The organism is Paraburkholderia sp. PAMB 6770, from assembly GCF_057748135.1.
The window spans coordinates 1,774,074-1,830,466 of sequence record NZ_CM173239.1 but is presented as its reverse complement, the minus strand read 5'-3'; the positions used below and the strand labels follow the sequence as shown (position 1 = coordinate 1,830,466).

The 56,393-nt window shown below is 63.4% G+C and carries 54 protein-coding genes and 1 pseudogene (1 of these 55 only partly in view); 28 read left to right on the top strand and 27 right to left on the bottom strand.

Features of this window, described 5'->3' with window-relative positions; translation table 11 throughout:
• The first annotated feature begins 97 nt into the window (after positions 1–97).
• From AC3AP7_RS25515 to rhaS, 6 genes are all read left to right on the top strand, one after another.
• Positions 98–442, top strand: a complete 345-nt coding sequence (locus tag AC3AP7_RS25515) for an L-rhamnose mutarotase (RefSeq protein ID WP_487363080.1) — start codon at positions 98–100, stop codon at positions 440–442.
• Positions 443–466: 24 nt separating this feature from the next.
• Positions 467–1,360, top strand: a complete 894-nt coding sequence (locus AC3AP7_RS25510) for an amidohydrolase family protein (protein ID WP_487363079.1) — start codon at positions 467–469, stop codon at positions 1,358–1,360.
• A 67-nt stretch (positions 1,361–1,427) separates the two neighbouring features.
• Entirely contained in the window at positions 1,428–2,957 is a 1,530-nt protein-coding gene (locus AC3AP7_RS25505; RefSeq protein WP_487363078.1) for a sugar ABC transporter ATP-binding protein, read from the top strand.
• Entirely contained in the window at positions 2,954–4,030 is a 1,077-nt protein-coding gene (locus tag AC3AP7_RS25500; protein WP_487363077.1) for an ABC transporter permease, read from the top strand. Before AC3AP7_RS25505 ends, AC3AP7_RS25500 begins: the two co-directional genes overlap by 4 nt.
• Positions 4,023–5,036 carry an ABC transporter permease gene (locus AC3AP7_RS25495; protein ID WP_487363076.1) on the top strand — a complete coding sequence of 338 codons (1,014 nt, stop codon included), beginning with the start codon at positions 4,023–4,025 and terminating at the stop codon, positions 5,034–5,036. Before AC3AP7_RS25500 ends, AC3AP7_RS25495 begins: the two co-directional genes overlap by 8 nt.
• Before the next feature lie 122 nt (positions 5,037–5,158).
• The gene (rhaS, locus tag AC3AP7_RS25490) at positions 5,159–6,166 is read left to right on the top strand and encodes a rhamnose ABC transporter substrate-binding protein (protein ID WP_487363075.1); all 1,008 of its coding nucleotides are present in this window, start codon (positions 5,159–5,161) and stop codon (positions 6,164–6,166) included.
• Positions 6,167–6,273: 107 nt separating this feature from the next.
• On the opposite strand, the gene soxR is transcribed toward rhaS, so the two are convergent.
• Both soxR and AC3AP7_RS25480 read right to left on the bottom strand, forming a co-directional pair.
• On the bottom strand, positions 6,274–6,759 hold the full coding sequence (gene soxR / locus AC3AP7_RS25485) for a redox-sensitive transcriptional activator SoxR (protein ID WP_487363074.1): 486 nt from the start codon (positions 6,757–6,759) through the stop codon (positions 6,274–6,276).
• A 16-nt stretch (positions 6,760–6,775) separates the two neighbouring features.
• Positions 6,776–8,311: a methyl-accepting chemotaxis protein gene (locus AC3AP7_RS25480; RefSeq protein ID WP_487363073.1), complete on the bottom strand. Its 1,536-nt coding sequence runs from the start codon at positions 8,309–8,311 to the stop codon at positions 6,776–6,778.
• 513 nt (positions 8,312–8,824) lie between these two features.
• On the opposite strand from AC3AP7_RS25480, the gene AC3AP7_RS25475 reads away from it, so the two are divergent.
• The 8 genes from AC3AP7_RS25475 to choX all read left to right on the top strand — a co-directional run bounded on the left by AC3AP7_RS25475 (position 8,825) and on the right by choX (position 17,157).
• The gene (locus AC3AP7_RS25475) at positions 8,825–9,031 is read left to right on the top strand and encodes a hypothetical protein (protein WP_487363072.1); all 207 of its coding nucleotides are present in this window, start codon (positions 8,825–8,827) and stop codon (positions 9,029–9,031) included.
• 56 nt (positions 9,032–9,087) lie between these two features.
• Positions 9,088–9,918 (top strand): response regulator, encoded by an 831-nt coding sequence (locus tag AC3AP7_RS25470; protein WP_487363071.1) that lies wholly within the window; start codon positions 9,088–9,090, stop codon positions 9,916–9,918.
• Between the two features lie 284 nt (positions 9,919–10,202).
• On the top strand, positions 10,203–11,507 hold the full coding sequence (locus tag AC3AP7_RS25465; protein ID WP_487363070.1) for an MFS transporter: 1,305 nt from the start codon (positions 10,203–10,205) through the stop codon (positions 11,505–11,507).
• Positions 11,508–11,597: 90 nt separating this feature from the next.
• Positions 11,598–12,422 carry an NAD-dependent epimerase/dehydratase family protein gene (locus AC3AP7_RS25460; protein ID WP_487363069.1) on the top strand — a complete coding sequence of 275 codons (825 nt, stop codon included), beginning with the start codon at positions 11,598–11,600 and terminating at the stop codon, positions 12,420–12,422.
• Positions 12,423–12,782: 360 nt separating this feature from the next.
• Positions 12,783–14,180 carry a quaternary amine ABC transporter ATP-binding protein gene (locus tag AC3AP7_RS25455; protein WP_487363068.1) on the top strand — a complete coding sequence of 466 codons (1,398 nt, stop codon included), beginning with the start codon at positions 12,783–12,785 and terminating at the stop codon, positions 14,178–14,180.
• Positions 14,173–15,075 carry a choline ABC transporter permease subunit gene (gene choW, locus AC3AP7_RS25450; RefSeq protein WP_487363067.1) on the top strand — a complete coding sequence of 301 codons (903 nt, stop codon included), beginning with the start codon at positions 14,173–14,175 and terminating at the stop codon, positions 15,073–15,075. The genes AC3AP7_RS25455 and choW overlap by 8 nt, the downstream gene beginning before the upstream one ends.
• Before the next feature lie 119 nt (positions 15,076–15,194).
• Positions 15,195–16,187 carry a GlxA family transcriptional regulator gene (locus AC3AP7_RS25445; RefSeq protein WP_487363066.1) on the top strand — a complete coding sequence of 331 codons (993 nt, stop codon included), beginning with the start codon at positions 15,195–15,197 and terminating at the stop codon, positions 16,185–16,187.
• 25 nt (positions 16,188–16,212) lie between these two features.
• Positions 16,213–17,157, top strand: coding sequence for a choline ABC transporter substrate-binding protein (gene choX / locus AC3AP7_RS25440; protein WP_487363065.1), 945 nt, complete (start codon positions 16,213–16,215; stop codon positions 17,155–17,157).
• 366 nt (positions 17,158–17,523) lie between these two features.
• Here choX and AC3AP7_RS25435 read toward each other — a convergent pair whose 3' ends face one another.
• The 8 genes from AC3AP7_RS25435 to AC3AP7_RS25400 form a co-directional block, all read right to left on the bottom strand.
• Entirely contained in the window at positions 17,524–18,153 is a 630-nt protein-coding gene (locus AC3AP7_RS25435; protein ID WP_487363064.1) for an HAD family hydrolase, read from the bottom strand.
• A complete protein-coding gene (locus AC3AP7_RS25430) occupies positions 18,150–18,914 on the bottom strand; it encodes a glutathione S-transferase family protein (protein ID WP_487363063.1) in 765 nt (254 codons plus the stop codon). Before AC3AP7_RS25430 ends, AC3AP7_RS25435 begins: the two co-directional genes overlap by 4 nt.
• Positions 18,915–18,945: 31 nt before the next feature.
• Positions 18,946–20,208, bottom strand: coding sequence for an MFS transporter (locus AC3AP7_RS25425; protein WP_487363062.1), 1,263 nt, complete (start codon positions 20,206–20,208; stop codon positions 18,946–18,948).
• Positions 20,205–21,521 (bottom strand): ATP-grasp domain-containing protein, encoded by a 1,317-nt coding sequence (locus AC3AP7_RS25420; RefSeq protein WP_487363061.1) that lies wholly within the window; start codon positions 21,519–21,521, stop codon positions 20,205–20,207. Before AC3AP7_RS25420 ends, AC3AP7_RS25425 begins: the two co-directional genes overlap by 4 nt.
• 43 nt (positions 21,522–21,564) lie before the next feature.
• Complete coding sequence (locus AC3AP7_RS25415) at positions 21,565–22,773, bottom strand: hypothetical protein (RefSeq protein WP_487363060.1); 1,209 nt, start codon at positions 22,771–22,773, stop codon at positions 21,565–21,567.
• A 45-nt stretch (positions 22,774–22,818) separates the two neighbouring features.
• Positions 22,819–24,105 carry a lysine N(6)-hydroxylase/L-ornithine N(5)-oxygenase family protein gene (locus AC3AP7_RS25410; protein ID WP_487363059.1) on the bottom strand — a complete coding sequence of 429 codons (1,287 nt, stop codon included), beginning with the start codon at positions 24,103–24,105 and terminating at the stop codon, positions 22,819–22,821.
• Positions 24,106–24,149: 44 nt separating this feature from the next.
• On the bottom strand, positions 24,150–25,157 hold the full coding sequence (locus tag AC3AP7_RS25405; RefSeq protein WP_488324877.1) for a diaminobutyrate--2-oxoglutarate transaminase: 1,008 nt from the start codon (positions 25,155–25,157) through the stop codon (positions 24,150–24,152).
• 87 nt (positions 25,158–25,244) lie between these two features.
• Positions 25,245–26,425 (bottom strand): IS3 family transposase gene (locus tag AC3AP7_RS25400; protein WP_475764380.1). Its coding sequence is split into 2 segments (ribosomal slippage): positions 25,245–26,173 and positions 26,173–26,425, totalling 1,182 coding nucleotides; the frame shifts between segments, so codons are not numbered across the junction.
• Positions 26,426–27,135: 710 nt separating this feature from the next.
• Here AC3AP7_RS25400 and AC3AP7_RS25395 point away from each other — a divergent pair.
• A pseudogene (locus tag AC3AP7_RS25395) lies at positions 27,136–27,952 on the top strand (transposase).
• A gap of 139 nt (positions 27,953–28,091) precedes the next feature.
• Here AC3AP7_RS25395 and AC3AP7_RS25390 read toward each other — a convergent pair.
• Together AC3AP7_RS25390 and AC3AP7_RS25385 are read right to left on the bottom strand one after the other, a co-directional pair.
• Positions 28,092–28,427, bottom strand: coding sequence for a DoxX family protein (locus AC3AP7_RS25390; RefSeq protein ID WP_487363058.1), 336 nt, complete (start codon positions 28,425–28,427; stop codon positions 28,092–28,094).
• A 115-nt stretch (positions 28,428–28,542) separates the two neighbouring features.
• Complete coding sequence (locus tag AC3AP7_RS25385; protein ID WP_487365016.1) at positions 28,543–29,418, bottom strand: NmrA family NAD(P)-binding protein; 876 nt, start codon at positions 29,416–29,418, stop codon at positions 28,543–28,545.
• A gap of 296 nt (positions 29,419–29,714) precedes the next feature.
• On the opposite strand from AC3AP7_RS25385, the gene AC3AP7_RS25380 reads away from it, so the two are divergent.
• Complete coding sequence (locus AC3AP7_RS25380) at positions 29,715–30,188, top strand: winged helix-turn-helix transcriptional regulator (RefSeq protein ID WP_487363057.1); 474 nt, start codon at positions 29,715–29,717, stop codon at positions 30,186–30,188.
• Positions 30,189–30,388: 200 nt separating this feature from the next.
• Positions 30,389–30,973: a LysE family translocator gene (locus AC3AP7_RS25375; protein ID WP_487365015.1), complete on the top strand. Its 585-nt coding sequence runs from the start codon at positions 30,389–30,391 to the stop codon at positions 30,971–30,973.
• Between the two features lie 89 nt (positions 30,974–31,062).
• On the opposite strand, the gene AC3AP7_RS25370 is transcribed toward AC3AP7_RS25375, so the two are convergent.
• Positions 31,063–31,920, bottom strand: a complete 858-nt coding sequence (locus AC3AP7_RS25370) for an oxidoreductase (RefSeq protein ID WP_487363056.1) — start codon at positions 31,918–31,920, stop codon at positions 31,063–31,065.
• Between the two features lie 119 nt (positions 31,921–32,039).
• Here AC3AP7_RS25370 and AC3AP7_RS25365 point away from each other — a divergent pair, with 119 nt between their 5' ends.
• Positions 32,040–33,008 (top strand): LysR family transcriptional regulator, encoded by a 969-nt coding sequence (locus AC3AP7_RS25365; RefSeq protein WP_487363055.1) that lies wholly within the window; start codon positions 32,040–32,042, stop codon positions 33,006–33,008.
• Between the two features lie 196 nt (positions 33,009–33,204).
• Here the strand turns inward: AC3AP7_RS25365 and AC3AP7_RS25360 are convergent, their stop codons facing one another.
• The gene (locus AC3AP7_RS25360; protein WP_487363054.1) at positions 33,205–34,176 is read right to left on the bottom strand and encodes a LysR family transcriptional regulator; all 972 of its coding nucleotides are present in this window, start codon (positions 34,174–34,176) and stop codon (positions 33,205–33,207) included.
• A 169-nt stretch (positions 34,177–34,345) separates the two neighbouring features.
• Between AC3AP7_RS25360 and AC3AP7_RS25355 the strand changes: the two genes are divergently transcribed.
• Both AC3AP7_RS25355 and AC3AP7_RS25350 read left to right on the top strand, forming a co-directional pair.
• Positions 34,346–35,335: an aldo/keto reductase gene (locus AC3AP7_RS25355; RefSeq protein ID WP_487363053.1), complete on the top strand. Its 990-nt coding sequence runs from the start codon at positions 34,346–34,348 to the stop codon at positions 35,333–35,335.
• Positions 35,336–35,662: 327 nt separating this feature from the next.
• Positions 35,663–36,514 carry an aldo/keto reductase gene (locus AC3AP7_RS25350; protein WP_487363052.1) on the top strand — a complete coding sequence of 284 codons (852 nt, stop codon included), beginning with the start codon at positions 35,663–35,665 and terminating at the stop codon, positions 36,512–36,514.
• A gap of 392 nt (positions 36,515–36,906) precedes the next feature.
• On the opposite strand, the gene AC3AP7_RS25345 is transcribed toward AC3AP7_RS25350, so the two are convergent.
• The 6 genes from AC3AP7_RS25345 to AC3AP7_RS25320 all read right to left on the bottom strand — a co-directional run bounded on the left by AC3AP7_RS25345 (position 36,907) and on the right by AC3AP7_RS25320 (position 42,891).
• Positions 36,907–37,926, bottom strand: coding sequence for a hypothetical protein (locus tag AC3AP7_RS25345; RefSeq protein ID WP_487363051.1), 1,020 nt, complete (start codon positions 37,924–37,926; stop codon positions 36,907–36,909).
• A gap of 95 nt (positions 37,927–38,021) precedes the next feature.
• Positions 38,022–38,828 carry an IS5 family transposase gene (locus AC3AP7_RS25340; protein WP_475765242.1) on the bottom strand — a complete coding sequence of 269 codons (807 nt, stop codon included), beginning with the start codon at positions 38,826–38,828 and terminating at the stop codon, positions 38,022–38,024.
• Positions 38,825–39,988, bottom strand: coding sequence for a hypothetical protein (locus AC3AP7_RS25335; RefSeq protein WP_487363050.1), 1,164 nt, complete (start codon positions 39,986–39,988; stop codon positions 38,825–38,827). Before AC3AP7_RS25335 ends, AC3AP7_RS25340 begins: the two co-directional genes overlap by 4 nt.
• Before the next feature lie 443 nt (positions 39,989–40,431).
• Entirely contained in the window at positions 40,432–40,941 is a 510-nt protein-coding gene (locus AC3AP7_RS25330) for a hypothetical protein (protein WP_487363049.1), read from the bottom strand.
• A gap of 8 nt (positions 40,942–40,949) precedes the next feature.
• Positions 40,950–41,669: a DUF5343 domain-containing protein gene (locus AC3AP7_RS25325; protein WP_487363048.1), complete on the bottom strand. Its 720-nt coding sequence runs from the start codon at positions 41,667–41,669 to the stop codon at positions 40,950–40,952.
• Between the two features lie 268 nt (positions 41,670–41,937).
• Entirely contained in the window at positions 41,938–42,891 is a 954-nt protein-coding gene (locus AC3AP7_RS25320; RefSeq protein ID WP_487365014.1) for a LysR family transcriptional regulator, read from the bottom strand.
• Positions 42,892–43,006: 115 nt separating this feature from the next.
• Here AC3AP7_RS25320 and AC3AP7_RS25315 point away from each other — a divergent pair, with 115 nt between their 5' ends.
• On the top strand, positions 43,007–44,170 hold the full coding sequence (locus tag AC3AP7_RS25315) for an alpha/beta fold hydrolase (RefSeq protein WP_487363047.1): 1,164 nt from the start codon (positions 43,007–43,009) through the stop codon (positions 44,168–44,170).
• A gap of 255 nt (positions 44,171–44,425) precedes the next feature.
• Here AC3AP7_RS25315 and AC3AP7_RS25310 read toward each other — a convergent pair whose 3' ends face one another.
• The gene (locus AC3AP7_RS25310; protein ID WP_487363046.1) at positions 44,426–45,277 is read right to left on the bottom strand and encodes a helix-turn-helix transcriptional regulator; all 852 of its coding nucleotides are present in this window, start codon (positions 45,275–45,277) and stop codon (positions 44,426–44,428) included.
• A gap of 106 nt (positions 45,278–45,383) precedes the next feature.
• Here AC3AP7_RS25310 and AC3AP7_RS25305 point away from each other — a divergent pair, with 106 nt between their 5' ends.
• Positions 45,384–46,274 (top strand): SDR family oxidoreductase, encoded by an 891-nt coding sequence (locus AC3AP7_RS25305; RefSeq protein WP_487363045.1) that lies wholly within the window; start codon positions 45,384–45,386, stop codon positions 46,272–46,274.
• A 170-nt stretch (positions 46,275–46,444) separates the two neighbouring features.
• Here the strand turns inward: AC3AP7_RS25305 and rpsU are convergent, their stop codons facing one another.
• Together rpsU and infA are read right to left on the bottom strand one after the other, a co-directional pair.
• Entirely contained in the window at positions 46,445–46,657 is a 213-nt protein-coding gene (gene rpsU, locus AC3AP7_RS25300) for a 30S ribosomal protein S21 (RefSeq protein ID WP_487363044.1), read from the bottom strand.
• Positions 46,658–47,024: 367 nt separating this feature from the next.
• Positions 47,025–47,291, bottom strand: a complete 267-nt coding sequence (gene infA, locus AC3AP7_RS25295; RefSeq protein ID WP_487363043.1) for a translation initiation factor IF-1 — start codon at positions 47,289–47,291, stop codon at positions 47,025–47,027.
• 416 nt (positions 47,292–47,707) lie between these two features.
• Between infA and AC3AP7_RS25290 the strand changes: the two genes are divergently transcribed.
• The 3 genes from AC3AP7_RS25290 (at position 47,708) to AC3AP7_RS25280 (ending at position 48,951) form a co-directional block, all read left to right on the top strand.
• A complete protein-coding gene (locus AC3AP7_RS25290) occupies positions 47,708–47,995 on the top strand; it encodes a hypothetical protein (RefSeq protein WP_487363042.1) in 288 nt (95 codons plus the stop codon).
• Between the two features lie 31 nt (positions 47,996–48,026).
• Positions 48,027–48,467 (top strand): helix-turn-helix transcriptional regulator, encoded by a 441-nt coding sequence (locus AC3AP7_RS25285; RefSeq protein WP_487363041.1) that lies wholly within the window; start codon positions 48,027–48,029, stop codon positions 48,465–48,467.
• A 73-nt stretch (positions 48,468–48,540) separates the two neighbouring features.
• Positions 48,541–48,951 (top strand): VOC family protein, encoded by a 411-nt coding sequence (locus tag AC3AP7_RS25280; protein ID WP_487363040.1) that lies wholly within the window; start codon positions 48,541–48,543, stop codon positions 48,949–48,951.
• A gap of 111 nt (positions 48,952–49,062) precedes the next feature.
• Here AC3AP7_RS25280 and AC3AP7_RS25275 read toward each other — a convergent pair whose 3' ends face one another.
• The 3 genes from AC3AP7_RS25275 to AC3AP7_RS25265 all read right to left on the bottom strand — a co-directional run bounded on the left by AC3AP7_RS25275 (position 49,063) and on the right by AC3AP7_RS25265 (position 52,715).
• Positions 49,063–50,502: an MFS transporter gene (locus tag AC3AP7_RS25275; protein WP_487363039.1), complete on the bottom strand. Its 1,440-nt coding sequence runs from the start codon at positions 50,500–50,502 to the stop codon at positions 49,063–49,065.
• A gap of 99 nt (positions 50,503–50,601) precedes the next feature.
• Complete coding sequence (locus AC3AP7_RS25270; RefSeq protein ID WP_487363038.1) at positions 50,602–51,753, bottom strand: CaiB/BaiF CoA transferase family protein; 1,152 nt, start codon at positions 51,751–51,753, stop codon at positions 50,602–50,604.
• On the bottom strand, positions 51,750–52,715 hold the full coding sequence (locus tag AC3AP7_RS25265; protein WP_487363037.1) for a hydroxymethylglutaryl-CoA lyase: 966 nt from the start codon (positions 52,713–52,715) through the stop codon (positions 51,750–51,752). The genes AC3AP7_RS25270 and AC3AP7_RS25265 overlap by 4 nt, the downstream gene beginning before the upstream one ends.
• A gap of 186 nt (positions 52,716–52,901) precedes the next feature.
• Here AC3AP7_RS25265 and AC3AP7_RS25260 point away from each other — a divergent pair, with 186 nt between their 5' ends.
• The gene (locus tag AC3AP7_RS25260) at positions 52,902–53,828 is read left to right on the top strand and encodes a LysR family transcriptional regulator (RefSeq protein ID WP_487363036.1); all 927 of its coding nucleotides are present in this window, start codon (positions 52,902–52,904) and stop codon (positions 53,826–53,828) included.
• Positions 53,829–53,937: 109 nt separating this feature from the next.
• Here the strand turns inward: AC3AP7_RS25260 and AC3AP7_RS25255 are convergent, their stop codons facing one another.
• Entirely contained in the window at positions 53,938–54,441 is a 504-nt protein-coding gene (locus tag AC3AP7_RS25255) for a hypothetical protein (protein ID WP_487363035.1), read from the bottom strand.
• A 218-nt stretch (positions 54,442–54,659) separates the two neighbouring features.
• Here AC3AP7_RS25255 and ampC point away from each other — a divergent pair, with 218 nt between their 5' ends.
• Together ampC and AC3AP7_RS25245 are read left to right on the top strand one after the other, a co-directional pair.
• Complete coding sequence (gene ampC, locus AC3AP7_RS25250; protein WP_487363034.1) at positions 54,660–55,835, top strand: class C beta-lactamase; 1,176 nt, start codon at positions 54,660–54,662, stop codon at positions 55,833–55,835.
• A gap of 342 nt (positions 55,836–56,177) precedes the next feature.
• Positions 56,178–56,393: the 5' portion of an alkaline phosphatase family protein gene (locus AC3AP7_RS25245; protein WP_487363033.1), read on the top strand. 2,184 nt of this gene lie beyond the right edge of the window; only the first 216 of its 2,400 coding nucleotides appear in the window; its start codon is at positions 56,178–56,180; its stop codon lies off the right edge, out of view.

Sequence of the window (56,393 nt, the reverse complement as noted above, 5' to 3'; positions counted from 1 at the left end):
GGATTGAGATGTTATCGATGGGCGAATTATAGTCGTATCAGACGCTTCACCAGGGCGCGTTCAACTGAATGAAAGACCCGCACGGAGACAGGCCGCGATGGAGACGATTGCTTTCCGGATGGTGCTCAACCCCGGCATGCGCGACGAGTACGCGCGCCGCCACGCCGCGATCTGGCCGGAACTCGCCGACGCGCTGCGCGAAGCGGGCATCGTCGACTACCGGATCTTTCTCGATCCTGCCACGCACCATCTGTTCGCGGTCCTCACCCGGACCGGCGATCACCGGATGGCGAGCCTGCCGCAACGCGCGATCATGCGCAAATGGTGGGATTACATGGCCGACATCATGCAGACCGACGCGGATCGCGTGCCGCTGCAACAGGCGCTCGATCCGCTGTTCGCGCTGCCGCAGGCGGCCGCGCACGACACCGCGCCACACTAAACCGCCGCGCAACGGAGGCCGTTCATGCAGGTCGTCGATCCTCACATCCATCTGTGGGACCTGAAGACGCATCACTATCCGTGGCTCGCGAATCCGGGCGTGTCGTTCGTCGGCGATGCGCGCGCGCTGCGGCACGACTATCTGCTCGCCGACCTGCTCGGCGAGCGCGGCGACATCGAGATTCTGAAGACGGTGCACGTGGAGGCGAATCACGATCCCGCCGATCCGGTCGAGGAGACCCGCTGGCTGCAGCACATCGCGCAAGGCGACGGCGCGCGCGGGATGCCGAACGGCATCGTCGCGGCAGTCGATCTGAGCGCGCCCCATGCCGCCCAGGTGCTCGAAGCGCACGCGGCGTTCGCGAATACGCGCGGTGTGCGGCAGATCCTGAACGTGCACGACACGCCGCTTTACGACTACGTCGGCCGGCATCTGATGCGCGAACCGGCATGGCGCGCGCATTTCGCGCTGCTGCGGCGCTACGGGCTGTCGTTCGATCTGCAACTGTATCCGTCGCAGATGGCCGAGGCCGCCGCGCTCGCGCACGCGCATCCGGACACGCCGTTCATCGTCAACCACGCGGGGATGTTCGTCGACCGCAGCAGCGTCGCCGGCTATCGTGCGTGGCGCGACGGCATGCGGATGCTGGCGGCCTGCCCGAACGTGTCGGTGAAAATCAGCGGACTCGCGATGTTCGATCATCGCTGGAGCGTCGAGAGCCTGCGGCCCTACGTTCTGGAGACGATCGACACGTTCGGCGTCGGGCGCGCGATGTTCGCGTCGAACTTCCCGGTCGACCGGCTGTTCGGTCGCTACGAGGACCTGTGGCACGCGTACGGCGCGATCGTCGCAGATGCGAGCGAGGCGGATCAAGAGGCGCTCTTTCGCGGCAACGCGCAGCGCATCTACCGGATCTGACGCGGCGCGCCGCGCAAGAGGGTGGACACGCGGCGCCGCGCGCGCCGCACCATGGAGGAGACAGGCTGTGCAGCAACCGACACACGCGACGCCGCGGCTCGAACTGCGGCATGCGAGCAAATCATTCGGCCGGGTCCGCGCGCTGCTCGACGGCGACCTGACGCTGCGCGCGGGCGAGGTGCACGCGCTGCTCGGCGAGAACGGCGCGGGCAAGTCGACGCTCGTCAAGATTCTGGCCGGCGTGCATCAGCCGGAGGCGGGCGAGATCCGCGTCGACGGCGCGCCGCGCCGCTTCGCGACGCCGGCCGACGCGCGCGACGCGGGCATCGCGGTGATCTATCAGGAGCCGACGCTGTTCTTCGACCTGTCGATCGCCGAGAACATCTTCATGGGCCGCCAGCCGGTCGACCGGATCGGCCGCATCCAGTACGACGCGATGCGTCGCGAGGTCGACGGGCTGCTCGCGTCGCTCGGCGTCGATCTGCAGGCCGACCAGCTGGTGCGCGGGCTGTCGATCGCGGACCAGCAGGTGATCGAGATCGCGAAGGCGCTGTCGCTGAACGCGAACGTGCTGATCATGGACGAGCCGACTGCCGCGCTGTCGCTGACCGAGGTCGAGCGGCTCTTCGCGATCGTGCGCAAGCTGCGCGAGCGCAATGTCGCGATCCTGTTCATCACGCACCGCCTCGACGAGGTGTTCGCGCTCACGCAGCACGTGACGATCATGCGCGACGGTGCAAAAGTGTTCGATGCGCCGACCGCGACGCTCAGCACCGCGCAGATCGTCGCGCGGATGGTCGGGCGCGATCTGGAGAGCTTCTATCCGAAGGCCGACGTGACGCCCGGCGACGTGCGTCTGAAGGTGCGCGGGCTCACGCGTGCCGGCGTGTTCCGCGATATCGCATTCGACGTGCGCGCGGGCGAGATCGTCGCGCTCGCGGGGCTCGTCGGCGCGGGCCGCAGCGAGGTGGCGCGCGCGATCTTCGGCATCGATCCGCTCGATGCGGGCGAGGTGTGGATCGCCGGCGAACGTCTCGCGACCGGGCGGCCGGCGGCCGCGGTGCGCGCGGGGCTGGCGCTCGTGCCCGAGGACCGGCGCCAGCAGGGGCTCGCGCTGGAGCTGAGCATCGCGCGCAATGCGTCGCTGACGGTGCTTGGCCGGCTCGTGCGGCACGGGCTGATCGCCGCGGGCAGCGAGACGCAACTGGCGGCGAAGTGGGGCACGCGGCTGCGGCTGAAAGCGGCCGACCTGGGCGCGCCGGTCGGCACGCTGTCCGGCGGCAACCAGCAGAAGGTCGTGCTCGGCAAATGGCTCGCGACCGACCCGAAGGTGCTGATCATCGACGAGCCGACGCGCGGCATCGATGTCGGCGCGAAGGCCGAGGTCTATGGCGCGCTCGCCGAACTCGTCGCGGGCGGCATGGCCGTGCTGATGATATCGAGCGAACTGCCGGAGGTGCTCGGCATGGCTGACCGCGTGCTCGTGATGCACGAAGGACGCATCAGCGCGGAGATCGCGCGCGCCGACGCGAACGAGGAGCGGATCATGAGCGCTGCGCTCGGGCAGCCCGCCGGCGCACTGGGGCACGCCGCATGATGCGCCACTCCCAACCTCATCCTCACGCGGCGCCGGTGGTGGACGACAGGCCGGACGCCGCCGCGCCACCGGCCGCCCGCAGCAGCGGCGGCCTCGTCACGGTGCTCGCGAAAAGCCGCGAGACCACGCTGTTCGTCGTGCTCGTGCTGCTCATCGCGGGCACCGGCCTTGCGCGGCCGCAGTTTCTGAACCTGCAGAACCTGCGCGACGTGCTGCTGAACGTATCGATCATCGGCCTGCTGACGGCCGGCATGACCGTCGTGATCCTGATGCGGCATATCGATCTGTCGGTGGGCTCGACGGTCGGTATCGCCGCGTATGCGGTCGGCAGCCTGTACGTCGCGTTTCCGCACATGCCGGTGCTCGTCGCGCTGGCGGCGGGCGTCGCGATCGGCCTCGTCGCGGGCGGCATCAATGCGCTGCTGGTGGCGGTGGGCGGGGTGCCGTCGCTGGTCGCGACGCTCTCGACGCTGTACATCTTTCGCGGCGCCGACTACGCGTGGGTGCACGGCGGCCAGATCAATGCGACGAGCCTGCCGGATGCGTTCTCGCGCCTCGCCACCGGCGCCGTGTTCGGCGTGCCGACGCTCGCGCTGATCGCGCTGGCAGTGCTCGTTGCGCTGTCGGTGTATCTGAAGCAGTTCCGCGGCGGCCGCGAGCACTATGCGATCGGTTCGAACCCGGAGGCCGCGCGGCTCGCGGGCGTCAACGTCGAGCGGCGCGTGATGGCGGGCTTTCTGCTGTCGGGGGCGATCGCCGGCCTCGCCGGCGCACTGTGGCTCGCGCGCTTCGGCACGGTCGACGCGAGCACCGCGAAGGGCATCGAGTTGCAGGTCGTCGCCGCGGCCGTGGTGGGCAGCGTCGCGATTACAGGCGGGGTCGGCTCGATTCTCGGCGCGACGCTCGGTGCGCTCGTGCTGGGGGTGATCAGCATCGCGCTCGTCGTGCTGCGCGTGTCGCCGTTCTGGGAGCAGGCGATCCAGGGGGCGCTGATCGTGATCGCGATCGCCGCCGACACGCTGCTCGCCCGCTCCGTCGCTCAACGCATGATGAGGAAACGCGCTCATGGCTAAACCCGATTCCGCGCTGCTCACGCGCAAACGCGAGACGCCGCTGCGCTGGGAAGCGCTGCTGGCGATCCTGCTCGTGGCGTCGCTCGTGCTCGGGCGGATCCTGTCGCCGGTGTTCCTGAGCAGTGACAACCTGAGCAATGTGCTCGCCGATCTGACCGAGGTGTCGCTGATGGCGCTGCCGATGACGCTGGTCATCGTGGCGGCCGAGATCGACCTGTCGGTCGCGTCGGTGCTCGGGGTATCGAGCGCGTTGATGGGCGTGCTGTGGCACCTCGGCCTGCCGATGCCGGTCGTGATCGCGCTCGTGCTCGCGGCCGGCGCGCTCGCGGGACTGTTCAACGGGCTCGTGATCGTCAGGCTGAACCTGCCGTCGCTCGCCGTGACGATCGGCACACTCGCGCTGTTTCGCGGCCTCGCGTACGTGCTGCTCGGCGATCGGGCGGTGGCCGATTTTCCGGCGGGCTACACCGCATTCGGGATGAACAACCTCGGCAGCACTTTCATTCCGCTGCCGTTCGTCACGGTGATCGTCGCGGCGGTGCTGTTCACGGTGCTGCTGCAGGCCACCGCGTTTGGCCGCAGCCTGTATGCGATCGGCGCGAACCCGACCGCCGCGGCGTTTTCCGGCATCGAGGTCGCGAAGATCCGGCTGCGGCTATTCGTGCTGTCCGGGCTGATGAGCGCGCTCGCCGGGGTCGTCTACACGCTGCGCTTCACGAGCGCGCGCGGCGACAACGGCGAGGGGTTCGAGCTGGCGGTGATCGCCGCGGTGCTGTTCGGCGGCGTGAGCATCTTCGGCGGACGCGGTTCGATGGCGGGCGTGCTGCTGTCGCTGCTGATCATCGGCGTGCTGAAGAACGCGCTGACACTCGTCGACGTGTCGAGCGAGACGCTGACGATCGTCACCGGCGCGCTGCTGCTCGCGTCGGTGCTGATTCCGAATCTCGTGGCCCGCTGGCGCGCGCTGCGCGACCGGCGCTATCTGGCGCGCTCGGGCGCGTCGTAGCGTCGTAGCGTCGTAGCGTCGTAGCGTCGTAGCGTCGTAGCGTCGTAGCGGCGCCGCCGCGCGGCCGATCCGATATCAACAACCCGGACCCGCAGGTCCGATCACCCACCAGGAGACACTTCATGTTCAAACCTCTACGTCATGCCGGCGCGCTCGCGCTGTGCGCGGCGCTGCTGGGCATCAGCTGTACGGCCGGCGCGGCGGGCATCAAGAGCGGCCTGAAGATCGCGTTCATTCCGAAGCAGATCAACAATCCGTACGAGGTGATCGCGGACGACGGCGGGCTTGCCGCGATCAAGGAGTTCGGCGGCATCGGCAAGGTGGTGGGGCCGTCGGATGCGGGTGCGTCGTCGCAGGTGCCGTACATCAACACGATGATCACGCAGCATCAGGACGCAATCGTGATTGCCGCCAACGACGCGCATGCGGTCGTCCCGTATCTGAAGCGCGCGATGTCGCAGGGCATCAAGGTGGTGACCTTCGATTCGGACACGGCGCCCGACGGCCGCGAACTGTTCGTGAACCAGGCGAATGCCGAGGGCATCGGGCGTGGACAGATCCAGCTCGTTGCGAAGCTGATCGGCGGGGAGGGCGAATTCGCGATCCTGTCAGCGACGCCGAACGCGACGAACCAGAACACGTGGATCAGGTGGATGAAGGAGGAACTGAAGAAGCCGCAGTACGCGAAGATGAAGCTCGTGAAGATTGCGTACGGCGATGACGACGACCAGAAGTCGTTCGTCGAGACCCAGGGGCTGCTGCAGGCGTATCCGAACCTGAAGGCGATCGTTGCGCCGACAACGGTCGGGATTGCGGCGGCGGCGCGCTATATTTCGTCGTCGTCGAGCAAGGGCAAGGTGCAGGTCACAGGCCTCGGCACGCCGAACCAGATGCGCGAATTCGTGAAGAACGGCACCGTCAAGGCGTTCCAGCTGTGGGATCCGGGCCAGCTCGGCTACCTCGCCGCGTATGCGGCGGCGGCGCTCGCGTCCGGCGAGATCACCGGCAAGGAAGGCGAGTCGTTCGACGCGGGCAAGCTCGGCAAGCGCACGATCGGCAAGGACGGCGAGATCATTCTCGGACCGCCGACGACGTTCGATGCGAGCAACATCGACAAGTACAATTTCTGAGCCGCACAGTGTCGATGCGGGGCGGCGCAGGGTTGCCGGACGAGGCCCCGCGGGGCGCCGTCTCGCCGCGACGTGAGGCGCCGCGCCGCTGCCGCCGCAGGCGACGCTCATGCGGCGACCGTGTCATCGGCGTGCACGACGGCGCCCCTCATGAAGCGGTCTTCGGGCTGGCACGGTGCGCCTGCCGGCCGCCTGCCGCACTCGGTGCCCGCACATGCCGCGAGGTTGTCGCGCAGCGCGACGAGTCTGTCGATGCGCACCTGCAACAGCGGCCGCCACGTTTGCGCAAGATGCTCCCAGTCCTGCCGCGTCGGCGCGCGCTGCCCGGGCAGCGCGTCGAGCGCATGGCGGATGTCGGAGAGCGAAAGGCCCGCCGCCTGGGCGGCGCGAATGAACGCGAGGCGGCGAACCCTCTCCTGGCGATAGCGGCGCTGCTGGCCTTGCGTACGGAAGCCGCTCAGCAGGTGCCGATCTTCGTAGAAGCGGATCGCACTGACTGAAACGCCAGCGCATGTCGCCAGTTCTCCAATCGTCAGGACTGCTTTTTTAGGGGTATCGCTCGAACCCGAGCATATGGGCCGGCCTGGTTTCATCGGATCGTGCCTTTCATCACAGGGTGAACAGCCGCACGGCTTCGTCGAGCACCTCGGCCTGATTCGACAGGTTCTGCGCCGTGGCCGCGCTCTGTTCGACCAGTGCCGCATTCTGCTGGGTCGAATCGTCGAGATGGATGACGGAGTGGTTGATGCTGTCGATCCCTTGAGACTGCTCGCCGCTTGCGCTCGCGACTTCCTGGATGATCGCCTGCACGCGCGACATCACGCCCGAGATCTCGTTCATCTGGGCGGCCGCATGCGTGACGCTCGTGCTGCCCTCGCGCGCGGCGTTCACGTTCGATTCGATAATGTGCTTGATTTCCTTCGCGGCGGCCGCGCAGCGTTGCGCGAGCGCGCGGACTTCGCCGGCCACGACCGCGAAGCCCCGCCCGGATTCGCCGGCGCGTGCGGCCTCGACAGCGGCGTTCAGCGCGAGAATGTTCGTCTGGAACGCGATGCTGTCGATTGTCGTGACGATCGCGGTGATCTGCTCGGACGAGCGCGAGATCGCGTGCATCGTGTTTTCGGTAAGTTGCACGGCGTCGCATCCGGCGCGTGTCGTGCCCTGCGCGCGCTCGACGATCTGGCTGGCCTGCTGCGCGGAGTGCGAGTTGTTCTTGACCGTGGCGGTGAGCTGTTCAAGCGATGCGGCGGTTTCCTGCAGCGATGCCGCCTGCAGTTCGGTCCGGCTCGACAGGTCCATGTTGCCGCTCGCGATTTCGCGCGTTGCGAGCTTCAGATGATCGATCTGCTTGCGCACATCCGACACGATCGCGGTCAGGTTGACCTTCAACTGGTTGAGGCTCGCGAACACAGGCCCGGTTGTCTGGCCGCTGCGTGGCGGAACATGAACGGTCAGGTCGCCCGCCGCGAGGCGCGCCGCGAGCGCGCCGAGCGTGACGACCTCCTGCTCGACGCGCCGCGTCAGGCGCCACGCGGGCAGGCTCGTACAGACGAACACGACGGCAGCCGCGGCACCGGGCAGCATCCATCGCGACGACGCGGGCGCGAGCGCAGCCAGCGCCAGCATCGCGGCCGGCCCGAGCACGCCGGCAGCGAGCACGCGCGAACTGTGGCGGGCGCGTCGCAGCTGCTCGCCGACACCGGCAAGCCCGCTATGGCGGAGGTGGCCGCCGACGAGCCGGCAGTTGCCCGCCTTGCCGGCGCGCAGGCGGGCATACAGCGATTCCGCGTCACGCACCTCGTCGCGGCCCGGCCTGGTGCGCACGCTGAGGTAGCCGACGGTCTGTCCGTTTTGCACGATCGGGGTAACGTTCGCGCGCACCCAGTAGAAGTCGCCGTTCTTGCGGCGGTTCTTCACCAGCGCGGTCCACGACTTGCCCTGCTTCACCGTGGCCCACAGGTCGGCGAAGGCTTCAGGCGGCATGTCGGGATGACGGATGATGTTGTGCGGCTGGCCGATCAGTTCGTCGCGGGTGAAGCCGGACACTTCGATGAATGCGGGGTTGCAATACTGAATGATGCTCGACAGATCGGTCGCGGAGACCAGCATGTCGTTGTCCGGAAACGCATATTCCGTCGTGGTCACGGGCAGGTTCGTGCGCATCGGTAGGGCTCCCTCGGTATCGATATGGGGCAGGCGGTCGGGCTATGCCACAGCATGCGTCGCGTATCGACAGCCGGTTGCCGTCCGTCTGGTCACGGACAGGCAGACTGCGAACGCGGGTATGCGGGCCTCTCAGGTTCTTGGATGTCTTGAACGCACGCCATGGCATGCGGTTCAACTTCTTTGACGGCCCTTGCAGACGTTGCTGAAGGGGGCGCCCGCATCTTTTTGAGGCGCGATCGCACGCGTCCCGTGCACGGCCGGACGGCGGCACCGCCGGACACACGAACTTGCGTGCGCACGCACATACGCGCGCGCACGCTCACGCGCGTCCGCGTACACCGGGGCGGTCACGCGCCGGTGGCCCGAGTTTGATCTGCATCAAAAAAGGTCGCCGGTCACGCCGCGGCCGCACTTCAGCAACCCGGTACCTCGCCGATATCTCACCCAACAGAGCGCCACTTTCACGTCCACCATCCATGGATAACCGTTGCCATGCACGCTTCCGACTCGCCCGGTGCGCATCCTTTCCCGTTTCCGCTGGACGCGCGTTGCGACGCGGCGCTGCGCGACTGCATGTCGACGGACGAGGCGCGCCGCCTTGCCGCGCTGCGCTCGCTGAAGATTCTCAATACGCTGCCGGAAGCGGCATATGACCGGAGGACACTGAACGCATGGCTCGCGCGCAGGCCTGGCGCATGAAGGGGACGCGCCGCGCGGCGCAGTCCGCACCACAATAAAACGTCTGAGGGATTCCGATGAAGCACGCATCCACCGTACCTGTTGCATCCGACGCCGCGCCGGAGCGCGACGCGCTGACCCGGGTCGACGCCGCGTGCGCCCGCTCGGGCCTCGGGTCGTGGCTCGACGTGGTCGAGGCCGCCCGCGGCGGCGCGGTGTTCAACATCGAGTTCGCGCAGCGGCGGCCCGCCGACTTCGTGAAAGGGTTCGCCGCGCTGCTTCGCGAGCAGGGGCTCGCGCTGAAGGCCGACAACGCGCTCGAACTCTTTCTCGGCACGCCCGCCGCGCTCGACGAGACGGTCAACCGCCCGCCGTCCGCCGCGACGCGCGCCCTGCGCGAGCTGGGCGAGGTGGAGCCGGGCGAGGCGGACACGGTGACGGTCTCCGCCGCCCGCCGCTCGGCGGGTGTGCACTACGAACGGCGCGAGCGGCACTATCCGCTCAAGGGCTACACGGCGCTGCTGCTCGACGACGACCAGGCGTCGCGCAAGGTGATCGGGGCGCAACTGCGCCGCGCGCGCTGCGACGTGAAGGTCGCAGCCGATGCGGAAACCGCGTTCGCGCTGCTGAAGCAGTCGAAGCCCGATATCGTCGTGCTGGACATCATGCTGGGCGGTGCGATCGACGGCTTCGCGTTCTATGAGGCGCTGCGTGCGAACGACGCCTGTCGCGACATTCCGGCGGTGTTCGTGACCGGGACGCCGCAGGCGGACACCCATGCGCGGGCGGTCCGCATTCCCGCGAGCGCGTACTTCGAAAAGCCGGTCGGAAGCGCGCAGCTCTATTCGACGATCGCCGGGCTGGTGTCGGGCGGGACCGTGGCGCCGGCGAGCCGTGCGGTCCGGTAGCGGATTATCTCGTCAAGTTGTTTGGCAAAACGACTTCGAGGGTAAACGAGGACTTTGAGCTATTTTTTGATAAAATAGCTTTATAGTCGTTGAAAATAGTATAAAAATTGATAAAAAACTAAATCCCAAAATAAGGGATGTTTGCGTCATGCCATGTTGCTTGACAACTGGCGGCCCGATTGACTATCGTTGCGCCCATGGTGGAGACCCGCGCGGCGAGCCGCGCGGACCGGAAGTCCACAAGACGCGGCGCGCTCCGGCAGCGCCGTCTCGCGGAGGAGCACATGGGCAAGATGAAAGGAATGCGCTGGTGGATGATCGGTCTCGTCACGACCGGTCTGATCGTCAACTACATCGCGCGCAATTCGCTCGCGGTGGCGGCGCCGGAAATGAACCGGCTGCTGCATATCTCGACCGCCGAATACGCGTACGTGGTCGCCGCGTTCCAGGCGGCCTACATGGTGATGCAGCCGGTCGCGGGCTACGTGCTCGACGTGCTCGGCACGAAGCTCGGGTTCGCGCTGTTCGCGCTCGCGTGGTCGCTCGCCTGCATGCTGCACGGCGCGGCGAGCGGCTGGCTGTCGCTCGCGGCGTTCCGCGGGCTGCTCGGCGTGACCGAGGCGGCCGGCATCCCTTCCGGGCTGAAGGCGACCTCCGAATGGTTTCCGGCGAAGGAGCGTTCGATCGCGACCGGCTGGTTCAACATCGGCTCGTCGATCGGCGCAGTGATCGCGCCGCCGCTCGTCGTCTGGTGCATCCTGCACAGCAGCTGGCGCACGGCGTTCGTCGCGATCGGCGTGCTCGGCCTCGTCTGGAGCGTGTTCTGGCTGCTGCTGTATCGCGCGCCGCACGAGCAGCCGCGGCTGTCCGACGCCGAGCGCGACTACATCCTCGCCGGCCAGGAAGCGCGCTACCGGTCCGCGCCGGCCGCGCGGCCGGCGTGGCGCACGATCGTGCGGCGCCGCGCGTTCTGGGGCATCGCGATTCCGCGTTTTCTTGCCGAGCCGGCGTGGCAGACCTTCAACTTCTGGATTCCGCTCTACATGGCGAGCGTGCGCCACATGGACCTGAAGCAGATTGCGATGTTCGCGTGGCTGCCGTTCCTTGCCGCGGACGTCGGCTGCGTGCTCGGCGGCTACCTCGCGCCGTGGTATCAGAAGCACTTCAGCGTGTCGCTGATCACCTCGCGCAAGCTGGTGGTCGTGACCGGCTCGCTGTGCATGATCGGCCCGGCGTGCATTGGCCTCGTGGCGAGCCCGTATGTGGCGATCGCGCTCTTTTGCGTCGGCGGCTTCGCGCATCAGACGCTCTCCGGCGCGCTCTACACGCTCGCGTCCGACGTGTTCGGCAAGCACGATGTCGCCACCGCGACCGGGCTCACCGGGATGGCGGGCTTCGCCGGCGCGACGCTGTTCTCGCTGGCGGTCGGCGCGCTCGTCACGACGCTCGGCTATGATCCGATGTTCGTCGCGCTAAGCTGTTTCGACCTGATCGGGGCGCTCGTCGTGTGGTTCGTATTGAAGGAGCCCGGCGAGCCGCAACGGCGCGAGGCGAACGTGTCGCGCGTGGCAGAGGCCGCGCGCGCCTGAGACGACAGGCTGTCCGATGCGCCGGTCCGCGCGCCGCCCGCTGTGGCGCGCAGGACCGGGGCGCGGCAGCGGCAACGGAGAATCCCCTGAATGACTGATGAACAGCGAACCGCGGGCAAGCCGTTTCGGCGCCTGCTGCTGACCGGCGCGGCCGGCAATCTCGGCCGGCAGTTGCGCGAGCCGCTCGCGCAATGGGCGGACAGCGTGCGGCTGTCCGACATCGTGCCGATCGGCGACGCGGCCGCGCACGAGGAGCACGTCGTGCTCGATCTGGCGGGCCGCGCCGGCGTCGACGCGCTGCTCGAAGGCGTCGACGCGGTGATCCACCTGGGCGGCATCTCGGTCGACGCGCCGTTCGATGCGCTGCTGGAGGCGAACATCCGCGGCGTCTACAACCTGTATGCGGCGGCGCAGAAACATGGCGTGAAGCGCGTGCTGTTCGCGAGCTCGAATCATGCGATCGGCTTTCATCCGACCACCGAGGTGATCGACGCCGACGCGCCGCTGCGCCCGGACAGCCTGTATGGCGTCACGAAGTGCTTCGGCGAGTCGCTGTCGCGCTACTACTACGACCGCTTCGGGCTCGAAACGGTCTGCATCCGCATCGGTTCGTCATTCGAGGCGCCGAAGAATCCGCGCATGCTCGTCACGTACCTCAGCTATCGGGACTTCGTCGAACTGGTGCGCTGCTCGCTGTTCACGAATCGCGTCGGCCACGCGATCGTCTACGGCGTGTCGGACAATCGCGTGCTGTGGTGGGACAACCGGAAGGCTGCGTTCCTCGGCTACCGGCCGCAGGACAATTCCACGCAGTTCGAAAGCCGCTTCGCGTTGCAGGCGCCCACCGACGACCACGACGACCCGGCGCAACGCTTCCAGGGCGGTGCGTTCGTCGTCGGATTGCCGCAGCCGTAAAGGCTGCTTCGCCGCGGCGCACACGGCGGTATGCGTCGCGGCCAGCCTGTTTTTCAGGTCGATTCGAAAACCTGATGAACAGGAGTCCGAAAAGCAGGCAGGAAAATCAGCCTGAAAAGGAATGCGAAATAATTCAGGACGCAATGAACCGGCGTCCTGCGTCTTGTCCGTTTCCCCAGTCCTCCCGCCGGTGATCCCGGCTTCCTCTGTTCTTCTCCGGGTTCGCGGCAGCCCGGCGCGCCTGTCTCGCTGCGCTGCCGCATCTTTTTCCCCTCCCGCTCTCCTGAACGCGCCGGCCCGTGTATCGTCCCCGCCGTGCGATCCTGTCGCACGCGCGACGCAAGGCATCGTCAGCCGGACGTGGATCCGTTCATACGCGACATCGGCGATTTCCGCATGCGGCGTTGCAGCATCGCTGTCTACCCCGTCCACCAAGGGTTTCGCCGGGCGTCGAACGATCGTGCGCGGATCGGCGTGTCGTATTTGCGCAAGCGTTTGTCGCAATTAGTCGGCCTCGCGGGGTTTTTTCTGGCAACCATACAGTCACATCGTGCAGGCCGCCGCCTGCACCACGAGGAGAGCAATTCGATGAATTCGCGTAAGGTCGTGGTCGAAGGTTTATGTAAGGTGTTCGGGGCCAATCCCAGGCTGGCGCTGGACATGCTGGCCGCCGGCGCCACCAAGGACGAAGTGCATGCGAAGACCGGTCATGTGGTCGGCGTGCACAACGTGTCGTTCGATGTGCAGGAGGGCGAGATCTTCGTGCTGATGGGCCTGTCCGGCTCCGGCAAGTCGACGCTGATCCGGCTCATCAACCGGCTCGTCGAGCCGACGGCCGGCAAGGTGCTGGTCGACGGGCGCGACATCGCCGCGGTGCGCCGTCGCGAACTGACCGCGCTGCGCCGCACCGACATGAGCATGGTGTTCCAGTCGTTCGCGCTGATGCCGCAGCGCTCGGTGCTGTCGAACGCCGCATTCGGTCTCGAAGTCGCGGGCGTGCGCCGCAAGGAGCGCGAAAAACGCGCGCTCGGCGTGCTCGAACAGGTCGGGCTCGCGGCCTTCGCGAACAAGCTGCCCGCCGAGCTGTCCGGCGGCATGCAGCAGCGCGTCGGACTCGCGCGTGCGCTCGCGGTCAATCCGTCGCTGATGATCATGGACGAGGCGTTTTCCGCGCTCGACCCGCTCAAGCGCAAGGAAATGCAGAACGTGCTGCTGGAATTGCAGAAGAACCAGCGCCGCACGATCATGTTCGTGTCGCACGACCTCGAAGAGGCGCTGCGCATCGGCAGCCGCATCGCAATCATGGAAGGCGGCCGCGTGGTGCAGATCGGCACGCCGCAGGACATCGTCAGCAACCCGGCCGACGATTACGTGCGCGCGTTCTTCGAGGGCGTCGACACGAGCCGCTACCTGACCGCCGGCGACCTGATGCAGACCAACGCGGTGCCGCTCGTGCGCAGCCTCGATTCGTCGAGCGTCGCCGAGTCGCTGAACGGCAGCGCCGAATACGCGTTCGTGCTCGACGCCGAGCGGCGCATCCGCGGCTTCGTCACGCGCGATGCGATCGGCCGCGATACGCCCGATCTGCGCAAGGTCGAATGCATCTCGCGAGGGGCGACGCTCGAGCAGGTGGTCTCGCGCGTCTGCGAGAACCCGACCGCGCTGCCGGTCGTCGACGATGAAAACCGTTATTGCGGCTCCATTAACCAGGCCGCTGTCCTGAAGGTCCTGACGCGCACGCGAGGCTCCCATGTCTGAGATGATCCCGCTCGGCCGCTGGGTCGATGATTCCGTCCGCTATCTGCTCGATCACGACGCCAGCACGTTCGATGCGATCGGCCGCGCCATCGAGGCGTTCGCCGCCCTCATCGAGCATGGGCTGCAGGCCGTGCCGATGTGGGCGATGATGGCGTTCTTCATCGGCGTCGGCCTGTGGCGGGTCGGCTGGCGCTTCGCGCTGTTCACGACGTGCGCGCTGCTGCTGATCTTCGCGACCGGCTTCTGGGACGAAACGGTGATCACGCTCGGCCTCACGCTGTCGTCCACGCTGATCAGCCTCGTGCTCGGCATTCCGCTCGGCATCTGGACCGCGAAGAACCGCCACGTGTCGATGGTGGTGCGGCCGATTCTCGACCTGATGCAGACGATGCCGGCCTTCGTGTACCTGATTCCGGCCGCGATGCTGTTCGGCCTCGGCCGCGTGCCGGGGATCCTGTCGACGGTCGTATTCGCGATGCCGCCGGCCGTGCGCCTGACGAGCCTCGGCATCCGTCACGTGAACCGCGAGATCGTCGAGGCGGGCCAGGCCTTCGGCTGCACGCCGTGGCAACTGCTCTACAAGGTGCAGTTTCCGAACGCGCTGCCGTCGATCATGCAGGGCGTGAACCAGACGATCATGATGGCGCTGTCGATGGTGATCATCGCCTCGATGGTCGGCGCGGGCGGTCTCGGCAACGACGTGCTCGCCAGCATCCAGCGGCTCGACATCGGTCTCGGCTTCGAGAGCGGCTTGTCGGTGGTGCTGCTCGCGATCATCCTCGACCGCATCACCGAGAGCTTCGGCCGCTCGCCGGGCACGGCCGGTGCGCCGCGCTTCGCCGGCCTGCGCAGCGTGATGCGGATGCGCCGCACGGACGCGATCGCCCAGAGCTGAGCGCCGCATGCCGGCCGCGGGGCGGCCGGTACGGGTTCCGGTACCGTTGATTCCTGCGAACGCGAGCGCCGTGCGGCACTCGCGGCGGCCCCTCTCATCCCGTGTCCATGGAGCGTGATGTGACCCCTGCGACGGCTGAAGCGCCCAGGCTGAGCGCGCCCCTGGCAAGTCTCGCGCATTTCGGCTTTCTGACGCTACCCAGTTTTTCGATGATCGCGTTTTCGAGCGCGGTCGAAGTGCTGCGCATGGCCAACTACGTGAGCCGCGCGCCGCATTACCGGTGGTCGGTGCTGACGCCGGACGGCATCGCCGCGCGGGCGAGCAACGGCATCACGGTCAAGCCGACCCGCACGCTGGACGATGCCGGCTTGCCGGACGTGCTGATCGTCTGCGGCGGCACGCAGATCCGGCATGCGGTCGACGGACGCGTGAAGACGCTGCTTGCCGAGGTCGCGCAGCAGGGCGTGCCGCTCGGCGGCATCTGCACCGGCGCCTATGCGTTGATGGCGGCCGGCCTGCTCGACGACTACCGCTGCGCGGTGCACTGGGAGGACCTGTCCGCGCTGCACACGGAATTTCCGCGCGTGCGCTTTGCCGACGAGCTGTTCGTGATCGACCGCGATCGCCTGACCTGCACCGGCGGCACCGCGCCGCTCGACCTGATGCTCAATCTCGTCGGCGGCCGGCTCGGTCAGCCGCTCGCGGCGCAGGTATCGGAGCAGTTCATTCTGGAAAGAATTCGTACTGCGAACGATCCGCAGCCGATTCCGGTCGATGCGCGCGTGGGCTTTTCGCGCGCGGAACTGGTCGAGGTGGTGCGGCTGATGGAAGCGAACATCGAGGAGCCGCTGTCGCTCGACGAGCTCGCGCGGCTCGTGCAGCTGTCGCAGCGGCACCTGCAACGCATGTTCAAGGTGTACCTGAGCGTGTCGCCGACGCATTACTATCTGACGCTCCGATTAAGGCGCGCGCGCGATCTGCTGCGCACGACCGATACGTCGATCGCGCGGGTGACCGCGATCTGCGGGTTTCACTCGCCGTGTCATTTCAGCAAGGCGTATCGCGCGCAGTTCGGACATTCGCCGAGCGCGGAGCGCCGGCAGCCCCATTAACGCAACGACAAAAGAGGGTATTTCGATGAAGAAAAGCATGACGTGGGCCGTCGCGGCCGTTCTGGGCACCGCGTGCATCGCCGCGCACGCAGCCGATCCGGCTGCGTGTCGCGCGGTCCGCTTCGCGGACGTGGGCTGGACCGACATCGCCGCGACCACGGGGCTCGCGTCGACCGTGTTCGAGGGGCTCGGGTATCAGCCGACCAAGACGATCGCGTCGGTGCCGATCACGTTTGCCGGCATCAAGAGCAAGCAGATCGACGTGTTCCTCGGCTACTGGTCGCCGACGATGGATCCGATCATCACGCCGTTCGTGAAGGCCGGCGCGATCAAGGTGCTGCCCGCGCCGAACCTGACCGGCGCGAAGTACACGCTCGCGGTGCCCGACTATGTGTACCAGGGCGGCCTGAAAAGCTTCGACGATATCCACAAGTACGCGGACAAGCTCGGCAACCGGATCTACGGGATCGAGCCGGGCAACGACGGCAATGCGCTGATCCAGAAGATGATCACCGGCAACCAGTTCGACCTCGGCAAGTTCCAGCTGGTCGAGTCGAGCGAGGCGGGCATGCTGGTGCAGGTGAACCGCGCGATTCGCGAAAAGAAGTGGATCGTGTTCCTCGGCTGGGAGCCGCACCCGATGAACGTCGAGATGAAGATGGACTATCTGTCGGGCGGCGACGCGGTGTTCGGGCCGAACTACGGCGAGGCGAAGGTGTTCACCGCGACGCCGCCGGACTATGCGGCGCGCTGCCCGAATGCGGCGAAGCTGGTGTCGAACCTGCACTTCACGACGGCGATCGAGAATCGCGTGATGATGCCGATCATGAACAAGGTGGAGCCGAACCAGGCGGCACTGGACTGGCTCAAGGCGAATCCGCAAGTGCTCGATCAATGGCTTGCCGGCGTGACGACGTTCGACGGCAAGCCGGGGCTGCCTGCGGTCAAGGCGTATCTCGCGTCGCATTGAGCTGACGCGGCGACACGCAGTTGAAGTCTCCATGGGGGCGGGGTGCGGCGACGCACTCCGCTTTTTTTGAATAGAGATCAGAAAGCGACATGGACCGCAAGACGAAAGTCCTGATCTGGGAGCGGTTGTCGTGTTTATCGTTTCGATTGTAACTGGACTCAGCTATTTCGAATAGCAGGAAATGAGCGACGAATCTGTGCGGTATTTAAAACCTTTCCATGGAACATGACTTTCGAGAGCCGTTGCCGTGATAATCAGAATCAAAATGAACCACCAAGGCCTGAACAGTAAAAACGTTCTTGCCGTGAGATAGATTATCGGACATCCTTCGTGGCAATCTTATTGGGGTTCTCGTCCAGCTGCACATTACCGTGATCGACCCAGTACTCCAGTTTGGGTCACTTCCCGACGCAGACTCACTGCATCGGTAAATACATACCCCTGCAGCCCGGCCTTGATTGCGCCGGTCACATTGGCGGCGAGATCGTCGATAAACAGCGTGGTTGCCGCTATGGCTACGCCTAATTCGTCGAGGCAGTACCGATAAACATCCATATCCGGTTTTGCTGACCGGAACTGCGCCGAAGCATAAATGTGAGGCCCGAACAACGATGCAATCGGGCTGCATAGACGGGCCATATACTTCGGAACAAGTGGACTGTTGTTCGTCAAGACGGCAATCTGGCAATGATCGGAAATCTCCTTCGCGATTAGGAACACCGCTTCGTTCAATGTCATCGCCGAGCGTCGTGCTGCCAGCCAGTGTTCCAATGTGAAGTCGAATCGCGTTCGTTCACCTATTTCCCGGATGTAGGTGTCAGCCGTGATTTCTCCACGATCGCTGCGCGCGTCCAGCCCTGAGTGCCAGATCGCGTCATAAATCAGGCTAGCGGTTTTTCCCGACACCTCGGCGAGATGATTCGCCAGTCGGTGCCGATTGTAGTGGCAGAGCACGTCGTCCAGATCGAAGATCACGGTGGAAATCGTGGTATTCATTGCGCCTCCGTCTGTGCGCTTTTTCCTTCCGCTTTCTCTCGCTGCCCACCGTCATCAAACTGGGGCGCCTGGCGTCGCGCTTGGGTGCGCAAATCCTGCTCCAGCACGCCGGCGTTGCCAACTTCCGCTTCATGACCGGGCTCGCGCCACGGATCGGATAACGCCCTCTGTTGCCACACAAGCATCGGTTCCAGCGACAGCAGGCGCTGAAAGTACTGATCGGTCAGGGGGCCGAATGATCTCTGGTAGGTTTGTGCCCGAAAAGCGAACGGTGCAATAAAGGCGTCGATTGCCGTGAATACATTGCCGCTGAGGAATGGACCGCCAAAACGCGCCAGTCCGGTTTCTACAATCTCGCGAACGCGACATATATCGTGTGCCAGACGCTCCGATGTCACGGTCTGGCGCACCCGGACACCGACACTCATTGGACACTCATTTCGTAATCCAAAAAATCCAGCATGGATTTCCGCGACGATCGATCTGAACCACGCCCTCGCCTGAGGCGACGCCGGCCATATGCCGCGATGCGTTTCGGCGAGATATTCAGTGATCGCTAGCGAATCGCCAATCGACAGGTCACCGTTGATAAGGCAAGGCACCGTACCGGCTGGCGAGAACGCCTTGAATGCAGTCCAATTCGACTGGGGATGAAAATCGTGTACTTTCTCAACGAATGGGATATTCCACATGCGCAGCAAAAGCCACGGCCGTAGCGACCACGACGAATAGTTGGTGTTTCCGATATGCAGGGTATACATAGTTTCAGATTCTTACGGCTCGACGAGCCGGTCACGAAAGTTGGCGCGAATCGCGGATGTTCAACGCCACATATGCCAGCGCGACGGCAATCGACATCACTTCAGTCATATGGGCGAAGCCGATTCGGTCCGACAGGGCGCCGCAGGCAAGGATCACCAATAACATCGAAAAGGTCAGCGCACCGTATTTTGCAGACGATATATAACTAATCTCGGCCGGCGAACACTCCAGCATCACCTTGTTGTTCGTCCTTGTGTAAAACACTTCGTACCAGAATAGGCAGGCAAGAAAGCAACCTATGCTCACGAACGGGCGTTGGGTCATCACGCTACCCATCATAAAGGCTGCGCCGAGCATGACCTGTAGCGCTGGCAGCAGAATGCGATTCAACGGGGAGCCTTCCATTAGAAAACGGGCGACGAACATCGCTCCACCTGTAAAAGTCAAACTGATGAGCGCTTGAATTAATGCAGCCGTTCCTATGGAGAGGCCCAACTGTCCGATCGGCAGCGTACTCCGCGCGATGTAATAAAAGCCCTGAAACACGCCGGTCATCAAGCTTAGATTAAAAAAGCAGCGCCTCAACTCGGCCTTGCGACGCAAAATTGCATGTGTTTCGCGCCAATAGGACAAATTCGGGCGTGGCTGGCGCGCATCGACCGCTGGCAAATAGGGCAGGCAGCCATAGCAAGCAGTTGCGGCGAGAAACGAGAACGCGCTAATTAGCGATAGCTGAGCGATCGACATCTTGCCAAGCAGCAATACGCCGGCAAGAGATGCTACTGCCGACGACACATAGCGATTTGTGTCGTAGTAAGAGGACGCTCTCTCTAGCAACGTGGTCGGCATGTACAGTTTCAATGCCACCGCCGCCCCGGACTTTGAAACATTCTCGAGTACGCCGCGCACGGCCATCAGGCAAAAAAACAGGAGAAGATGCTTTGGGTAGCAAAGGCTCACCAGCAGTGTGATCACTATCGACAGCGTTTGAGCGATGCTCATGAGTTTGCGCACGGCGAAGCGATTGGCGAGCCAGCCGACCATTGGCAGGAACACCAACGGGATCAACCACTGGCTGCCGTACACTGCGCCCGCAATGAGGCTGGACCCCGTGTCCACGAACGCTTTCAGCGACAGGCTCATCAGTAGCATGACGCTGCCAAAATTCGATAAAAACAACGCGGCCGACAGAAGCACGTAGTTACGATCTCGGGCGAGGGTCGACGCGCCTTTGATCGAATCTGCCTGAACGATCTGTTCCATCGAAGAATGCATTTTGGCCGGATCGGTCATGCCAAGTCTGCCGATCTACTGGCGTTGGACGGGGTGAAAACATTCGATGGGAACACAAGTCGCAAACCAGAGGCCCGCTCGACTGCCTCCAGCAGTGCACGAGCGGCATCCGCTGCTGCAAGTGCCGACCCGCGCCGAATCTGGAATCGCCCGAGCAACGACAATTCAGGGAGCAATTTTGAATCGTCTCCAGCGACGTCGATGGTCATGTTCAGGAGATCGGGATCGGCCTCGCTGAATTGTTGCCAGTTGATGCTGGCTGGGAGAACCCCCGGTTTCGCCAGCCGTATCCGCCAAGACGCTATATGCCCTTTTCCGGGTGACCATACGGATGCCAACGGTTCGTCGAGATGGAGCGCGAAGAGGGACTTGAAGATATTGTGCCCGGTTAGCTGGCGATATAGCAGTGGCATGCTGCCGCCCATCGGACGCGGATTCACCTCGATCAGCCGGGGACCACGTTTGGTCCACATCATCTCCACATGAAAGAAGCCGAAGTCGAATCCGAGCGCGTTCAGCACTTGCTTTACGTAGTCCACTGCGGCGTCCCATTGCTGCGAGGTGAGGCCTGCCGGCATGGTGATGCCGAGCACGTCGGTTTCATCGAATGAATTCCGGTCACGGCCTGACAGCATAAAAACGTAATGCACACCGTCGCGAACAGCAATCTCAACGGAGAACATATCGCCGGCCAGGCGCTCCTCGACTAGCAGTCCGTCACCCATACTGCGCTGGATTTCGTCCGGAAACGTGCGCATCCGATTCCGTGCACCTTGCCATGCCGATCTCATCGCATGTTCGTCGTGTACGCACGTCGCCGCGATACTCGCTAGCCCGGAAATGGGTTTGAGAATCACCGGGTAGCCGATATCGTCTGCCGCACCAAGCGCGTCCGACAACGTCTTCACCTTCATAGACTTTGCGGAGGGAATGCCTTGTGCGTCCAGCGTCTCCCTCATCAGTCCTTTATCGCGGGTTCGTACCAGCGCGTCGCGAGCTGGAAATCGTAGACCGAGTTCCTCACAGGCTTCGGCAACCGCAACGATAGGTAAGTCGAGCAAACTGAAAACCGCATCGATCGGTACCTGACGGTGGAGCCGACGCAGCGCGTCGAGGACGAGCGCGCTATCCGTCGTTCTGGGCAACACGATTTTTGTATGAAGCCGCGCTATTATCGCCTCAGTCTCAGCGTTTTGCTGGTAATATTGAAACTCATCTGATTTAATGAATGAAACGGTATAGTCGCATTCCAATGCTGTTTTGATGGCATTGAAAATCTGCCCATTACCGTCGACAAATACTAGATGTCTCATTGAATAGCCCATCATTTAGCCATGGATTAAACGCTTGCGAAGATTACAGGGCGAGTGCTGGTTTCCGCGGACAAAGTGCGGCTGCCTCGGCATAGTAAACCGCGCGGGATAGCAATCGTACGCCATTGGCGTACATGCTGAGCCACGCTTTTTCGTTTTCGACGGTCGGGATGCTTTTTAGCCAGCCGATAGTGGAGTTGGACGCATATGCCAATAGATGAGCCTGCCATCCGACCGGCAAAAATATTTCCGGCATTAGCTCACGTGTAAGTGCCACCATCGCATCGATCGCGTGTTCGGTCTGCAAGAGAAACACTTCATCCATCCACAACGTGACTTTTCCGCGAGTGAGCTTGGCATCGCGACAGAGTCTGCTGGATTCGCGGCAATCCTTGTGTGCGAGGATGGACGACATGCCGGCGACACTATGTAAAAAATTTGCCGCATCGTAAAGTGGCGAGCCATAGCCGATCCGGCGTGAACCTTGCCCTTCCCATTTGATTCGCGGATCGACGAACAGATAACCGGTGGTCGCCGTCGATGGAATTACATTGCGGATTTGCAAGTCACCATGAATGAGCGAGGAGTGGGTCTGGCCGATCTCCGGCTCGCATGCAGACAGTCTGCGGAGAAGATCGCTCAAGGCCGGATAGAGGGTGCCATTGATGACAAGCCGGCTTCGTGCCAGCGCCTCGATCGTCACATTCTCACCGAGGAAATGATGGACTGATGCGATCAATTCGGGGGTCTTCAGCAGATTTTCAAGCCGGCCGAATAAATGGTAATTGCTCAGCGACCATTTTTCGTCCGCTGCAGTGGCTCGATACACCGGAACCATCTTTGTCAGGACGGCACGCGCGTCTTCTATCCACCCAGTTCGCAACTTCAGACTGCGCCGGTCTTCGTAGAGAATCTCTTCGAGTGTCGATTTCTGCCCTGCTTCCATCGCAAACCAGCCGGTCTGTTCGTCCAGCGAGTAGGCAAGCACAGCGGGTAGACAGTGCTCCATCTGTTTGTCGAAATGTACTTCAGCGACGCGATAGAACTCGATTTCGTCAGCTAGGATACTGCTCAAGCCCACTTTGACGACAACTGGACGCGACGCCGGCACGTAAAAGATGGCAAATGACCCTACGCCATGAATCATGGACTCGCTTTGCGATGCTTCGACGCTATCGAACAGGCCCTTTTCCTGGCACGCATCGAACGCCGCGGTTCGCAATCGGGTCAGGACATTGTTGTGCATCAACATAAGTTCCCCTTATGCATTTCACTTTCTCCATGCGAGCCGTATAGATCAGGCATCAACGTGGGGTCCAATTGCCTCCACAATCTCTTTTGCGCGTATGGAAGCGAGACTGAGGGAACCAGCATCGCCCATGCCGTGCATCGATTCAGACAAGCCGTTAAGGAACAACTTTCCAGGCGCTTCCGCTCGCGTACGAATCGCATAATTGCGCTCGACAACGATTGCACCACTCTCAAGATGAAGAACGTCCTTGACGTTGTTCAGCAGATCCGGGATTTTGATCTCTCCCTCTGCGGCACCATAGTTGGAGAAGCCCGTGGCAAGAATGATGCCGTCGTAACGATGTTCGCGCGTCGTCGATTCGAGATGATGCTGAAGCATCAGGGAAATTTTCCCGTCTATCTCATTTACCTCGGTGATATCGGCCATTCTCAGCAACTCCAACCTGTTTTTCCCGTTCAAGGTGTCGTAATAGACCTGCTTGTAAATCTCCTCGATCACATCCAGATCGGCCGCACCATAGTTGGTCCTGTACACGTCTTCGTCGAAGCGCTTTTTAAGAGCGGGGCTGGCTTTGTAATACGCCTCCGTGAATTCAGGAAAATAGATTTCGCTCATAAAAGGCGAAGTGTCTTTCAGTGGAAACGCGAAGCGCCGCATGATCCCATCGACGTGCAATTCTGGATACTGCTTGGTCAAATGCAGCATGATTTCCGCGGCGGTCTGGCTGCTGCCGATGACTGCGACGGTGCGGGCGCCTTCTTTAACCATGCGTTCGATCGCGGGGAGATACTGGCTGAAATGCACGACATTGGTCGAACATGTGTTCTTGAAGGCGGCCGGAATTTTCGCTACCCGTCCGGTCCCGAGCACGACGTTGCGAGCAAGAATGATGCGTCCGTCCGCCGTCTTGACCTCATAAGCGGGATGCGTTGAACTGATTGAAACGGAGGCCACCGGCGTGCCCCCCTGGAAGACACCGCCAAGTTGCTTTGCGACCCAACCGATGTAACGCGCGTACTCCGGCCTCATCGGCATCATCAGGTCCATGTTCAGATGCTTGAATAGAAGGCCGTTTTCATGCAGATAATTAAGGAACGTGTAGCGGCTTCGAGGATTGCGCGGTGTAACTAGATCCCGATGAGGGATGTTCTGAATGTTGGAATGAATATCGAGTGCGTTTTCGAACAGCATGTTTTTCTGCCAGACGACCTCTGTCGACTGATCGAGAAACGCTCGAGTCAACGCTGGCTGCATCTCTTCCAGAGCGATAGCGAGCGCGATGTTTGCGGGGCCGAAGCCGATACCGACTACGTCAAGTACTGAATTGTTCATGTGTAGGCAGAATGTACGAACCTGAGAAAAAGACCTGCAGCGCGTTACGCGCGCGCTTGATGAATGACTTTGTCGATTGCGTAGGCGACGCGCCCTAGGCCGTCGTCGAATACGTCGGCCTCGATGGTCAGCGGTGGTAAAAACTTCAGTACCTGGTTGCGGGCGCCACAAGTTTCGACGATCACGCCACACTCGAACGCTTCTGCGGATACAGCACTGGCAATCGAAGGATCGCTGAATTCGAGTCCAGCTATCAGTCCTTTGCTGCGCACGGAGATCTGCTCATCACCATATCTGGCCAGTTGGCCGGCTAGCCAGTTCTCAAGTTGGCCCACACGCGCCTGAGCCGAGACGACGAATGAAGGATCGCGCCAGAAGGAGAGTGCGGTTGTAGCAGCGACGAAAGCGAGATTGTTGCCTCGGAACGTGCCGTTATGCTGTCCTGGTTTCCAGATATCCAATTCCGGCGTGATCAGCACGACGGACATCGGCAACCCATACCCGCCGAGTGATTTGGATAGGCATACGATATCCGGGCGGATCTCCGCCTTTTCGAAGCTGAAGAATGATCCTGTCCGTCCGCATCCCGCCTGAATGTCATCGACAATGACGAGGATGTCCTGACGGCGCGCCATCTCGACCAGCCTTCGAAGCCATTCATAGGAGGCGACGTGAATTCCCCCCTCAGCCTGCACGGTTTCGACAATGAAGGCAGCAGGTTTCGGTACACCGCTCGAAGGGTCCGTCAAAAGGCGTTCGATATAAGTAATCGTATCTATCTTGGGACCCAGATAACCGTCGTAAGGAAATACTGTCACGCCGTGAAGCGCTGTGCCCGCGCCAGCGCGTTTATCACTATTGCCGCTCGCCGCGAGCGCACCAAGGGTCATACCGTGAAACGCGTTGGTAAACGCGCCAATAGTCGGCCGCCCCTTGGCGAGACGAGCAAGCTTGAGCGCGGCTTCTACCGCGTTCGTTCCGGTGGGCCCTGTAAATTGCAACTTGTAGTCGAGCCCACGAGGAGTCAAAGCGGTTTCAACAAAAGCCTCAATAAATGTGGATTTTGCTTCTGTATGTAAATCGAGGCTTTGGGTGATATTTGAGGTTCCCTCGGTTTTTCGCCTTCCAGAGGCCCCGGGTTATGCAGCCGTTTCCTTTGTTCGCTGAGCCGCAAGCCAGTTTTGCATGAACTGGGTTGGCGACACGAAGCCGAGTGATGAATGACGACGACTGCGGTTATAAAACACTTCAATGTATTCGAACAAGTCCGCCACGGCTTCGCGATGCGTGCGATACCTCGTGCCGTGTACCCGCTCGTTCTTCAGGCTGTTGAAGAAGCTTTCTGTCGGCGCGTTATCCCAGCAACTGCCTTTGCGGCTCATCGAGCAGCGCATGCCGTACGAGTTCAGCTTGCGCTGGAATTCTTGACTCGCGTATTGACTGCCTCTGTCCGAGTGATGCAGCACGCCGGGCGCGGGCCGGCGGCGGAACCATGCCATCGTCAGTGCATCGGTCACAAGGTCCGCCGTCATGCGCGGCTTGACGGACCAGCCCACGACTTCCCGGTTGAACAGGTCCAGCGTGACGGCCAAATACAGCCAGCCTTCGTCCGTCCAGATGTACGTGATGTCCGACGTGAACACCTGATTGGGCTCGGCCGGCGTGAAGTTGCGGTTCAACACGTTCGGCGCGACCGGCAGTTTGTGTCGAGAATCGGTTGTCACCCGATAACGGCGCTTGTGGCGGGCTCGAATACCGTTGTTGCTCATCAGCCGCTCCACCCGTGCTTTGCTGGCTGGAAAGCCGCGAGCGCGAACCTCCTCAGTCATGCGCGGCGAGCCGTAGGCGCCCTTGTACTGAGCGTGAATCGTCCGAATCAACGTGAGCAACTGCGCATCGGTCAGCCGCTGACGCTCGGGCGTGCCGCCGCGCTTCCAGGCGCGATAGCCGTTCACGCTGACATCAAGGACCTCGCACAACGCCGACAGCGGATAGTGCCGGCACTGCGTGTCAATCCAGGCGTACTTCACAGGAGGTCCTTCGCGAAGAACGCCGCCGCTTTTTTTGCGATTTCCAGCTCCATCTGCAAGCGCTTGTTCTCCGCTCGAAGGCGCGAGAGCTCCATCTGTTCTGCCGTGACGACCTTCGCCCCGGCGCCGTTCAGCTTGCCGGCTTCGGACGCCTTGAGCCAGTTGCGCAGCGTCTGCGTCGACATACCCAATTCGCGGGCCACGGCGCTCACGCCTTGCCCGTCCTTGACTCGTTGCACGGCAGCTTCCTTGAACTCTGCCGTGTACACCTGGTGCGGTACCTTGAACATTTCTTCTTTCCTTCCTTTGGGTCGAGTTTATACACGACCTGCTGGAAGGCGAAAATTCAGGGGAAGCTCAATTGTCGCTGACAATATATCTCAATAAAGAGGACTTGATCGATTCATTATTGTGGCCATAGTTTAGTGATCCTGCGCCCGCGAGAAAATCGATATAACGGGTTCCATTCGATGCTTCGATAATCGCGTTCTTTGCCTTCTTCAAAATCACGGGGAAGCTTCTGCAGTAGGAGCGTACGTTTGATTCGTGTTTAAATGCCTTCATTTTATTTTGAAATAAATTTACGCATGCCGCCAGATAGCGCCGACTATGAAATGGCATGACCCGGCACGCCGGACTAGGCAGTAGATGTGTCGCGATTGAAAAATAGATCTGCATAACTCAGGGCGAAAACGGATTCCGATCACTCGCGAGATGGTTTGTTTAAAGCGAGGGAGAGTATAGCAGTGGCAATCTTTCGATCGCCACAAAAATGTCATATCATAAAAAATAAAATTATCTGATCTGCATATTCATGACAATTAGATAGCAATCGTGAGCTATCTGTTTCGGTGAATGATGTGTATCGCATTACCTATTGGGAAAATGCGTAACCGGTAGTGCGAACATAATCGTGCACGAATAGCTGGCCTGCGTCTTTGGTCCGATGTGGCGTATACCAATGTGTCGATCACGCATTGGCGTGCGGACGGGTCGCTGAGTGTCTGCGAGCCACCGTTTGCGCCCGATTCGTATCTGGTTGAACGACGCGCTCACGCGTATGGACCCGGTATTAGCACGCATGTACGGTGGGCGCGAAGGGCGGCCGCCCGAGCATCGCCCCGGAGAGGCGTTAATGGAATGGACGCCCCCCGGAGAAGCTGATTCGCGCGGTGCTCCTGCAGGTGCCGTATTCGATTCGAAGCGAACGTATGCTGATGGAGCAAATCTCCTGCAACAGGCCGTTTCGCTGGTTTGTCGGCCTGTCGATGGACGATGAGGGGTGCCACTCGATTTTCAGCAAGAACAAAGAACGACTGCATGAGCACGACGTCATCGTGGGGCTATTCAACGAGACGCACAAATCGGGCACCGGCATACCGATAACCGGCATGGTCTGGTGGTGAACGCACGGGTGCGCAGGCTAGCAGTACGGCCGAACGCGATGCTGCGGCTCCAATGCTCGCGGACACAGCGCCAGGTGCCAGCGCCCCCATTACTGTGGGTGCCGACAAGAACTACGATCCGGTGGACTTCGTGACGAGTTGCCGCGCCAACCGTGTCACGCTGCATGTGGCGCAACACGACAGCCGCGCAGGCGGCTCGGCGATTGACGCTCGCGCGACGCACTGGACCGGCTGTGCGATCAGCTAGCGCCACCGCCAGTGCATCGAGGCGGTCTTTTGCCGGTCAAAGCGGTCGGCCCGATTCGTCGGACTGTGAATCGCGGCTGGGACCGGGGCGAGCGGTTGATACGGCTTACTCAGACGGCCCGCAACCTCACGCGTATGCGTGCGCTTGAAGGCAGAGCGACGTAGAAACGCCAATCGGCGAGGAGACGGCGTCGGTTTCACCTGAGTCAAGTACGCTCGGCAAAACATCGACACGGACCCAACCGGCGCGGCGACTCCTCAGACAGACCTGCCGCGCATCGGCAAGGCGTAGTTCAACAGCCGTCTAGATCCGCGCCGCGCACCCGGCCGCCGGCCGCTCGCGCCAGGCGGTCCAGCCAACCACCGCCGCCAGCGCCGCCGCGACAAGCGGCGCCACCCCATGCCCGTATTCGCCGTGCGCTGTGACCGTGGCCAGCGCGGCCAGCATCACCGCGCAGCCGAGCGCCGCGCCCCACCGCCGCGTGCGCGCCCGCGCCAGCAGAACGGCGGTCGTGAGTTCCAGCGAACCGGTCACGAAATGGAACCAGTTCGGATAGCCCCACTTCAGGTATTCCTCAAAGATGGATCGCGGCGCGACGAGATTGCTGAGCGATCCCACGACGAAAAACGCGGCTAGCACCCGAGGTAACACCTTGTGCCACGAAAACCTGGACATTCGTTCTCCCTTCTTCGAAGAGGGCGTTGCCGGGGACCGGCGCGGCCGTCCGAGCGGCGGGCCGGCCGCTCGCCGCGGCTCACGCCGTCGCGGCCTTGCGGGTTGCCGCCGCAAAGACGTCGCGCGCGGACGTCGTGCCCGCGACGTGCTCCGTGCCCGCGACACCGAGGTCCATCCAGCCCGCGTTGACGGCGTCGAACATCGCTTCGGCCGGTCCGGTCCGGTCCTTCGGGACGCCGGACTGTTCGAACGCGGCCGCCCAACCGGCTCGCGGGATGGCAAAGGCGTTGACCTCGCGCTGCAAGACCTCGCCCAGATGGGCCGCGACCTCATCCGCGCTGACCATCGAGCCAAGCTCGACAACGCGATGCCCGGACCACGCCGGCCCGGCGAGCAGCCGCGCCACCTCGGCGCCGACATCGTCGGTCGCGACCATCGTCGACTGCCGGCTTGTCGGGGTGTAGTAGACCGGTAGCGTGCCGCCCTGGGCGACGTGCAGGCCGTAAAGGAAGTTTTCGAAAAATCCGCCGGCCCGCACCGAGGCCGTCGGCAACGTCAGCGGGTGCAATGCCTGCTCCAGGAGCGACAGGGCCGTGATCATGCCCAGCCCGCTGGTTCTGTTCGCTCCCATCGACGAGAGCGCGACCACCCGCGGCGGCGCGGCCCGGGTCAGCGCCTCGACATAGTTCGCGATCACGCGCCTCGCTTCCCTGAAATCGGGCGAGGGTGCCCAGACAGCCGGCAGCATCACAAACGCGCCTTCGACTCCTTCGAGCGCGCGCGCTATCGCGTCCGCGTCATTCCAGTCGCCGTCGACCAGTTCGATGCCCTGGTCCGCCCAGTGCCTTGCCTTCTCGCGATTGCGCACCAGCGCCCGCACGGTCCTTCCTTGCTCCAGCAGATGTCGAGCCGTTGCGCCGCCTACGCGCCCCGTGATTCCCATGACCAAAAACATGTGTTTCTCCTGAAATAAGCATGACCCCTCCACGCGGACCTCTCTGCGGCCGCGGGGGGGGGCGCGGCACGACGGGACGCTTCGGTTTCCGCCCGCGACGGCACACCCCGCCACGCCCCGCCCCGCCGCCCGCGATGCCCGCCGGCGTCCGTGACACAAGGCGGGCGGGAGCCGGGATTGCCATCCGCGCGCCCCGAGGAGCGGTCTTTGTTTGAGGACAGGTCTATCATAGAGACCTCTGCCTCGCGCCGGAAGGAGGCAGTTTTTTGTTACCTGAAGAGTCAAAGGGAACCCGAATGAGCACCGCCCAGCATGCGCTCGAACGATTCAGCCGGTATCAACGTCAAGTGGACGACGCCCAGCCCGCACACTGCGCAGTGCGCGACGTGCTCGACCGTATCGGGGACAAATGGAGCATGCTCATGATCATGGAGCTCGCGATGCGATCGCAGCGCTTCAGCGAGCTGCACCGGGCCATCCCGGACATTTCAAAGCGCATGCTGACCCAGACACTGCGCGATCTGGAGCGTGACGGACTCATCACCCGCCATGTGTTTCCCACCAGCCCGCCAAGCGTCGAATATCGCCTGGCCCCGCTAGGCCAATCCCTGCTGGACCCGATGGCGGCGCTCATCGAGTGGGCCGATCGTTGTTATCCCGACATCCATGCCGCGCGGGTCCGCTTTGACGGCGCCTCCGGCGATGCTCCCGCGCCGGATGCACAGCCCGGCGGGGGCGTGGCCGCGCGGCGGCGCCCGTCGGCGGGGTGAGTCGCCGCGCGGCGTCCCGCGACTTTCGCTGGCGCCGGCAACGCGGCTCGGGCGGTTATCGTGGAGAGGGTTCAATGCGCGTGCGCAGACGAGGCTTGCGCTGTTTGACAGCCGCGTGCCGTTGTGGATCACTCAAGGTTCCGAACTGAAAGGAGACATCCGTGAACCTCACCGCCTGGCTGGCATTCGCTGGCGCGAGCATGGTCCTGCTGCTGATCCCCGGTCCCACGATCCTTCTCGTGATCGGCGATTCGCTCGCGAACCACGGCCGCTCGTCATGGAGCACCATCGCGGGCGTGGCGGCCGGCGACACGACTTCGATGGCGGTCTCGCTCGCCGGGGCGGGCGCGCTGCTCGCGGTGTCCGCCGTCACGTTCACCGCGCTCAAGCTCTGCGGCGGCGTTTATCTGATCTACCTCGGGTTGCGCGCGATCGCCCATGCGAGACAGCAAGGCGCCGTGACGTTCGGCGGAGCGGGGCGGTCGGCGAAGCGACGTTTTCTGTCCGCGTGGGCGGTCACGGCGCTCAATCCGAAGAGCATCGTGTTCTTCATTGCGTTTGTGCCGCAATTCATCTCGCCGCATGCGGCGTATGTCGAGCAGTGTGCGATCCTGCTGCCCACGTTTGTGATCCTCGCGACGCTGAATGCGGCCGGATATGCGCATGTCGCGCGCTTCGCCGCGCAACGTCTGGCGGGTCGCGCGGCGCAGCGCGGTTTCGGCTACGGCGGCGGGCTCGCGCTGATCGGCGCCGGTGCGGTCACGCTGGGGATGTCGCGCGTCTGATGTGCCGCATGGATCGCACGCGTGGATCGCACGCGGATCACGCATGGGGATCACGCATGGGGATCACGCATGGATCACACATGGATCACTCACGCAGGAAAGTCCGTCGACGCGGACAGATCCTTCCACGTTTCCATTTCCTGCGTCACGTAAGCGTTTTTCGCAGCGATGGCAGCCAGGGTGTCCGTGCCAAGCGGCAGGCGCAACGGCGGGTTCGTCGCGTCGACGAGCGTGAGCAGCGCGGCCGCGAGCTTCACCGGGTCGCCGGGCTGGTTGTGATTCATGTGCACGGCTTTGCGGCGCACTGCGCCCGAGGTTTCGTCATAATCGGCGATCACGTCAGGGGCAACGACGAGCGAGGACGCATCCAGAAAGTCCGTGCGGAAATACCCCGGCTCGACGACGGTCGCGTGGACGCCCAGCGGTTTCAGCTCGGCGTACAGCGCTTCGGTTATGCCTTCGACGGCGAACTTCGTCGACGAATACGCCCCGAATCCGGCCGCGGCCCGATAACCGCCAATCGATGAAATGTTGATCACGTGGCCCGCGCGGTTTGCGCGCATCGTCGGCAACACCGCCCGCGTGACGTTCAGCAAGCCGAATACGTTCGTGTCATACATGCGGCGGATGTCCTTGTCGGCCGATTCTTCCACCGCACCGAGCAGGCCGAAGCCGGCGTTGTTGACGAGCACATCGATGCGGCCGAATTTGTCGACCGCCGCCTGCACGGCCGCTTTTGCCTGGGCTTCATCTGTCACGTCGAGCGCGACCGGCAGCACCATCGCGGAGCGGCCGAGACGCTCGACGATAGCCGGGACGTTCCGCCCGGCGGCCACGACCGCGTTGCCGTCCGCGAGCGCCGCTTCGGCAATCAATGCGCCAATGCCGCGCGAGGCACCGGTAATGAACCATACGCGCCTGAAGTCACCGTGCTGAACGTGAGCCATGACGTCTCTCCTGCGTGTGTGATGAAGTGATGTCATGGTAGCCGTGGCGATTGGCATAAACTAGCCGTGCATTGCTGGCGTGATAATCAACGGTTGTTTGCGAATCAGGGGCCGCGGAAATGAACGAAATTCGTGCGATCACCACTTTCGTCCGTGCCGCCGCGCTCGGGAGCCTGCGCGGCGCGGCGGTCGATCAAGGCATCTCGCCGCAGGCGGCGAGCCATGCGGTGATGCAGCTGGAGAAGGCGCTGGGCGTGCGGCTCTTTCATCGGACCACCCGCAAGCTGAGCCTGACCGAGGAGGGCCAGCGGCTGCTCGACAGCGTGGAGCCGGCGCTCGGCATTCTGTCGTCCGCGCTCGACGAAGCCCGCCGCTCGAATGAAGACGTGGCCGGCAGGCTGCGCGTGAGCGCGCCGCGCGCACTCGGGCTCCCGGTGCTGTGGCCGTACTTCGAGGAATTCCAGAGGCGTTATCAGAACGTGCAGCTCGAGGTGCAATTCGACAATCAGTTCACGGACCTGGTGACCGACCGCTCCGACGTGGGATTCCGCGGCGGACCGCCGCCGTCGGGCGGCTCGATCGCGCGCCGGCTGGTGCCAATTCAGCTGATCGTGTGCGCATCGCCGGACTATATCGAACGCAACGGCGCGCCGCAGACGATCGAGGAACTCGCTCAACATCGCTGCACCGGATATCGGCGCGCAAACACGGGCAAGCTCGCACAGTGGCAGTTCCGTCTCGGCGATGAAATCGTCTATATCGACGTGCCCGCGGCCATCTGCGTGAACGATACGGAACTGGAAACGCAGGCGGTGCTTTCGGGTCTCGGCATCGGGCAGCTGGGTAGCTTCAATGCCACGGCTCATATCAGAAGCGGCCGACTCATTCCTTTGCTGGTGCCGCACGTCAGCGAATACGGCGCGATCTATATCTACTACAAGCATCGAACCGAACAATCGTTGCGCGTGAAGACGTTCATCGACTTCATGATCGAGCGCATGGCCGGTAACCGGAATTTTTTCCTCGACTCGTCCGAGCTTCGCGCTGCGCAGCCGCCGCAGCACAAACGCGCAGCGAGGCGGCGCTGATCGTTGTTTATTTCGCGGAGGGGGCGAAGGCAACCCTCTGATTCGGGCACGCCGCATGAACGCTTGCGAGCGGCTCGCGCGACATGGCGCGACGAGCCGCTGGAACGCGGGTGTGGTCGCTTCATGGCCGATTCCGCTGCTCCGAATTCAGGATTCGATGTTCACGATTCGATGCGCGTCGAACCGGCTGGTCATGCTACCGCGTTCGACGGGTTCGCCTGGTTCGCGACCTGAAATGCGCGATTTCTTTTTCAGTGAGCACGTAGTCGCCGCAGTCATGCAGGCGAGCGAACGCGAGATCCAGAAATGCGCGGACTCGCTTGGGTTGCGCGGTTCGGCTTCCGTAGTAAAGATGCAAACCAATGTGCGTACTCATATGCTGCAGGAGAACCGGCACCAGTCGACCTGCCCGGATATGGGATGCGGCCGAGAAACCCGCTAGCTGCCCTATGGCTTGCCCCGCTAGCACGGCTTGCACTTCCAGTTCCGAATCGTTTGTCGCAAACGCAGGGGACATCTGCCGGTGTTCGAGTTTGCCGTCGATGTTCAGGTACCACGGCGCAACCTTGCCCGTGACAGGGTGCCGGAAAACGCTGCAGCGGTGCATCGCCAGGTCGTCCAGTGTCGATGGTGTTCCATGCGCCTTCAGATAGTCCGGTGTCGCGCACACGATCATCTGGACCGGGAACAGTTGCCGGGCGATGACGCCCTCGCTGGCCGATGCCCCGATCCTGAAGCCGACATCGACGCGATCCAGTACCCAGTTGCCGATACCGTCATCGAGCTGGACATCCGGCTGAATGCCGGGGTACCGGCGACAGAACGCGTCGAGCAGCGGCATCAGGATGGCCGCGAACGACGATTTCGGCCCGACGATGCGCAGCGGACCCGCGATCTCATCTTTGGACTCGCGTGCGAGAACCAGCGCCCTGTCGAGCGCCGCCAACGCGGGCTGCGTGTTCTCCAGAAATTGCCGCCCTTCTTCGGTGAGCGCGAGGCTGCGCGTCGTCCGGTGCAACAGGCGGACGCCGAGACGCTGCTCCAGTTGCGCGATGGTCTGACTGGCGGCCTGGGGCGTGACGCCCTGCGCCAGGGCGGCCTGCCGGATGCTGCCGAGTTCCACCGCTTTGGCGAAGGTAGCGATGGCCTTGAAGTCGTTGACGGGCATGGTCAGATTGTCTCTTGAAGCGCAAGACGGACGGGCTCGCGTGCCATTTAGTATCAACCTGAAGTTGATACTGGAACAAGAGGTAATCGACTATTCGCTTGGAACTGATGCTTCTACAGTAATGGACATCGGGCCACGTGCCCGCTTCGTTTACTGCAGGGAGCGCATCATGAAAACACGACAGCTCGGCCGTTCGGGACTGAGGGTTTCGGCGATCGGCCTCGGATGCATGGGATTGAGCCACGGCTATGGCCCCGCCACCGATCGAACCCAGGCCGTGGAACTGATTCGCGCCGCCTTCGAGCGTGGCGTGACCTTCTTCGATACCGCCGAAGTCTACGGGCCGTATCTCAACGAAGAGGTCGTCGGCGAGGCGTTGGCGCCGGTTCGCGATCAGGTCGTCATCGCCAGCAAGTTCGGCTTCACGTTCGGCGAAGACGGCAGGCAGCAGATTCTCAACAGCCGGCCGGATCACATCCGGTGGGCGGTCGAGGGCATGCTCAAGCGCCTGAAGACCGACGTCATCGACCTGCTGTACCAGCATCGCGTCGATCCTGACGTGCCCATCGAAGAGGTCGCCGGCACCGTCAAGGAGCTCATCCAGGCCGGCAAGGTAAAGCACTTCGGCCTGTCGGAGGCCGGCGAGCAGACCATCCGGCGGGCGCATGCGGTGCAGCCTCTGACGGCGCTCGAGAGCGAGTATTCGATGTGGTGGCGTGAGCCGGAAGAAAAAATCCTCCCCACGCTGGAGGAACTCGGGATCGGCTTCGTGCCGTTTAGTCCGCTCGGCAAGGGTTTCCTCACCGGCGCCATCGACCGTCATGCGACGTTCGGCAAGGACGACTTCCGCAGCATCGTTCCCCGGTTCACGCCGGAGGCTCTCCAGGCGAACCAGGCGCTCGTCGACGCGATCGGCGCGATCGCCAGGGGGAAGGGCGTGACGCCGGCCCAGGTCGCGCTGGCATGGCTGCTCGCCCAAAAACCGTGGATCGTCCCGATTCCGGGCACGACGAAGTTGCATCGACTCGATGAAAACCTCGGTGCGGCTGCCGTGGAGCTGACGGCACATGAATTGCAGCATATCGGCGAGGCGCTTGCAAAGGTCGAGATTCACGGCGATCGCTACCCGGCTGCGTTGAAGGCGCGGGTGGGGCGATGAGTCGTGCCGGAGGGATCTCCGCCGCCGGGCGGACGCGCCGGGTCGTCGTGGCCACGCTCGCTGCTTTACCCCTGGGTGGCGCGATGGTCAGAGGAAGCGACATCAATATTATTCGGACTGCAGAATAACATGTTCCTGCCGCCTGTTTCCCAGACCGGGCAGTACGCGGGTGGCCGCCGGGCTATTGCAGCGCGCGTTTGACGCGAAGATGTTCGAGACCCGACCAGCGACGCCGTATGCCGACGCGTGCCTCGCCACGGTCGAGCAGGCCCGGCGCCTCATGAGCAGCCGTTATGGCACACCGACTTTCAACCTGGAGAACCGACCATGCAAACCGTCACGCTGAACAACGGAATGGAGATGCCGATCCTCGGCTATGGCGTCTTCCAGATCGCCGACGAGGCGCAATGCGAACAGTGCGTCGTGGACGCGGTGCAGGTGGGCTACCGCCTCATCGATACCGCTGCTTCGTACAGGAACGAGGAGGCCGTCGGGCGCGGCCTCAGGCGTTGCGGGGTGCCGCGTGACCAGCTTTTCGTCACCAGCAAGCTGTGGGTGGAGGATGCCGGCTATGAACGCGCCCGGCTGGCGATCGACAAGTCGCTGAAGCGTCTGGGTCTGGACTACCTCGATCTGTTCCTGATCCATCAACCGTTCTCGGACGTGCACGGCGCCTGGCGAGCGATGGAGGAGGCGCATCGCGCGGGCAAGCTGCGCGCGATCGGGTTGAGCAATTTCCAGCCGGACCGTCTGATGGACATGACGGCGTTCAACGAGGTAAAGCCGGCCGTCAACCAGATTGAAGTCAATCCTTTCCACCAGCAAGCTGAAAGCGTCGATTTCATGCGTGAACCCGGCGTTCAGCCGGAGGCGTGGGCGCCGTTCGCCGAAGGGCGGAACAACCTGTTCGGGAACGAACTACTGACGGCGATTGCGCAACGTTACCGCAAGACCGTGGGGCAGGTCGTGCTGCGCTGGCTGGTTCAGCGGGGGATCGTCGCGCTCGCGAAGTCCGTGCGCAAGGAGCGGATGCTGGAAAACCTGACTGTCATGGACTTTGAGCTGTCCGAGGGCGATATGCAGGCAATTGCAACGCTGGAGACCGGCAAGAGCAGCTTCTTCTCCCACCGCGATCCGGCGATCGTGAAGTGGATGAGCGAGCGAAGGCTCGGCCTCTGAAGTGCGAACGGACGCGCTCCTGAACGCGATCGGGCCGGGATGGCGGCGACGATGGAGCGTTGCGCGGCGTCGGCGACCTGCTCCAGTCGGGTGCCTGCGGACGAGGCGAGCGGGGCCCGCGGGCTCCATCCATTTTTCTCTGGCATGGTGAATGACCGGAGTGGGGCAGGCGTGGGGTGATTCTGCGGTCTTGTCGGGGTGGGGTGGGTATCGACCCGAAGCGGACGCTCGACCGTGCGACATAAACGACTGCGACGGCAACGTTTGCCGTCATTGTTTGGCAAGCGGGAAGGCACTTTGTCGGCGCCGCAACGGTCATCCAAGCTTCCTGTGCCGATTTAGTTGCGTGGGCCGCTGCTAGCGTACAGCGCGGCCGTGCATGTTTACGCCGACTACCTGAAGAGGGCGCCGTAGGGCGAAGCGATTAAGTCAGCATAGAGATTTTCCGACTTTGGTCCGAACGTTATCTGATTTTGCTTGGCGTAGTTGATGTCGTAGCCAGAAAATTTCTCTTGATCCATAACAACTAATCCGGGGGTGTTTCGCGTTAGAAAATCATGCGCAAACAAGAATTCCGCCAATTTTTCGACTTCAACATCGTTGTTGTCTGCAAGAATTCTACTTTTAAATTTTTTTTCGTAACACCCAAACTCTGCGCGATGGTGTTTTCGGAAACGTAGTAAAATCTTTTGCAGCTTCCGTTGAAACAATGTCTTGCCCTTCATTCCGCCAACACTCTTGGCAGCGTTAAGAGTGGCCTCCCAACGACTTCTGACGTAGTCAGAGTGCTGTAGGTGCGCATCCTTGCCATTCAAGCCACGAATCGCAAGTGTGTCCACCCCTTCGAGCGAACCAACCTGATCGGCAAAATTTAGAGTTTCGCAGGAAATCTCACAATTCGAAAATCTTGTCGCGTAAGCTGAAAAAATAATCTCTGGTACGGCAAACGTGCAGTCCGTAAGTTCAATTTGTGCGTCAGCCACTCCGGGACCTGGTCCGGCAACTTCGAGAATGCAGTCTCCCGCCCCAATAAAGATGGCATCTTGAAGAATTCCATGAAGCGGAATTGAGATTGTCAACAAGGGACTTGATAGGAAGAACGGCTTGACTTGCAGGTGAGACGTATCGATCGTTCCCTCCCATCGATCGGCATCGGGCATCCACTGCAACTTGAAGTAAAAGTCATTACCGGAACTCGATGTTGCAAAAAGGGATATCAGAGAAAATAAAAAGCCATCGTATTCCGAAATGTCGCGATCCTTCACAAGAGCCAGAAAGAAGAGCGCCAAATAATGAGAATAGTCGTTTCTGACTGCATCCAGCGTCCACGCCCCCTTTGCATCACGCAAGACAACCTGTGCAAAGTAATATTCGCGATATACCGGGTTGCGAAATTCGATTTTCTGCAGCAAGGCCCCATCTCCGAATTTGGATGAGGGCACGTCGATGAACGGGTGGTGCGTGATCCGCCGCTCAAGCTCGTTGCGATAATCCTGTCTAGAAGGTGTTATGCACTTTTGTTAAGGGCTGCAAAGTGGACGAGCATAAGCACGGAGAATACGACGAAATGCAAGCCAGCCAAGGTTTCGGGCAATCGCTCGTAGTCTCTGGCCAGACGGCGGAAGCGGTTAAGCCAGCCGAAGCTGCGCTCCACCACCCAGCGGCGCGGCAACAGCACGAACCCCTTTTTCGCCTCCGCCAGTTTGATTACCTGAAGCTCGATTCCTTCGTCGAGTGCTGCCTGCGCAGGCTCCTCGCCGGTATATCCCTGATCGGCGAACGCCACCTTGACCGTCTGGCCCGTGGCCTGCTGAACCTGACGCGCCAGTTCTCCGACCTGCGCGCGCTCCTGTTCGTTGGCCGGCGTCACATGCACCGCAAGCAGTTGCCCCAATGTGTCCACCGCCATGTGCACTTTGCTGCCTTTCTTGCGTTTGTACCCGTCGTAGCCTGCGCGTGGACCGCTCTCGCACGTCGACTGCAGCGTACGGCCATCGAGGATGACTGCACTGGGCTGACCTCGGCGATCCTGCGCCACCCGGATAATCGAACGCAGGTCATTGACCATGGCCTCGAAACAGCCCGCCTGAATCCAGCGCTGCGTCTGCTGGTAGACCGTCTCCCACGGCGGAAAATCATTGGGCAGCAGACGCCACGGTGCACCCGCACGGACAATCCAGCGCAAAGCGTTGAACATCTCGCGCAATTCGTAGCGACGCTGAGGCGCGTCCTTGTTCATCAAGGTCAGGTACGGAGCGGCGAAGTACCACTCTTCGTCCGATACATCCGTTGGGTAGGGTCTGCGTCTTTTCATCCCGCCAGGGTACCAGGTCTGGCCGAAAGTTCATAACACCTTCTAAGCTGCTCCTTGATTGTATCGTCGAGCGCCTCATACCCAACGTGCGCTTCCAGCATGCCCACCAATCCGTTAATCGCGTGCGCCACACGATCAGGAGTCCGTCCCGCTCTGCGCAAAAACTCATCGGCTGCGACGCCAAGCAGGAGTTGCTCCTGTGCATGCGACGAATATGGCACAAAATCCGGCATATGGCGCACGTAATCTTGAATCGGAAACTTCCCTTCCTCGCGCTCAAGAATCAACTTAATAATGTTGGTGAGCAGATCTACCGCAACAGCTTCTATCGCTTCACTGTTCTTGAGATTAGAAACCAGTTTTACCGCATTTGCCTCGTCTTGCTCATGCAAGTAGTCTCCGAAAGCGCTAAGAACAATAGCGTGACCGAAAAATGCGGAGGCGTCATCTTTGGCGCTATCCAAAGAATTTTCGAATCCGTCAAGAAAACCTGCCGAGAGATGCCCTTTCGAAGATTCATCCTTTGTGTCCAGGTACTCAGTTAAAAACTGCTTTCTACGAGCTGCGTCGAAGAATAGAACGGATACATCTGTAGCAATTTTCTTGATTTCATCAAACACGCCAAAGTCAGCAAACACGGACCTGAAGAGGAAGGCGATACAAGGCCGGGCCTTCCCGTGCCGCTGCTCGAAGTCGTTAAGCTCTGACTTTATTTCCGAGATGAATTCCTTGTTGCGATCAATTTGGTCAGATCGCATTGTGACCTCATCGTAGCCGTCGAATAGGAGGACGATCTCACCTTTGAACACCGCATCGAGGATCTGGCGTTTGGAAAGATGAGGAAACACACCGGCAAGCCGTCCAGCAAAAAAATCATGCCCAATGCTCGCTTCTTGAAGAGGAATATACAAGGCGCCTTGACCCAAGGCGGTCAACTGTGCGTGAATATGATGCGCGAGCGTGGTCTTACCGACAGCTGCGGGAGCGGAAATTAGTAGGATTGGAGAGAGCGAGTTGGGAGCATCCAGTGCTGGCTCGACGTAGAAGTCCAACTTCTTCGGTGTGTGGTGGATCGAGTGAGCTTTACAGTAGTTGTCTTCGACCGCAGGCAAAGCCACCTTGGCTGCAGCCAACTCAGAAATGAGTGTCTTAACATCCATTGCTTTTTCCTCTTCCCATTAGATATGGCTCACGATCACCGTGAGCACTTGAGGGTTCGCTATCGCGCAGTGTCGCAGTGTATCTGCGCTGAAGCGATCGCGCTCGCCTAATCGAACCAATACTCGTTGTCGTTGGCACAGAGGTTGCGTTGGTCGCTGTTTTTGAGCGACAAGTGATGGCTCCCGGGGTTGTTCTGCGCACCAATCTCGAATGACCCAGATCAGCCTGGACCTGACAATCATTGGAAGCCTGTTGATGACCGCTTCTGCTGACATTCGGGCATCGGCGTTCGTGAGGCAGCAGTTACAGGTTGCTTGCCAGACATTCGCACCTCGACTGTCCTCGACCTGTTCACAGCCGAAACAGCGCAACACATGTCTCTACACAGTGCCGCGCGGCGACACTGTCCAATCGTCGACTTGATCTTCTGCTGTACCCCCGCCTATTTCAGCTTTGCCAAGGTCACAAGTTCTTGGACGACCACGCGCAGATCGGGGATCAGCATGTCGATATCTTGCCGGTGAGCGGTAAAGCGGCGGCTGTGGGCAGACTGGTCGCCTACATCTTTCAATCGGGGAAGCGCTGCCTTGGCGTTCCGCGATAGATTCCAGCTTTTCTCAGCTATTAGCACGCCTATGAGGTCTCGCAGGTAAAGAAAGTCACCGTTGGCGTTTTTAATTTTTTCAGCGATTCCGCTCGCTTCGAATACTTCGATGATCAGCGTTTCGACAAGCCGACGAGTCATGACTGCCGATGCGTCATACCATCCGCCCTCGTACGAGCCATTTATTTGATGCACTATCTTTTCGATATAAGACCTCGTACCCCTAACTAGCGAGAAATAAACAACGTGTTCAACGGCGCTCGGTGCTCCTTCTTCGGGGGGCAGATTTTTGGCTCGCACTGCGTCACGCAGTTGCTTCGCGACTTCCAAAGTCTTGGCAATATCCATGGTTGTGCTCAAGAACGGAAGTCCTTGAGGTGCTTGGCCATACTTTCGAAAATCTTGTCAATCTGTTCGGGGCTGCTTTCCGGCGAGATGTGAATTTGCACATCAATGTGGAGCTTGGGTGAGAACGTATGCGCCCCTTCACCTACCGGTGGTTGTTGCTGCAAGGGCGTTGCACTGACTGCGCCGTTAGTCGTCGCGTGTGCAGAGGATTTCGCCGGCTTCGGCGTCACGCCTTTGGAAGGTGTGGGCGACGATTTGGATGCGGGTTTTGCCTTAGGCTGTGTCCCTCCCTTGGCCTTATCCAGATCCGCTTCAAGCAGCATCAAATACGTTTGTGAATACATCCTAGCCGCAGACTCGCCGACTTTTCCGTCGCGCGCAAACCAGGCGGCTACCTTTTTGGGGTTGGCGTCGGACGAGTGGAACAAGTCATGAAGCTCGCTCGGATAGGTGTTTTTGATGATGGTCGCACAGACGTCACCATATGTTTCGTCGTCCCTCCAGTGCACAGCCAAGTCGGTGGGCTTACCGTTATCGTCAATTAATCCAAACGTACGCAGAGGCGGAATGACGTTCGCACTTGCGGACGCAGGCGTCATACTCAATGCGGTTGCGATGTAATTGGGGGAAACCTCAGCTGGTATCCGTTGCTTGAATTTGTCACGAAGACTAAACCAACTGCCTTTGGAAATCTTTGGGTAGCTGCGCTTCTTATTGTCTTCTGTCACGTTACACTCCACTTGTCGGACGTCTATTTACCCAGCCATATTTTTATGCCGATGGTGCAACCGGGCGCCTCATAGCGCGAAATAATGACATAAAACAGCACATTGAGGGGACTTAGCCTTTTGTGTCGACGTCCGTGGCCTGAACGCCCCTTAACTGAGTGAAGCGGCCATCCTAATGTCTGCCTCAGTATGCGGTCGACCGGCTGCTCATGGCCGACCACCACCGGACGCCCCCCAACCCTGAACCGCCCCTTTCACCCGCCCGTCCTCAACCGCCGCTTTCCAGGCTCGAACAGCCGCGCTTCCGGGCCCTTTCCTTGCGATCCCAAGGCGGTTCGTCGCCGAGCGCTTCGGCGAGGTAGTCGATGAAGCGCCGCACTTTGAGCGGTATGCGCCGCGCGCTCGGATAAACCGCCTGAATCGCCAGGTCAGCGGCACGGTAGGCCGGCAGCAGCTCCACAAGTTCGCCGCGCCGGATAGGCGCGCCGAACACGAAGGTCGGGCCGTACGCAATGCCCGCTCCGGCCAGAGCGGCGGCGAGCAGCATCTGAGTGTTGTTGGCCGTCATCCGGCAAGGTCCGTCGATGACGTGCGCGCGGTTCCTGCGGTCGTGCAATGTCCAGTCCCCCGCCGACACAACCTCGCTGAACACCAGTCGTTGCGCGCTCATCAATTCGTCCGGCTTGCGCGGCGTCCCATGCCGCCTGAGGTAGGCGGGAGACGCACACACGATCATCCGGCACGGCGCGAGCCTGCGCGTCACGAGTCCCGGGGCCTCCAGCCGTCCGATGCGGATGGCGACGTCAACGCCCGCATCGATGAGATCGACATAGCGGTCTCCGAGCTGCACTTCTACGTTGACGTGCGGATGGTCCTCCATGTAGCGCGCCACCACCTCGCCCAGGTGCATCGCGCCGAACGTGACAGGCGCCGCGATGCGCAACACGCCGCGCGCCGTGCCTTGCGAGTCGCTCGCTTCCCGCTTCGCTTCGTCGAAGGCTTCGAGAATCCGCTTGCCGCGTTCGTAGTATGTCTGGCCGGTCTCGGTCAGACTCAGGCGCCGTGTGGTGCGGTGGAGTAGCCGTGCATTCAGTTCGGCCTCGATGGCGCTCACGTGCTTGCCGGCCATCGCTGCCGACAGCCCGAAGCGGCGCGCCGCCGCAGCGAGGCTGCCTTCTTCGACAGCGGCGACGAATACGCCAAGGCTCGTCAGTCGGTCCATGTTGCCCCCTGATTCGATAACCGGATTATCGACTGAGCGAACCAATCCGGCAATTATCAAGCTGGGGATTCGAATCTACGATGCGGGCATCAGCTAACGGACGAAGGGGCAAAAAATGATCATCGAATCGAACGGCACGCGGATTCACGTCGCGCAGCGGGGCCACGGCGAGTTGGCGCTGGTGTTCCTGCATTACTACGGCGGCTCGGCGCGCACGTGGGACGCGGTCGCAGACGAACTGGCCGACCGGTATCGGATCGTGGCCACCGATCACCGCGGCTGGGGCGACTCCGCGGCGCCCGCCGACGGCTATCGCATCGCCGATCTCGCCGCCGACGCCGAAGGCGTTATCGAAGCGCTGGGACTGCGGCGCTACGTCCTGATCGGTCATTCGATGGGCGGGAAGGTCGCTCAACTTGTCGCATCGCGCCGGCCGGAGGGCCTCGAAGGTCTGGTGCTCGTCGCGCCGTCGCCGCCGTCGCCGATGCGCCTGTCCGACGCGCAACGTGCGACGTTGACCGGCGCCTATCAAACGCGCGAATCGGTGGAATTCGTCATCGATCATGTACTGACCGCAAAACCGCTCGACGCCGCTCGCCGCGAGCAGGTCATCGAGGACAGTCTGAAGGGCGCACCGCAGGCCAAGGCGGCCTGGCCTGACGTGGCGATGCGCGAAGACATCACCGCGGCGACGGCGTCGATCGACGCGCCGACCCTCGTCATCTCCGGCGAGCTCGACCAGGTGGATCGCGTCGCGACGCTGCAGGCCGAGTTGCTGCCGCGCATTCCGCATGCGGCGCTGCACGTCCTGCCCGGAACGGGACACCTGTCGCCGCTGGAGGCGCCGGCCGAGGTGGCGCGGCTCATCGCACGATTCGTCGCTGCGATCGAGCGCAACGCGGTCGCGTGCCACTCGCCCGGGCAGGTCGCGGTCGCGTTCGATGCCGCGCTGAACGCCGGCGATCTCGATGCGGTGCTCGGCATGTTCAGCAACGAGGCCACGATGCGGTTGACGAATGGCGAGGTGGTGCAGGAAAGCCCCGCCGCTTTGCGCGCCGGCCTTGCGCAGTTGCTGCGATTGCGCCCGCGCATCCGTAACGACGTGCGCCGCGTGCTGACGAGCGGCGACATCGCCCTGGTCCTGCTCGACTGGACCCTGAGCGTGATGCTACCGGACAGTCGCGATCACGAAGAGCGCGGCACCGCGACGCAGGTGATGGAGAAGGGCCGCGACGGCGGGTGGCGGCTGCGGATCGCCAACCCGGCCGGGCTGGACTGACTGGCGCTGTGGGCGAGGTGCCCCTTGCCTGTCGGACGGGGCGCAACGAACGATTTTCAGGTGAGCGAAGCTGGACGTTCACATGCCGGGGCGTCGCTTGCTTGATGGCCGTTTCTGGCTGCGCCGCGCCCGGCGCCAGGTGCCCGGCGCGTCTAGCCTCGCGATGCGGCCGAGCCGCTTCGGGCGTGCATGATGGCGGTATGTGGCGCGTGTTGACCCGGAGTGGACGTCCAGCTCAAATCGCCCCTCCCCATTTCACCCCTCACGCCCCCCGACCGCCGCCTCCGGCCCTCCCACCGCCAGCCCCCTGATCCTCCGCGCCACCTCACGATCAAGCGGCGTATACACGATCATGCCGAGGTCCGGCCGTCCATCGACGGAAAACGCCGAGTACTCCAGTTCGATCAGCCCCAGCACGGGATGGGCGAGTCGTTTGACGCCGCCGGCGTCCGCGTGGCCGAGCACGTCGTTGTCTCGCCACAGCGCGTCGAATTCGGCGCTGGTGCCGCAAAGCTCCTTGACCAGTTCGCCCGCCTCCGACGCCATGCCGGCGCGCGCCACATCGGCCCGGAACGCCCCCACCACGAAGCGCGCGATGCTTTCCCAGTCATGCTGTTTCGCGCGGATGGCCGGGTCGCGAAACAGGAAACGGAGGATGTTGCGCTGCCCGGCCGGCAGCGCGCCATAGTCCGTCAGCACGACCGCGGCGGCGCGGTTCCATGCCACGACGTCCCACGTCGGCGTCTTGATGATGGCCGGGCTGGCGTCGAGCGAGTCCAGCAGCCGCTGCAGCCGCGGGTCGACCCGCTCGACCGTCTGATACCGCACCTCCGGCGGATGCCCCAGCCCCAGCACGAACAGGTGCTCGCGTTCGGCATCCGTCAGCATCAGCGCGCCGCAAATCCGCTCCAGCACCGCCGCCGACGGCGCGCCACCCCGGCCCTGCTCAAGCCACGTGTACCAGGTCGGGCTGATGCGCGCGCGCTGGGCCACCTCCTCGCGGCGCAGCCCCGGCGTCCGCCTGCGTCCGGCGAACCCGAAACTGGCCGGATCCAGGCGTATCCGCCGGCTTCTCAGGAAATCGCCCAGCGATCGGTCGGTATCCATCGGTATCGGTATCCTGTTAGTCGTTTTACCATGATAATGTCACTACTTTAACGGGATAGCAAAGCATCGGATAGTGAGCGCGTGATCAACCTTCGGAGACTTCATCATGCGTATCTTTCTGACAGGCGCGACCGGTTTCATCGGTTCGGCGCTTGTTCCCGAACTCATTCGGCACGGTCATCAGGTCATCGGCGTGGCCCGCTCGGACGCGGGCGCGCAAGCGTTGGTCGAGGCGGGCGCGGACGTGCATCGCGGCACGCTGGAAAATCCCGAGAGTCTGCGCAGCGGCGCCGCACAGGCGGATGCGGTGATCCACACGGCTTTCGATCACGATTTCTCGCGGTTCGCCGAGAATTGCGAAAAGGACAGCCGTGTGATCGCGGCGCTCGGCGCCGCGCTTGCCGGGTCGGACCGGCCGCTCGTCATCACTTCCGGCACCGGGATGGGCGGCGGCCAGCAGGGCAAGCCGGCGACCGAAGACGTGTTCGACCGCCATCATCCGAATCCGCGCAGCGCGTCCGAACTCGCCGGACAGGCGCTGCTGGACGCAGGCGTCAACGTGTCCGTGATGCGGCTGCCGCAGGTTCACAATCCGTTGCGCCAGGGGCTCATTACGCCGCTTGTCGGGATCGCCCGGCAGAAGGGTTGGGTCGCTTATCTGGGGGAAGGGAATAATCGCTGGCCCGCCGGGCATCTTTCCGATGTCGTGCGTCTATACCGGCTCGCGGTCGAGGCCGGCGAGCGGGGCGCGCGTTTTCATGCGGTCGGCGAGGAGGGGGTGCGCAGCCGCGACATTGCCGAAGCGCTGGGCCGGGGGCTGTCGTTGCCGGTCAGGTCGATTGGCCCTGACGAGGCAGCTGCGTATTTCGGCTGGATGGCCATGTTCGCCGGCATGGACATGCCGGCTTCCAGCGCCTGGACCCAGGCCCGTCTGGGCTGGCATCCGGGCGGGCCCACGCTGATCGCCGATCTCGACGAGGCGCGCTACGCCGCGTAGCGTTCGCTGCCGATCCCGGCGCCGGCGCCGGATTCGAGCCGGGAGCCGGGCGGCGGTGGCCGGTCCTCGCAACTGCGCTGACAGCCGCGCTGGAAATTGCGCCGGCAACGGCCAGGGCGGCTATCTCGACGGCGGTTCTGACCGGCGCGTCGAACTTCGCTCAGTGCGGCTCAGTACAGCTTCTTCGGCGGCATCGAGCGCCGGATCTGCTTGCGCAGGCGGGCGACGGCCTCGGCCTTCTTGCGCTTGCGCTTCGCGGTCGGCGTTTCATACGCCATCCTCGCGCGGATTTCCTTGATCAGTCCGGTGTTCTCGATCGAACGCCGAAAGCGCCGCAGCGCGACTTCCACGGGCTCGTTTTCCTTCGGGGTGACGGTAGTCAATTCTTTTCCTGGTTGTGAGTTCGCACGATGATTAGCCGGGACGCCTGCGACGCGATGCTGCCTCGCGGGGGTTCCGGTCTGTGCCGTTGCACTCGGGTGAGGACTGGACCGAGGCCCGAGGGCTGGCCCGACACACGGGCGGCCCGCTCAGGGCTTCGCCATGTTTCCCGGCGATGCGTGCCATGACGCTCGACCACGACGAATATAGTTCGAATTCCCGATCAAAACGGGCGAGGCGCGGCGGTGTGTCAGCCAGCACTATACGCGTGATACTGCATCAAGTAACGACATTTTTCGCCGGATTCCACGCTGATCCGGGCCGTTTTGCGCAACTTCGGATGCATCGCGCCGGCCCGGGACGGCGCGTTCAGCGACGACGCACCGCGGCTCTCGGCGCCGAACCGCCGCTGCGCTCGTCCTTGTGGCGGAAATTGATCCGGCCTTTCGTCAGGTCGTACACCGACAGTTCCAGCGTGACCCGATCGCCCGCGAGGATGCGGATGTGATTCTTGCGCATGCGGCCGGATGCGTACGCGCCCACGACCACGCCATTGTCGAGCGTGACGCGGTAGCGGCTGTCCGGCAGCACTTCGTCAACGATACCGTCGAGTTCCAGCAGTTCTTCTTTTGCCATTCAAGGTTCCTGATTCATGGGCGGGGCACGGGTGTGCGGTGCCTCGCTGGGAAAGAAGCGGCGGGCGGTGATCGACACGCGCCCGGGCGACAGGGAGCAGCATGGGTTGGATAGGCGGCCCAGGCGTCATGCAAGGCATGAAGGCGACCCGGTGTGGGCGGCGCGTCACGCACGCGAGGGGATGAGTCTGGCGCGGCAGTCCGTCAGGCCGGCGCGGCAGGGCATGCGCGGATGACGTCCCATGAATACGGCTGTCGCCGACCTCACCGGGCGACCGGTGAAGGGCGGTTCGCACCGCGCCGGCGCCGGTCCGGGATGCGGATCCCGAGGTTGGGGTGCCGGTAAAAAGTAGCGCGGTGCGAAGCGGACAAGCCTGCCATTATAACCGAAGGCGGCCGCCTGCGCCGTGCCAGCCGATGCGGGGGGCCGGTGGCGGCCATGGTAGCCACGGAGGTCTCGGCGGTCTCGGCGGTCTCGGCATCCACGGTAGCGACGGCATCCACGGTAGCCACGGCAGCCACGGCAGCCACGGCGGTCACGGTAGCCACGGCCACGGCAGCCACGGCATCCACGGCATCCACGGCATCCACGGCATCCACGGCGCGCGCCGCCGGCAATGCGCGCTGCATTGTGACGCGCGACGGCGCGCCGCCGCGCCGTCGCGATCGTGGCGCAATCCGCCGCACGGGATTGCGCAGGATTGAACGCGTGCGCCGGGCATGGCAGCATACGCCCATGCCCGCCACCCCCTCCGATACGGTCCTGCGCGACCTTGCCCGCCTGCGTCGCGTGCGCGACCGGATCGACCGCGACTACGCGCAGCCGCTCGACGTCGAGTCGCTCGCGCAGGGCATCGGCATGTCGGCGGGGCATCTGAGCCGGCAGTTCCGGCTCGCCTACGGCGAGTCGGTCTACGCGTACCTGATGACGCGGCGCATCGAGCGCGCCATGGCGCTGCTGCGCCGCGGCGACCTGAGCGTGACGGCGGTGTGCTTCGAGGTCGGATGCGCGTCGCTGGGCACGTTCGGCACCCGCTTCGCGGAGCGGGTCGGCGTGTCGCCCGGCGCTTACCGGCGCGATTGCGCGCGCGAGGCCGAGGGCATCCCGTCATGCGTCGCGAAGCAGGTGACGCGACCGGTCAGGAATCGAGAAGCGCGGGAAAAAGCACCCGCCTAGACTGTCTTCGATGGTTCGGGGCGCCGCGTCGGCCCCCCGGTTCTTGTCGCTTTGCCCACCACGGAGACTCATCATGGACATCACGATTCACTCGACTTTCCTGCCGCACGCCGACCCGGAGACGTCGCTCGCGTTCTATCGGGACGCGCTCGACTTCGAGATCCGCAACGACGTCGCGTTCGGCGGCAACCGCTGGATCACGGTCGGCCCGAAGGGCAAGCCGGCCACTTCCATCGTCCTGTATCCGCCCAACGCGACGCCCGGCGTCACGGACGCGGAGAAGCAGACGATTGCCGAAATGATGGCCAAGGGCACCTTCGCGATGCTGCTGCTCGGCGCGGCGGATCTGGACGCGGTCTTCCAGCGGCTGCAGGAATGCGACGCCGAGATTGTCCAGGCGCCGACCGACCAGCCCTACGGCGTGCGCGATTTCGGCGTGCGCGATCCCGCCGGAAACATGATCCGGATCCAGCAACTGCGCTGAAAGGCGGGCGGCCCGCAGGCGGTGGACGTCGCGCGGGCCGCGCGCCGCTTGCGGGCTTGAATTTCGTCTGGGCCGGTCCAGCGCGGGCCCGTGCCCGTTGGGAACCGCGCTTCAGTGGTTCAATTCCTCAAGGCGCACACCATTGGTTTTCGGTCCGAATGTGCCGATCGATATCACGACCGCCAGCATGCAGGCTGTGATCCCCGCGAAGACCCCGGGTACGCCGAAGTTCCTGAGCAGGAACGCGATCAGAAATCCCGACATCATCGCGCCGACCCGGCTGGCCGAATACACGATGCCATTGGCGCGGCATCGGACGGCCGTGGGAAACAGTTCGGCCTGGTACGCGTGATAGCACACCGAGATGGCCTGCCCGGCGAGGCTGATCAGGACGCCCAGCGCGATCAGCGGGACGGCGGCCGTCACCTGCGCGAAGATCAGCCCGCACACGATTACCACCAGCGCGCCGCCGACAATCAGGTACTTTCGCTGGACCCGGTCGGCCAACGCCATGGTCAGCAGCGGCCCGAGGGGCAACGCAAAGGCGATGACGAACGAGTAGAGCAGGCTCTTCGTCACGGCGATGCCCTGACCGATCAGCAGCGTGGGCACCCAGTTGGCGAAGCCGTAGTAGCCGATCGCCTGGCAAAAGTTGAAGACGATCAGCATGAACAGGCGCGAGCGATACGGCGCGCGCCACAATTCGGCAAGCGATGCGCGCCGGTGCGCGGGCTGCCCGATGACCGGCGACGGCGGCGGCAGCGGCCGGCCCGACTGGCGCGCGACCACGGCCTCGATCGCGCTCACGATCGTCCCGGCCTGCTCGATCCTGTCATGCATCGCCAGCCAGCGCGGGCTCTCCGGCACCGCGCGCCGGATGAACCACACCAGCACGGCGCCCGCCGATCCCGCGAGGATCACGATGCGCCATCCCTCGAAGCCCGCGACGCTCGCCGGGACCAGCCAGTACGACAGAATGGCGGCCACCGGTGCGGCCGCAAACATCACGCACTGGTTGAACGCCATCGCGCGGCCGCGCATGTGCTGCGGGACCAGTTCGGTCACGTAGCTGTCGATGGTGACGATCTCGATTCCGACGCCGATGCCCGTGATGAAGCGCCACAGGATCATTCCTTCGGGCGTGTGCTGGAACGCCATGATCGCCGATCCGGCCGAGTACCACAGCAGCGAGACCGTGAACACGGCGCGGCGGCCGTAGCGATCGGGCATCCCGCCCAATGCAAAGGTGCCGGCGAACAGCCCGGCAAACGTCGCGGCGATAAACCCGGCGATGCCCGTCATGCCGAAGAACGCATGCGTCGTCGTGTGAAGGAGGCCGCTTTTCGCCATGCCGGGCGCCACATAGCCGGTGAAGATCAGATCGTAGACTTCGAAGAAGCCGCCGAGCGAAATCAGGAAAATCAGTTGCCACAGATGCCGGGTGACCGGCAGGCGATCCATACGGGCGGCAATCGCGGCGCGGGGCGTCGCGTCGACAGCAACGACAGGCGCGACGAGCGGACGCGAATCCGCGGCGGCAGAGGGGGGCATAGGTGTCTCCTGAATCCTGCGAATAGCGACGGGGTAGTGGTGTTTTCGGTATCCGTCATGCGGCGCGCGGCCGTTTTGCGCCGCGGGTGAAGCGCGCGGTCATCCGGTGGCGCGCTTCGTCAGGCGCGAAAGAATCTCCTGCGTGTGTTCGCCGACCCGCGCGAGCGCCTGGCGTACGCCGGGACGGCGGCCGCCCATCGTCAGCGGCAGCAGCACGACGTCGGTCGTCGTGCCGTCGTCGGCTTGCATCGGCACGAGGCCGCCGCTCGCTTTCAGATGCGGATCGTCGAGCAGTTGCTCCGGCCGCACGATCGGCGCATAGGGAATGCCGGCCGCTTCAAGCTTCGGCGCGAGTTCGTCCGCGCGATGGTCCTTCAGTATCGCGGCAAGCACGTCGAGCAGCGCGGGCCGCACGGCCACACGCAGCGCGTTGTTCGCGAAGCGCGGCTCGGCGGCGATATCGGGGCGGCCGAGCACGTCGCACAGCGTGACGAACTGCCGGTCGCTCACCGCGCCGATGAACAGTTGCGCATCGTCCGCCAGCGTGAATACGTCGTAGACGCTCCACGCGGAGACGCGCGCGGGCATCGGCGGCGGCGCTTCCTTCGTCATCGCGTATTGCTGCATGTGCTGCGCGCACAGGAACACGCAGTTCTCGAAGAGCGCGCTCTGGATCTCCTGGCCGCGTCCGGTGAAGTCGCGTTCGCGCAGCGCGGCGAGCACGCCGATTGCGCCGAACATGCCGCCCATGATGTCGTTCACCGACGTACCCGCGCGCAGCGGCCGGCCGACGGGGCCGGTCATGTACGACAGCCCGCCCATCATCTGCACGACCTCGTCGAGCGCGAGGCGCTTCTCGTACGGGCCGGGCAGAAAGCCCTTGTGCGAGACGTAGATGAGGCGCGGATAGCGTTTCGCGAGCGTCTCGTAGCCGAGGCCGAGCGTCTGCATCAGACCGGGGCGGAAGTTTTCGAGCATCACGTCGCAGGTGCCGATCAGCGCGAGCGCGGCGTCGAGGCCGTCCGGCGTGCGGATGTCGAGCACGACGCTTTTCTTGTTGCGATTGAACGTGCGGAAAAAGCCGATGCCGAGCCCCGGCAGCCTGCGCGTCCTGTCGCCCCCGGGCGGCTCGATCTTGATCACTTCCGCGCCGAGATCGGCGAGGATCATCCCGCACGTCGGCCCCATGACCATGTGCGTAAACTCGACGACGCGCACGCCGTCGAGCGGAAGTCGTGTGGAAGGCGTCATCGTGTGAAGTCCTGGACGGTCGGCGCGCCGCTTGCGGCTGCGCGCGAAAAAGTGTTTGGCAGTCCTGCGCGCCACAGCGCGCCATGCAGCGTCTCGCCGTCGAGCCACTGGGCGACCTTCGCACGCAGCGCGAGCAGCGCGTGAATATCGATGCCGGTCCCGATGCCCATGTCGGCGAGCATGAAGGCCAGATCTTCGCTCGATGCGTTGCCGCTCGCGCCGGGCGCGTGCGGGCATCCGCCGATGCCGGCAAGCGTCGCGTCGAAGCGCGCCACGCCGGTCTCCAGCGCTGCGTACACGTTGGCGAGCGCGAGGCCGCGCGTGTCGTGGAAGTGGCCGCACCAGAAGCGTTCGCCGGCGATCCGGCGGGCCTTGTCGAACAGCGTGCGCACGGCGCGCGGGCCCGCATGGCCGACGGTGTCGGCGAGGCTCACGCGGTCGGCGCCGGCATCCAGCGCGGCCTGCAGGTCGCGCAGCACATCGCTTTCGTCGACGCGCCCCTGGATCGTGCAGCCGAAGGCCGTGCCGATCCCGGCCTCGATCAGCGTGTGCGCGCCGGCGGCGTCGCGCGCGGCGCGTATCCGCGCCACTTCGGCGACCATTTCGTCCGGTGTCTTGCGCAGATTGGCGAGGCTATGTGCGCGGCTCGCCGACAGCGGCACGAGCAGCAGATCGGCATGCGACGCCAGCGCACGCTCGGCGCCTTGCAGGTTCGGGACGAGCACGGAGACGAAAAGACCCGGCAGCGTTTTCGCGAAGGCGACCAGTTCGCCGGTATCGGCAAGCTGGGGCAGCCGCCGCGCCGGCACGAACGACCCGACTTCGATCTCGCGCTGGCCGGCCGACCATGCGTCGCGTATCCATTCGATCTTGCGCGCGGTCGGCAACGTGCGCGCGATGCTTTGCAGGCCGTCGCGCAAGCCGACTTCGCGGATCACGACGTCGGGGGGGAACAAGGGCATGACTGTCTCCGTTGGCGCGGGTCGTTGAATCCACTCGTCTGGCCGGCCGGCCGCCCGCGATGCGCTAACCGGCGGGCCCACCGATGGGTCACCCGGTGTGCTAACTTTAGAGCTTCCAGAAATACATTAAAGCGGTATTTCGGAACCGTTAACCTTCCGAACCGGAAGGGCTGAGGAGGCGCCATCGTGCGTGACATCGACCTGAAAACGTTGCGGCTTTTCGTGGCCGTTTGCGACCACCGCAACATTGCGCGGGCGGCGCAGGAGGCGCACATCGAGCCGTCGGCGATCAGCAAGCGCATCGCGCAGCTCGAAGGCGATCTCGGCGTGCCGCTGCTCGCGCGCTCGCGGCGCGGCGTGGAACCGACGGGCGCGGGCGTTGCGCTGCTCGAACATGCCCGCAGCGTGCTGTTCACGATCGGGCGCATCGAAAGCGATGTCGCCGCGTTCGGCGGCGGGCTGCGGGGGCGCGTGAGCATCTGTGCGTCGGCCTCGGCGATCGCGGAGGCGCTGCTCGACGACATCGCGTCGTTCATGCGCGAGCCCGGGAATGCGAATATCCGCGTCGACGTGGAGGAGCGCCTGTCCTCGGATCTGGTGCGCCAGTTGCGCGAGGGCGCGGCGAGCGTCGGCGTGTGCTGGGACAACGCGAGCCTGCAGGGTTTGCAGCACGTGCCGTACCGGCGCGACCGGCTGGTGCTTGCCGTGCATCCGGACCATCCGCTCGCGGACCAGCCGGCGCTCGGCTTCGAGCAGACGCTCGATTACGAGCATGTGGGGCTGCTGCCGAGCACCGCGGTTCATACGATGCTGCAGCGCGCGGCGGCGCGCGCGGGCAAGACGCTGTCGTATCGCGTGATCGTGTCGAGCTTCGATGCCGCGTTCCGCGTCGTCGCGGCGGGATTGGGCATCAGCGTGGTGCCGGTCGAAGTCGCGCAGACCTACCGGTCCGCACTCGGCGTGAAGACGGTTGGGCTGACCGACGATTGGGCGCAGCGCCGCTTCGTCGTCTGCTTCAGGAGCCGCGAAGCACTGCAGCCAGCCGCGCAAAGACTGGTGGACTACCTCGCGAGCCGCGCGCGACCGGACGTGACCGGACGTGACCGGACGTGATCGCGCGTGATCGCGCGTGACCGGACGTCCCCCGGCGCGATGAAACCGCCGTTTTGCGCCGCCGACGGCGGCGCGTCTGTCGCATATCGCGCCCCGTGCCGGTTTGCGCCTATTCGACGTGCAGCGACCCGGCCATTTCCCGGATGACGGGCGACCACGTCGCTTCCTCGGCGGCCGGATAGATGAACTGCACGGCGACCAGCGTATCTCCGTGAATCAGCACCTTTTCATAGACGATCTGGTTGTGCGCGCTCGTACAGGAGAACGCCACCAGCGTGCGCCTGCTGACCGCGTAGCGCGTCGTCGGGTCGGGGCAGTACGGCTGCGCCTCGTTGTGCAGGATGCGCGCCGGCGTGTCGCCGTTCGCGTTGAAGCGCCCCCACACGGCGACCCGCGCGGTGCCGGATTTCGCCGAAAAGACGACGCCGTCGCCGTCGTCCGCTTCCTCGCCGGGCACCAGCAGGTTGCGCGGATATTCGATCGTGTATGCGTAGCGCACGTTCGCGTAGACCGCCGGCGCCTGCGTGGACGCGCCGGCGGCGCGGCACGCCGGGGCGCCGGCGGCGAGGCAGATCGCGAGCGTGCAGGTCGTCAATGCGTTGCGGTTCGGCATGGGCGGGAAGGCAAGGCGGTGAAAAGGGCGGCCCCCGATGATTGCATGACCGCCGGCCGCCGTCGAGCGCCCGGCATGCCGGCGCGCGCGTCCGCGAGTCCCTTCGAGCTATAAGTTTTTCTGGGGTGACGGGCAACTTATCATCGTTTGCCACGGCGCGCCGGACACGCGATAGTGGCGCCTCCTCAACGCTCCCACTCAAGGAAGGAAGCCCGCCAATGAAGCTCAGGAATACGGTATCCGCGATGATGAAGGCGCTTTGCGCGGCATGGGCGCTCGTCGGCGCAGGCCATGCCGCCTATGCGGCGGCCGATCGGGTCGAGACGGTAGTCGACGAGGCAATACAACCGCTTATGGCAAAAGACCATATCCCGGGGATGGCGGTGGGCGTCATCGTCGCGGGCCGGCCGCGCGTCTTCAACTATGGCGTCGCGTCGACGCAAACCGGCCAGCCGGTCACGAACCGGACGCTGTTCGAACTCGGCTCCGTATCCAAGACCTTGACCGCGACGCTCGCGTCGCTCGCCGATGTCGACCATCAACTCTCGCTGTCCGATTCCGTGTCGCAGTATCTGCCGTCGCTCGACCGCACGCCGTTCGGCCGGCTGAGCCTGCTCGAACTCGGCACGCACACGCCCGGCGGACTGCCGCTGCAGGTGCCCGACGACATCCGCGATGAAGCCGGCCTGATGCGTTATTTCAAGACCTGGCGCCCGGCGCACGTACCCGGCACGTATCGCACCTATTCGAACGTGGGGATCGGAACGCTCGGCCTGATCACCGCGGACCGCATGGGACAGGATTTCACGCGGCTGATGCAAGGGCGGCTCTTTCCCGCGCTCGGTCTGCAGGACAGCTTCATCGACGTGCCGGCCGCGCGCGAAGCCGACTACGCGCAGGGCTACACGAAGCAGGGCCAGCCGGTGCGCATGACGGGCGGCGTGCTCGCGCCGCAGGCGTATGGCGTGAAGTCGACGGCGGCCGACATGCTGCGCTTCATTGCCGGCAACATGAAGCTCGGCGGACTCGATCCCACGCTGCAGCGCGCGCTCACGCAGACGCATACCGGCTACTTCAAGGCCGGCCCGCTCACCCAGGACCTCGCGTGGGAACAGTACCCGTACCCGGTTGCGCTGACGACGCTGCTGGCGGGCAACGGTCCGGCGATGATCTTCGACGGCTCGCCCGCGACGCGGCTGCAGCCGCCCGAGGCGCCGCGCGGCGACGTGTGGATCAACAAGACGGGCTCCACCAGCGGATTCGGTTCGTACGTGGCCTTCATTCCCGACCGGCGGCTGGGCATCGTGATCCTCGGCAACCGCAATTTCCCGATCGAAGACCGGGTCGCCGCCGCGTACCGGATTCTGCGCGCGCTCGACGCAACCCCGCAGTAAGGGCGGGGCAGGGACGCCGGGGCGCCGATTGCAGCGCGGTCTCCCCGGCGCGCGCGTCTATCCCAAAAATACTTTCTTAACCATTACTATTTAATTCATTTAACTTACACATTCGCTCCCTAGAATTCCCAGCGCGTCAAAAGCGATGAGGATGCCAAAGCGATGGGGTGGAACAGGTTATTCGTTGTACTGACAGATAGCCATGGTTCAGCTTTGCAAACGATCTACCCGAACGCCGCGTGCGCGGCGGGGCGGGTCGTGGCCGGGCGGCGGCGATGCCGGCCGCGGCCTCCTTGTCGTGAAAACCGACAGTTGTTTGTACAGCGAACCAAGGAATTCACCATGTCGTTCAGAAGATCGGGAATCAACGCCTGCCTGCTCGCGTCGATCGCGTCGGCGTGCCTGCTCGCCGCGTGCGGCGGCGCAAGCGGCGGCAGCGCGGACAGCGGGAGCGCAGCGGACGTGAGCGATGCGGGCCGCCCGGGCACCGCCGCCGCCCCCACCGCCCCCGCCGCACCACTCGCGACCTACAGCGGCGTGGTGGCGGCGAGCGGGTTC

What these genes read in the sequence shown, in the direction of transcription:
- AC3AP7_RS25290 (WP_487363042.1), top strand. Translation starts at nt 47,708, where the DNA reads ATGCGGGGGGCCGGTGGCGGCCATGGTAGCCACGGAGGTCTCGGCGGT.
- AC3AP7_RS25310 (WP_487363046.1), bottom strand. Translation starts at nt 45,277, where the DNA reads ATGGATACCGACCGATCGCTGGGCGATTTCCTGAGAAGCCGGCGGATA.
- AC3AP7_RS25380 (WP_487363057.1), top strand. Translation starts at nt 29,715, where the DNA reads ATGAGCACCGCCCAGCATGCGCTCGAACGATTCAGCCGGTATCAACGT.
- AC3AP7_RS25430 (WP_487363063.1), bottom strand. Translation starts at nt 18,914, where the DNA reads ATGTATACCCTGCATATCGGAAACACCAACTATTCGTCGTGGTCGCTA.
- AC3AP7_RS25495 (WP_487363076.1), top strand. Translation starts at nt 4,023, where the DNA reads ATGGCTAAACCCGATTCCGCGCTGCTCACGCGCAAACGCGAGACGCCG.
- rhaS (WP_487363075.1), top strand. Translation starts at nt 5,159, where the DNA reads ATGTTCAAACCTCTACGTCATGCCGGCGCGCTCGCGCTGTGCGCGGCG.
- AC3AP7_RS25350 (WP_487363052.1), top strand. Translation starts at nt 35,663, where the DNA reads ATGCAAACCGTCACGCTGAACAACGGAATGGAGATGCCGATCCTCGGC.
- AC3AP7_RS25435 (WP_487363064.1), bottom strand. Translation starts at nt 18,153, where the DNA reads ATGAATACCACGATTTCCACCGTGATCTTCGATCTGGACGACGTGCTC.
- AC3AP7_RS25460 (WP_487363069.1), top strand. Translation starts at nt 11,598, where the DNA reads ATGACTGATGAACAGCGAACCGCGGGCAAGCCGTTTCGGCGCCTGCTG.
- AC3AP7_RS25425 (WP_487363062.1), bottom strand. Translation starts at nt 20,208, where the DNA reads ATGACCGATCCGGCCAAAATGCATTCTTCGATGGAACAGATCGTTCAG.
- AC3AP7_RS25275 (WP_487363039.1), bottom strand. Translation starts at nt 50,502, where the DNA reads ATGCCCCCCTCTGCCGCCGCGGATTCGCGTCCGCTCGTCGCGCCTGTC.
- AC3AP7_RS25360 (WP_487363054.1), bottom strand. Translation starts at nt 34,176, where the DNA reads ATGCCCGTCAACGACTTCAAGGCCATCGCTACCTTCGCCAAAGCGGTG.
- AC3AP7_RS25265 (WP_487363037.1), bottom strand. Translation starts at nt 52,715, where the DNA reads ATGCCCTTGTTCCCCCCCGACGTCGTGATCCGCGAAGTCGGCTTGCGC.
- AC3AP7_RS25475 (WP_487363072.1), top strand. Translation starts at nt 8,825, where the DNA reads ATGCACGCTTCCGACTCGCCCGGTGCGCATCCTTTCCCGTTTCCGCTG.
- AC3AP7_RS25340 (WP_475765242.1), bottom strand. Translation starts at nt 38,828, where the DNA reads ATGAAAAGACGCAGACCCTACCCAACGGATGTATCGGACGAAGAGTGG.
- AC3AP7_RS25355 (WP_487363053.1), top strand. Translation starts at nt 34,346, where the DNA reads ATGAAAACACGACAGCTCGGCCGTTCGGGACTGAGGGTTTCGGCGATC.
- infA (WP_487363043.1), bottom strand. Translation starts at nt 47,291, where the DNA reads ATGGCAAAAGAAGAACTGCTGGAACTCGACGGTATCGTTGACGAAGTG.
- AC3AP7_RS25280 (WP_487363040.1), top strand. Translation starts at nt 48,541, where the DNA reads ATGGACATCACGATTCACTCGACTTTCCTGCCGCACGCCGACCCGGAG.
- AC3AP7_RS25330 (WP_487363049.1), bottom strand. Translation starts at nt 40,941, where the DNA reads ATGGATATTGCCAAGACTTTGGAAGTCGCGAAGCAACTGCGTGACGCA.
- choW (WP_487363067.1), top strand. Translation starts at nt 14,173, where the DNA reads ATGTCTGAGATGATCCCGCTCGGCCGCTGGGTCGATGATTCCGTCCGC.
- AC3AP7_RS25385 (WP_487365016.1), bottom strand. Translation starts at nt 29,418, where the DNA reads ATGTTTTTGGTCATGGGAATCACGGGGCGCGTAGGCGGCGCAACGGCT.
- AC3AP7_RS25500 (WP_487363077.1), top strand. Translation starts at nt 2,954, where the DNA reads ATGATGCGCCACTCCCAACCTCATCCTCACGCGGCGCCGGTGGTGGAC.
- soxR (WP_487363074.1), bottom strand. Translation starts at nt 6,759, where the DNA reads ATGAAACCAGGCCGGCCCATATGCTCGGGTTCGAGCGATACCCCTAAA.
- AC3AP7_RS25375 (WP_487365015.1), top strand. Translation starts at nt 30,389, where the DNA reads ATGGTCCTGCTGCTGATCCCCGGTCCCACGATCCTTCTCGTGATCGGC.
- AC3AP7_RS25410 (WP_487363059.1), bottom strand. Translation starts at nt 24,105, where the DNA reads ATGAACAATTCAGTACTTGACGTAGTCGGTATCGGCTTCGGCCCCGCA.
- AC3AP7_RS25420 (WP_487363061.1), bottom strand. Translation starts at nt 21,521, where the DNA reads ATGAGACATCTAGTATTTGTCGACGGTAATGGGCAGATTTTCAATGCC.
- AC3AP7_RS25315 (WP_487363047.1), top strand. Translation starts at nt 43,007, where the DNA reads ATGATCATCGAATCGAACGGCACGCGGATTCACGTCGCGCAGCGGGGC.
- AC3AP7_RS25415 (WP_487363060.1), bottom strand. Translation starts at nt 22,773, where the DNA reads ATGTTGATGCACAACAATGTCCTGACCCGATTGCGAACCGCGGCGTTC.
- AC3AP7_RS25255 (WP_487363035.1), bottom strand. Translation starts at nt 54,441, where the DNA reads ATGCCGAACCGCAACGCATTGACGACCTGCACGCTCGCGATCTGCCTC.
- AC3AP7_RS25515 (WP_487363080.1), top strand. Translation starts at nt 98, where the DNA reads ATGGAGACGATTGCTTTCCGGATGGTGCTCAACCCCGGCATGCGCGAC.
- AC3AP7_RS25470 (WP_487363071.1), top strand. Translation starts at nt 9,088, where the DNA reads ATGAAGCACGCATCCACCGTACCTGTTGCATCCGACGCCGCGCCGGAG.
- AC3AP7_RS25285 (WP_487363041.1), top strand. Translation starts at nt 48,027, where the DNA reads ATGCCCGCCACCCCCTCCGATACGGTCCTGCGCGACCTTGCCCGCCTG.
- ampC (WP_487363034.1), top strand. Translation starts at nt 54,660, where the DNA reads ATGAAGCTCAGGAATACGGTATCCGCGATGATGAAGGCGCTTTGCGCG.
- AC3AP7_RS25335 (WP_487363050.1), bottom strand. Translation starts at nt 39,988, where the DNA reads ATGGATGTTAAGACACTCATTTCTGAGTTGGCTGCAGCCAAGGTGGCT.
- AC3AP7_RS25270 (WP_487363038.1), bottom strand. Translation starts at nt 51,753, where the DNA reads ATGACGCCTTCCACACGACTTCCGCTCGACGGCGTGCGCGTCGTCGAG.
- AC3AP7_RS25510 (WP_487363079.1), top strand. Translation starts at nt 467, where the DNA reads ATGCAGGTCGTCGATCCTCACATCCATCTGTGGGACCTGAAGACGCAT.
- AC3AP7_RS25305 (WP_487363045.1), top strand. Translation starts at nt 45,384, where the DNA reads ATGCGTATCTTTCTGACAGGCGCGACCGGTTTCATCGGTTCGGCGCTT.
- AC3AP7_RS25370 (WP_487363056.1), bottom strand. Translation starts at nt 31,920, where the DNA reads ATGGCTCACGTTCAGCACGGTGACTTCAGGCGCGTATGGTTCATTACC.
- AC3AP7_RS25320 (WP_487365014.1), bottom strand. Translation starts at nt 42,891, where the DNA reads ATGGACCGACTGACGAGCCTTGGCGTATTCGTCGCCGCTGTCGAAGAA.
- AC3AP7_RS25365 (WP_487363055.1), top strand. Translation starts at nt 32,040, where the DNA reads ATGAACGAAATTCGTGCGATCACCACTTTCGTCCGTGCCGCCGCGCTC.
- AC3AP7_RS25465 (WP_487363070.1), top strand. Translation starts at nt 10,203, where the DNA reads ATGGGCAAGATGAAAGGAATGCGCTGGTGGATGATCGGTCTCGTCACG.
- choX (WP_487363065.1), top strand. Translation starts at nt 16,213, where the DNA reads ATGAAGAAAAGCATGACGTGGGCCGTCGCGGCCGTTCTGGGCACCGCG.